At 35.3% G+C, this 57671-nt stretch carries 51 protein-coding genes (1 of these 51 running past the window's edge); 45 read left to right on the top strand and 6 right to left on the bottom strand.

The window, feature by feature from the left end; genetic code table 11:
* The 7 genes from QYB95_RS16425 to galE (QYB95_RS16395) form a co-directional block, all read left to right on the top strand.
* Nucleotides 1-624: the final stretch of a glycosyltransferase gene (locus tag QYB95_RS16425; RefSeq protein ID WP_301139457.1), read on the top strand. It extends 645 nt beyond the left edge of the window; 624 of the gene's 1269 nt are visible here — the last part of the coding sequence; the start codon falls outside the window, past its left edge; the stop codon is at nt 622-624.
* 66 nt (nt 625-690) lie between these two features.
* Nucleotides 691-1803, top strand: a complete 1113-nt coding sequence (locus QYB95_RS16420) for a glycosyltransferase (protein ID WP_301139456.1) — start codon at nt 691-693, stop codon at nt 1801-1803.
* A gap of 32 nt (nt 1804-1835) precedes the next feature.
* Nucleotides 1836-2849, top strand: coding sequence for a glycosyltransferase family 2 protein (locus QYB95_RS16415; protein WP_301139455.1), 1014 nt, complete (start codon nt 1836-1838; stop codon nt 2847-2849).
* Nucleotides 2846-3820, top strand: coding sequence for a glycosyltransferase family 2 protein (locus QYB95_RS16410; protein ID WP_301139454.1), 975 nt, complete (start codon nt 2846-2848; stop codon nt 3818-3820). Before QYB95_RS16415 ends, QYB95_RS16410 begins: the two co-directional genes overlap by 4 nt.
* 12 nt (nt 3821-3832) lie before the next feature.
* A complete protein-coding gene (locus QYB95_RS16405) occupies nt 3833-4960 on the top strand; it encodes a hypothetical protein (RefSeq protein ID WP_301139453.1) in 1128 nt (375 codons plus the stop codon).
* Between the two features lie 141 nt (nt 4961-5101).
* A complete protein-coding gene (locus QYB95_RS16400; RefSeq protein ID WP_301139452.1) occupies nt 5102-6622 on the top strand; it encodes a lipopolysaccharide biosynthesis protein in 1521 nt (506 codons plus the stop codon).
* A 298-nt stretch (nt 6623-6920) separates the two neighbouring features.
* Nucleotides 6921-7916 (top strand): UDP-glucose 4-epimerase GalE, encoded by a 996-nt coding sequence (gene galE, locus QYB95_RS16395; protein ID WP_301139477.1) that lies wholly within the window; start codon nt 6921-6923, stop codon nt 7914-7916.
* Between the two features lie 239 nt (nt 7917-8155).
* On the opposite strand, the gene QYB95_RS16390 is transcribed toward galE (QYB95_RS16395), so the two are convergent.
* A complete protein-coding gene (locus tag QYB95_RS16390; protein WP_301139451.1) occupies nt 8156-8854 on the bottom strand; it encodes a hypothetical protein in 699 nt (232 codons plus the stop codon).
* 382 nt (nt 8855-9236) lie between these two features.
* Here QYB95_RS16390 and QYB95_RS16385 point away from each other — a divergent pair, with 382 nt between their 5' ends.
* From QYB95_RS16385 to QYB95_RS16350, 8 genes are all read left to right on the top strand, one after another.
* Nucleotides 9237-9686 (top strand): VanZ family protein, encoded by a 450-nt coding sequence (locus tag QYB95_RS16385; protein ID WP_301139450.1) that lies wholly within the window; start codon nt 9237-9239, stop codon nt 9684-9686.
* Nucleotides 9687-9830: 144 nt separating this feature from the next.
* On the top strand, nt 9831-10343 hold the full coding sequence (locus QYB95_RS16380; protein WP_301139449.1) for a ParB N-terminal domain-containing protein: 513 nt from the start codon (nt 9831-9833) through the stop codon (nt 10341-10343).
* A 110-nt stretch (nt 10344-10453) separates the two neighbouring features.
* On the top strand, nt 10454-10717 hold the full coding sequence (locus QYB95_RS16375) for a hypothetical protein (protein ID WP_301139448.1): 264 nt from the start codon (nt 10454-10456) through the stop codon (nt 10715-10717).
* A 324-nt stretch (nt 10718-11041) separates the two neighbouring features.
* Nucleotides 11042-11596 (top strand): YdcF family protein, encoded by a 555-nt coding sequence (locus QYB95_RS16370; RefSeq protein WP_301139447.1) that lies wholly within the window; start codon nt 11042-11044, stop codon nt 11594-11596.
* Between the two features lie 132 nt (nt 11597-11728).
* Nucleotides 11729-11878: a YwzD family small protein gene (locus tag QYB95_RS16365; RefSeq protein ID WP_301139446.1), complete on the top strand. Its 150-nt coding sequence runs from the start codon at nt 11729-11731 to the stop codon at nt 11876-11878.
* Between the two features lie 289 nt (nt 11879-12167).
* On the top strand, nt 12168-13715 hold the full coding sequence (locus tag QYB95_RS16360; RefSeq protein ID WP_301139445.1) for a hypothetical protein: 1548 nt from the start codon (nt 12168-12170) through the stop codon (nt 13713-13715).
* 31 nt (nt 13716-13746) lie between these two features.
* Complete coding sequence (locus tag QYB95_RS16355; RefSeq protein ID WP_301139444.1) at nt 13747-15858, top strand: S-layer homology domain-containing protein; 2112 nt, start codon at nt 13747-13749, stop codon at nt 15856-15858.
* Nucleotides 15859-16222: 364 nt separating this feature from the next.
* The gene (locus QYB95_RS16350; RefSeq protein ID WP_301139443.1) at nt 16223-16372 is read left to right on the top strand and encodes a YwzD family small protein; all 150 of its coding nucleotides are present in this window, start codon (nt 16223-16225) and stop codon (nt 16370-16372) included.
* Nucleotides 16373-16647: 275 nt separating this feature from the next.
* Here QYB95_RS16350 and QYB95_RS16345 read toward each other — a convergent pair whose 3' ends face one another.
* Nucleotides 16648-17625, bottom strand: a complete 978-nt coding sequence (locus QYB95_RS16345; protein WP_301139442.1) for a copper amine oxidase N-terminal domain-containing protein — start codon at nt 17623-17625, stop codon at nt 16648-16650.
* A 403-nt stretch (nt 17626-18028) separates the two neighbouring features.
* Between QYB95_RS16345 and QYB95_RS16340 the strand changes: the two genes are divergently transcribed.
* Nucleotides 18029-18856: a carbonic anhydrase family protein gene (locus tag QYB95_RS16340; protein ID WP_301139441.1), complete on the top strand. Its 828-nt coding sequence runs from the start codon at nt 18029-18031 to the stop codon at nt 18854-18856.
* A 249-nt stretch (nt 18857-19105) separates the two neighbouring features.
* Nucleotides 19106-19255 carry a YwzD family small protein gene (locus QYB95_RS16335; protein WP_301139440.1) on the top strand — a complete coding sequence of 50 codons (150 nt, stop codon included), beginning with the start codon at nt 19106-19108 and terminating at the stop codon, nt 19253-19255.
* Nucleotides 19256-19325: 70 nt separating this feature from the next.
* Here QYB95_RS16335 and QYB95_RS16330 read toward each other — a convergent pair whose 3' ends face one another.
* The 3 genes from QYB95_RS16330 to QYB95_RS16320 all read right to left on the bottom strand — a co-directional run bounded on the left by QYB95_RS16330 (nt 19326) and on the right by QYB95_RS16320 (nt 20972).
* Nucleotides 19326-19709 carry a hypothetical protein gene (locus QYB95_RS16330; protein WP_301139439.1) on the bottom strand — a complete coding sequence of 128 codons (384 nt, stop codon included), beginning with the start codon at nt 19707-19709 and terminating at the stop codon, nt 19326-19328.
* Between the two features lie 317 nt (nt 19710-20026).
* Nucleotides 20027-20374, bottom strand: coding sequence for a hypothetical protein (locus QYB95_RS16325; RefSeq protein WP_301139438.1), 348 nt, complete (start codon nt 20372-20374; stop codon nt 20027-20029).
* Nucleotides 20375-20456: 82 nt separating this feature from the next.
* Nucleotides 20457-20972, bottom strand: a complete 516-nt coding sequence (locus tag QYB95_RS16320; RefSeq protein WP_301139437.1) for a sigma-70 family RNA polymerase sigma factor — start codon at nt 20970-20972, stop codon at nt 20457-20459.
* Nucleotides 20973-21319: 347 nt separating this feature from the next.
* Here QYB95_RS16320 and QYB95_RS16315 point away from each other — a divergent pair, with 347 nt between their 5' ends.
* The 25 genes from QYB95_RS16315 (at nt 21320) to QYB95_RS16195 (ending at nt 51815) form a co-directional block, all read left to right on the top strand.
* Nucleotides 21320-21871 carry a competence protein ComK gene (locus tag QYB95_RS16315; protein ID WP_301139436.1) on the top strand — a complete coding sequence of 184 codons (552 nt, stop codon included), beginning with the start codon at nt 21320-21322 and terminating at the stop codon, nt 21869-21871.
* 289 nt (nt 21872-22160) lie between these two features.
* The gene (locus QYB95_RS16310) at nt 22161-24395 is read left to right on the top strand and encodes a YcdB/YcdC domain-containing protein (RefSeq protein ID WP_301139435.1); all 2235 of its coding nucleotides are present in this window, start codon (nt 22161-22163) and stop codon (nt 24393-24395) included.
* Nucleotides 24396-25241: 846 nt separating this feature from the next.
* A complete protein-coding gene (locus tag QYB95_RS16305) occupies nt 25242-26201 on the top strand; it encodes an LCP family glycopolymer transferase (RefSeq protein ID WP_301139434.1) in 960 nt (319 codons plus the stop codon).
* A 253-nt stretch (nt 26202-26454) separates the two neighbouring features.
* Nucleotides 26455-28143, top strand: coding sequence for a phospho-sugar mutase (locus QYB95_RS16300; protein ID WP_301139433.1), 1689 nt, complete (start codon nt 26455-26457; stop codon nt 28141-28143).
* Nucleotides 28144-28444: 301 nt separating this feature from the next.
* A complete protein-coding gene (locus QYB95_RS16295) occupies nt 28445-29578 on the top strand; it encodes a hypothetical protein (protein ID WP_301139432.1) in 1134 nt (377 codons plus the stop codon).
* A gap of 656 nt (nt 29579-30234) precedes the next feature.
* The gene (locus QYB95_RS16290) at nt 30235-30846 is read left to right on the top strand and encodes a hypothetical protein (protein WP_301139431.1); all 612 of its coding nucleotides are present in this window, start codon (nt 30235-30237) and stop codon (nt 30844-30846) included.
* 36 nt (nt 30847-30882) lie between these two features.
* A complete protein-coding gene (locus QYB95_RS16285) occupies nt 30883-31644 on the top strand; it encodes a YveK family protein (RefSeq protein ID WP_301139430.1) in 762 nt (253 codons plus the stop codon).
* On the top strand, nt 31628-32338 hold the full coding sequence (locus tag QYB95_RS16280; RefSeq protein WP_345783728.1) for a CpsD/CapB family tyrosine-protein kinase: 711 nt from the start codon (nt 31628-31630) through the stop codon (nt 32336-32338). The genes QYB95_RS16285 and QYB95_RS16280 overlap by 17 nt, the downstream gene beginning before the upstream one ends.
* A 43-nt stretch (nt 32339-32381) precedes the next feature.
* Nucleotides 32382-33047 carry a sugar transferase gene (locus QYB95_RS16275; RefSeq protein WP_301139476.1) on the top strand — a complete coding sequence of 222 codons (666 nt, stop codon included), beginning with the start codon at nt 32382-32384 and terminating at the stop codon, nt 33045-33047.
* Nucleotides 33048-33060: 13 nt separating this feature from the next.
* Complete coding sequence (gene fcl, locus QYB95_RS16270) at nt 33061-34011, top strand: GDP-L-fucose synthase (protein WP_301139475.1); 951 nt, start codon at nt 33061-33063, stop codon at nt 34009-34011.
* Nucleotides 34012-34027: 16 nt separating this feature from the next.
* Complete coding sequence (gmd, locus tag QYB95_RS16265; protein ID WP_301139428.1) at nt 34028-35107, top strand: GDP-mannose 4,6-dehydratase; 1080 nt, start codon at nt 34028-34030, stop codon at nt 35105-35107.
* Nucleotides 35108-35134: 27 nt separating this feature from the next.
* Nucleotides 35135-36442 (top strand): glycosyltransferase family 4 protein, encoded by a 1308-nt coding sequence (locus QYB95_RS16260; protein WP_301139427.1) that lies wholly within the window; start codon nt 35135-35137, stop codon nt 36440-36442.
* The gene (locus QYB95_RS16255) at nt 36429-37544 is read left to right on the top strand and encodes a glycosyltransferase (protein WP_301139426.1); all 1116 of its coding nucleotides are present in this window, start codon (nt 36429-36431) and stop codon (nt 37542-37544) included. Before QYB95_RS16260 ends, QYB95_RS16255 begins: the two co-directional genes overlap by 14 nt.
* A 90-nt stretch (nt 37545-37634) precedes the next feature.
* The gene (locus tag QYB95_RS16250; protein ID WP_301139425.1) at nt 37635-38930 is read left to right on the top strand and encodes a hypothetical protein; all 1296 of its coding nucleotides are present in this window, start codon (nt 37635-37637) and stop codon (nt 38928-38930) included.
* Nucleotides 38931-39402: 472 nt separating this feature from the next.
* A complete protein-coding gene (locus QYB95_RS16245) occupies nt 39403-40704 on the top strand; it encodes a glucose-6-phosphate isomerase (protein WP_301139424.1) in 1302 nt (433 codons plus the stop codon).
* A gap of 300 nt (nt 40705-41004) precedes the next feature.
* A complete protein-coding gene (locus tag QYB95_RS16240; RefSeq protein WP_301139423.1) occupies nt 41005-42333 on the top strand; it encodes a UDP-glucose dehydrogenase family protein in 1329 nt (442 codons plus the stop codon).
* 23 nt (nt 42334-42356) lie between these two features.
* On the top strand, nt 42357-43328 hold the full coding sequence (locus QYB95_RS16235; protein WP_301139422.1) for a glycosyltransferase family 2 protein: 972 nt from the start codon (nt 42357-42359) through the stop codon (nt 43326-43328).
* Nucleotides 43329-43393: 65 nt separating this feature from the next.
* On the top strand, nt 43394-44770 hold the full coding sequence (locus tag QYB95_RS16230) for a sugar phosphate nucleotidyltransferase (protein WP_301139421.1): 1377 nt from the start codon (nt 43394-43396) through the stop codon (nt 44768-44770).
* A 57-nt stretch (nt 44771-44827) separates the two neighbouring features.
* The gene (gene galE / locus QYB95_RS16225) at nt 44828-45799 is read left to right on the top strand and encodes a UDP-glucose 4-epimerase GalE (protein ID WP_301139474.1); all 972 of its coding nucleotides are present in this window, start codon (nt 44828-44830) and stop codon (nt 45797-45799) included.
* Between the two features lie 66 nt (nt 45800-45865).
* Entirely contained in the window at nt 45866-46774 is a 909-nt protein-coding gene (locus QYB95_RS16220) for an ATP-grasp fold amidoligase family protein (RefSeq protein ID WP_301139420.1), read from the top strand.
* Between the two features lie 97 nt (nt 46775-46871).
* Complete coding sequence (locus QYB95_RS16215) at nt 46872-48167, top strand: flippase (RefSeq protein ID WP_301139419.1); 1296 nt, start codon at nt 46872-46874, stop codon at nt 48165-48167.
* Nucleotides 48168-48223: 56 nt separating this feature from the next.
* Entirely contained in the window at nt 48224-48979 is a 756-nt protein-coding gene (locus tag QYB95_RS16210) for a hypothetical protein (protein ID WP_301139418.1), read from the top strand.
* A gap of 488 nt (nt 48980-49467) precedes the next feature.
* Complete coding sequence (locus QYB95_RS16205; protein ID WP_301139417.1) at nt 49468-50265, top strand: TIGR00282 family metallophosphoesterase; 798 nt, start codon at nt 49468-49470, stop codon at nt 50263-50265.
* 107 nt (nt 50266-50372) lie between these two features.
* On the top strand, nt 50373-51257 hold the full coding sequence (locus QYB95_RS16200; RefSeq protein WP_301139416.1) for a DUF4886 domain-containing protein: 885 nt from the start codon (nt 50373-50375) through the stop codon (nt 51255-51257).
* A 291-nt stretch (nt 51258-51548) separates the two neighbouring features.
* Nucleotides 51549-51815: a stage V sporulation protein S gene (locus tag QYB95_RS16195; protein ID WP_036174445.1), complete on the top strand. Its 267-nt coding sequence runs from the start codon at nt 51549-51551 to the stop codon at nt 51813-51815.
* Between the two features lie 169 nt (nt 51816-51984).
* Here QYB95_RS16195 and QYB95_RS16190 read toward each other — a convergent pair whose 3' ends face one another.
* Nucleotides 51985-53304: a trypsin-like peptidase domain-containing protein gene (locus tag QYB95_RS16190; protein ID WP_301139415.1), complete on the bottom strand. Its 1320-nt coding sequence runs from the start codon at nt 53302-53304 to the stop codon at nt 51985-51987.
* Nucleotides 53305-53700: 396 nt separating this feature from the next.
* Here QYB95_RS16190 and QYB95_RS16185 point away from each other — a divergent pair, with 396 nt between their 5' ends.
* The 3 genes from QYB95_RS16185 (at nt 53701) to QYB95_RS16175 (ending at nt 57401) form a co-directional block, all read left to right on the top strand.
* Nucleotides 53701-55440: a 2-oxoacid:acceptor oxidoreductase subunit alpha gene (locus QYB95_RS16185; RefSeq protein WP_301139414.1), complete on the top strand. Its 1740-nt coding sequence runs from the start codon at nt 53701-53703 to the stop codon at nt 55438-55440.
* Entirely contained in the window at nt 55440-56306 is an 867-nt protein-coding gene (locus tag QYB95_RS16180; protein WP_301139413.1) for a 2-oxoacid:ferredoxin oxidoreductase subunit beta, read from the top strand. The genes QYB95_RS16185 and QYB95_RS16180 overlap by 1 nt, the downstream gene beginning before the upstream one ends.
* 504 nt (nt 56307-56810) lie before the next feature.
* The gene (locus QYB95_RS16175; protein ID WP_301139412.1) at nt 56811-57401 is read left to right on the top strand and encodes a tryptophan transporter; all 591 of its coding nucleotides are present in this window, start codon (nt 56811-56813) and stop codon (nt 57399-57401) included.
* Nucleotides 57402-57671 lie beyond the last annotated feature (270 nt).

The following is a 57671-nucleotide window of genomic DNA, read 5'->3' as shown; positions in this document are numbered from 1 at the left end:
TTAGGAACATATAATCCAAATAGCCTAAAAAAGACGATATTTAACAAAGAAAAAATTTGTATTGCATCTTGCTCATCGATAACAGATGTTAAAAGATTAGATTTGATAATTGATGTCATTGCTAATATTGAGATTCCAGTTAAGTGGATTCACATTGGTAATGGTAAACAAAAAAGTCAAATGGAATTATACGCTAAAGAAAAGCTTAAGGATAAAGATTATTATTTTCTAGGACAGATAGATAATTCTGATATTCTAAAAACATATATAAAATACGATGTTGACTTCTTTATTAATATGAGTGATTCTGAAGGTGTTCCAGTTTCTATAATGGAAGCAATGTCAGCAGGAATACCAGTTATGGCTCGTGATGTTGGTGGATTAAGTGAGATTATTAATGAAAAAAATGGATATTTAATTAGAAATAATATTGAATTTGAACAAGTATATAGCGGCGTAAATAGTTTTATTAAACAAAGGATAAATAAGATTGAAAGTTATATTGATAAAAGTAATGAATCAATAAAATTTTGGAATGAAAGGTATAATTCAAATAAAAACTTTAATTTATTTTTTAAAAATATGTTACAAGAATTTAATGGGAATAATATTGAGGTAAAATAATAAGTTCTTATTCTTATTTATTTGTTTTAAGAGTATACCCTATCAATATAACGTGGTGATTTGCTAATGGAAACTAATAAAGTTGATATTAATAATAGAAATGAGTATAGGATTACTATTGCAATGGTGTTACCCAGTTTGAAAATTGGTGGGGGGCAAAAAATTGCAATTGATATTGCTAATTCATTGGATAGCAGAAGATTCAATGTAATCTTTATTATTATTGAAGAGGAAGCTAACACATCATTTGAAAAAAATATTTGTGAAAAGTTTGATGTGGCTTTTTTAAGGAAGGAAAAGGGTTTTAGCATAAAAACAATATTCAGATTAATGAAGGTGCTACGTAGACAAAAAGTTGATGTTGTTCATGTTCATTTAAGAGCACTTATTTATACTTCACTAGCAACTTTATTTACAAAGGTAAATACCCGAATATATACCGTCCACAGCATTGCTCAACACGATGGAGGTGGATATTTGAGATTTTTATATAAAGTTGCGTTTAAATATTGGGGTTACATCCCTGTTGCAATCTGTGATTACGTTAAAGATACTATGATTGATTATTATCGGCTTTCTAGTGATAAGGTTCCATTAATATATAATGGGATTGATTTGAAAAGGTATCCTGAAAAACAGAGAATAGAAAGTAGTTCAAATAGGATAAATTTTATTTCAGTTGCTAGTTTTTGGGGAGTTAAAAACCATGAATTGTTATTAAAGGCTTTTGCAAGTGCGTCTAAACAATGTCCTGACATATATTTGACATTATTAGGTGATGGCCCTTTGCAGCAAGGCATGATACAACTAACAAAAAACTTGGGTATACATGATAGAGTATCATTTAGGGGAAATGTTACTAACGTTTCTGAGCACTTACGAATGTCTGATGTGTTTATAATGAGTTCTGATTTCGAAGGATTTCCGCTTTCAGTTATTGAAGCTATGGCAACAGGCTTACCGATTATTACCACAGCTGCAGGCGGTGTAATTGATCTAGTTAAACATGAATATAATGGGCTAATTGTACCTACAAGAGATATAGAGTCTTTATCAAATGCTATGATAGAGATAACTATTAACGAAAATACCCGTAAAAATTTTGCTGCTAATTCTAAACTATTATCAGAGCAATATAATATTTTAGATATGGTTGAGGCATATACGAAATTATATTAAAAAATGTGATTTGAAAAGTTAGGTGTAAAAAGATGGGTAAAAAAGTTAGTGTAATCATACCAATTTATAATGCTGAACAATATCTACAAAAGTGTATTGATTCAGTAATTAGTCAGACCTATAAAAATATAGAATTGGTTTTAGTTAATGATGGGTCAATTGATAATAGTTTATCAATTTGTAGAAGAAATTCACAAATCAATGATAATATCATTGTTGTCGACAGTCCTAATAAAGGAGTCTCAAATGCTAGGAATATAGGAATAGAAAGAGCCACAGGAACATATATAATGTTTGTAGATGCAGATGACGAGTTGGACCTTCTAGCAATAGATAAACTAGTATCAATAATTGAAAAGGAAGAAACAGATTTAGTCATTTGTGGATATAATAAATGTAATACTAACAAAATTTCAATTGAACAAATAGCTATTAATGACCAGAGATTGACCAATAAAGATATAATCTTAAAGTTTTGGGATTTTTTTAATGCAGGTATTATGAACGCTCCTTGGAATAAACTATATAAATTAAGTATTATTAAAGAGAATAAAATACTATACCCTACTAGAATAAGAATGGGCGAAGATGGATATTTTAATGTAAATTATTTAGAAAATTGTAATGATGTATTCATTACAAAAGACTGTCTTTATAATTATTATGAGAACCCTAGCCAATCCTCAAAAAATGTATTTAATAACTATTTTGAAATGATGATGGAGAATTTCGATAATATAGAAGAAATGTTTAAAAAGATTGATGCCTTAAGTCATTCTAAAGTAAAAGAACAGCATAACCTAGAAATTTTTAATGTAGTTAAACATTCAATAGATCATGTAGTTATGAATAAGTCCCTAACAATAAAAGATAAAAAGAATAAAATTAATACTATTTTTTGCCATATTAGAATAAAAGAAATATTAAAATATATACGTGTTAATGGAATTCAAAATAGGGTATTTTTAGTATTATTTAGATTTAAAATGTATTATACAATTATCTATATTAGAAAAATGTTGTTAACGGGAGTAATTAAAAAATGAAAATTAGCTTTATTGTGCCAGCATATAATGCTGAGAAGACAATAAGTAGATGTTTGTCTAGTATTTTGAATCAGACATATAAAAATATCGAAATAATTGTTATTGACGATGGTTCTATAGATTCTACTTATGATATATGCCAATCATTCTCGAAAGAGGATAGGCGAATTAAGTTACTCACCCAAAATAACTTAGGTGCATCATCTGCGAGAAATAAAGGAATTGAAATAGCAACTGGAGAATATGTACAATTTGTTGATGCGGATGATTATATAAATGTTAAAACGGTTGAAGTTCTAGTTGAAAATTTAAATAAAAGATTTGTAGATATTATATTTTTTGGCTTTAAATTAGTAAAAGATTCTGGGGTTTTCAAAGAACATTTACTTATTAATCGCTTATATAAGGATCCAAAAGAAGCAATGGTATATTTGATTCGACAGAATATGTTTGGATTTACATGCAACAAGCTAATAAGAAGATCAATATTAACTGAAAATGAAGTCAAATTTCGAACTGATATTTCATTGTTTGAAGATCAGTTTTTTTATTTTGAGTGCTTTAAATATATTAGTAGTGTCGAAACAGTTAGTGACACACTATATCACTATTGTTTGAATGATAGTTCGCTTAGTTTAAAATACAGAGCAGATAGATTTGCTATGTGTGAAATGATGTTTAAATACATGTCGAATTATTTTACTTCCTATAATCTATCTCCAACTGACTCAAAAAATTTACTCGAACAATATTGTAAAAGAAGTATAAAAAATTGTCTTTATGAGCTAGCTGTTTCTCAAAGTAATACTATTCTTCAGGCACATAATATAGTTGATGGCTGGACCAAGAGCATAATTTGGGATACTGCCAAAAGAAGCAAGCAAAATAGTAGCTATTCGGAAGTTATTTTTTTGTTTTTAATTAAGCACTTCCCCAAGTTGATATATTTAATTTATAAAATAAGGTATTAGTGGGGGATTAGCATGTTAATATTTTTGATGGTTATATTTTTTCTATATATGGTATCCCTAACATTTAAACGTGAAAATTTAAATAAATTCTTTGTACTTGCTTCCTTATCACTGGCAGTACTAGCCTTCTTTTTTGAACCATTCAATGAATTAGATTTGTATCGTCATTTTGAGTTTTTAGATTTAATAAGGAGTTATGGATGGAGTGCTGTGGAATCCAACCCATTGTATAAATATCAACCGCTTTACGGATATTATTTTTATTTTATAAGTTTTTTACCTAGTAATGGATACCTACCTGCAATAACAATGTTTATAATCTATTATTTGGTTTTTAAAACTATTTATAGAGTCGGAGTAAAAAATGATCTTAGTAAAAATTGGATGGTTGCTTTATCTTTCTTTTTTATTTTATCATTTGATTTTTTTAGTGCTTTAAGTGGAATAAGAAATATGTTAGCATTTGGGATTTTTGCTTATTTTTTATATAAAGATTTGGTTGAAAGAAAAAATCGACTTTTCTGTTGGGTTGTTTATATTTGTCTTTGTTTATTTCATTCAAGTGTAGCCGTATTACTGTTGTTCAGAATTATTTTGTTAATTAGCAAAAAAGGTTTGCAGTATGTAATATTTGGAATAATAGCTGTCTGGACAATTTTTGCAGATAAACTTCCAGCTTTATTAAGTAGTTATACATCCATAAGATTCTTTGATTATCTTCAATCCAAGGTAGTAACTAATATTAATAGTATTCGAAATGATTACTTTACTGCGATATTGACATTTGTAGCAATAGTTGTTTTAGGTGTAATAATGATATTTTTGTTTTCCAAGGCTAAAAGGTCTATAAAAAATTACCAATATAATAAATACTATTTATTTGTAACATATATTATTATTTTTGCTATTACATCAATTAGTAATTATGATGTGTTTATGCGTTTTTCTTCAATGACAATTATTTTGGCTCCAACTAGTTTAGCTATTTTGAAAGCAGAATTACAGCAGAGAAGTTTATTGAGATTTACCGTTTATAAAAAATTGGATATTATTCAACTTCTGTTGATTTTAATAATAATCATTCGGTGGGGAATGCTATTCTTTATTTATAAAAACAATCTTTCTTATAACTTTTTTTGATTATTAAACGACTATGAATAATATTCGTAAGTTCCATTTAAATATAAAACCCTTTTATTCAAATGAAATCTAAGAAACTTGTTGGAGAATGATATATATTTAAATTATTTAGTAATTTATAAATATAGAGTAGGAGAAAGAATGAGATTACTAAATTCGGTAAAGAATACTTGGGCCGCAATTGTCCAGTATTTTATAACAATATTAATTAGTTTTGTTTCTAGGGCAATTTTTATTAATATTTTAGGAACAGAATATTTAGGACTAGACAGCTTATTTACCAGTATTATTTCTATGTTAGCTTTGGCAGAACTAGGAATAGCTTCAGCTATTGTAGTCAATATGTATAAGCCAATAGCCGAAAATGATAAAGAAAAAATTAAATCTTTAATGAGATTTTATAAGATTTGTTATAGAGTAATTGCATGCATTGTCTTGGTTTTAGGATTATGTATTATGCCATTCCTTAACTTGATGATTGATTCTTACTCTATTCATGAAAGTATATACTTAATATATATATTATTCCTGTGTGATACCGTGTTTTCTTATCTATTTACGTATAAAAGATCAATACTTTTTGCAAATCAAAAAAATTATATAGTAAATATAATGGATGTTTTATATACAGTATTCATGAATATCGCTCAAATCCTAATTTTAATATCAACTGGTAGTTACATATTATATCTATTAATTAAAATTGGATTCAGATTGATTGAAAACATTATTATAAATTTAATAACAAATAGAATGTATCCATACTTAAAAGACAAAAATGTACAAAAATTAGAGAAGGGAATAGTAAATAACATTATTGAGAGAGTTAAGGGCTTGCTGTTTCATAAAATTGGAAGTTTTATAGTCGTGGGAACAGATAATATGATTATCTCTACCTTTTTAGGTATAGCAACTCTTGGAATATATACTAACTATATCCTCATTGCCACTACTATTTCAACTTTATTCTCTAGAGTTTTAGTAGGCGTAACAGCAAGTATTGGAAATCTATTAACAGAAAATAATAATAAAAAATCATTTGATATATACAAAAAACTAAACTTCCTTAACTTTTGGCTCGTTAGTTTTGCTACCATAAGTATTTACAATATAAATGATGCCTTTATAAAAGTCTGGATTGGGTCAGATTATTTATTGCCAAAATATATTTTGTTAATTATATGTTTTAATTTCTATGTTCAAGGTATGCGGAAAATAATCAATATGTATAAAGAGGCTGCTGGTATTTACTATGAGGATAGATATATACCATTATATGAGTCTTTAATTAATTTAGTTGCCTCCTTAATATTAGTTGAAATATTTGGCCTCGCTGGTGTTTTAATAGGCACTATAGTAAGTACCTTGATATTATATATTTATAGTTATCCAAAATATGTATATAAACCATTATTTAAAAAAGAAATTTATAATTTTTTTAAAGAGCATATTTTTTATCTGCTTGTTATGATATTTGTTTTCACTTGCACACTAGGTGTTACAAAACTTATACCAATTAACGATAATATATTGGATTTGGTAAAAAATATAATAATATGCATCTTTGTACCGAATATTTTATTTTTAATACTTTTTAATAAAACTGAGGAATTTAAGTATTTCAAAGGTATATTTTTAAGGGTAGTAAGACGAAAGGAGTAGTTGAATACTATCAAACAGTGTTAGTCATGGCTTTATAACCCCTCTATTGGCTGGAAAGCATTCATTCTCCAAGCTATCTAAAAATTAAATGGAATTAATATAGTAGGGAGTTAATAATTAAGAAGTAATTAATCTTTTTTATATTTGTTTTTCACTCATATGTATTTTGTAGTGAAAAATACAATAGTTGCAACTTTGAATAAACAGTATTTAAATAACATGCTCTTTCTCCAAATAAAGTTGCATATTAACATTACTCCTTACAAAACAGTCAAAGCTTATAAAGGAGGTTTTTATTCTGAACATACTAGTAACCGGCGGTGCCGGATATATAGGCTCTCATACTTGTGTCGCTTTGCTTGAAGCAGGACATTCAGTCATTATTGCCGATAATCTTTCTAACAGTAACAGTGAGACTATTATGAAAATCATGGATATAGCTGATAAAGAAGTAACTTTTTACGAGATTGATGTAACAGATTCACAAGCTGTTGATATTATTTTTAGAAATTACAAGATTGATGGAGTTATTCACTTTGCTGGTCTTAAAGCGGTTGGCGAATCAGTAGAGAAACCACTAGAATATTATTACAATAACATTGTGAGCACTATGGTTCTTATAAAAGCTTGTAAGAAATATGGTGTAAATCGTTTTGTATTTAGTTCATCAGCAACCGTGTATGGAGATAATAAAGTACCTTTTGTGGAAACTATGGATCTTTTACCAACGACTAATCCTTACGGAGAAACGAAGGCCATGAGTGAGAGGATTCTTACTGATATAGTAAATGCAAACCCTGCTTTTTCAGTTTCAATTCTTCGATATTTCAATCCAGTAGGTGCACATAAGAGCGGACAAATAGGTGAGGCACCTAACGGAATTCCTAATAATCTAATGCCATTTATTACTCAAGTAGCAAAAGGTAAACTTGAGAAATTACGAGTGTTTGGAGATGATTATCCGACGGTGGACGGCACAGGAGTACGTGACTATATTCATGTAGTAGATCTTGCTGAAGGCCATGTTGCTGCATTAGAAAATCTAACTGCAGGTATACATGTATATAATCTAGGGACTGGAAAAGGTACTAGTGTACTGGAATTAGTAAAAGCCTTTGAAGAAGCTAATGATATTGAAGTCCCATATGATATCGTGGCTCGGAGACCTGGAGATATCGCTTCTTGTTATGCTGATGCTTCAAAAGCGGAGCAAGAATTAGGTTGGAAAGCAAAACGTAATCTTGTTGCAATGTGCCGTGATTCATGGCGGTTTGAGAAGAATTTTAAGGGATAGAGTGATTTACTGAATTACCCGCTGCGCTTAATGGCTCGGCTGGTATATTCGTCACGCTACTAAATATACATCTAATTTCTGTTCGTCAATTATTTTGCATAGATTTATAAAATAGAAGTAACTCTAAATCCTAGCCAACTAGGCGAATATTTAAGTACAAACATAGTAGTGGCATTAGATAGTTATCTTTAGTGCCACTACAAATTGAATGCTCCTGTCCTTGCTAAATAAATCCAAACTTAATTCAAATACATATTTCTCCCTTGCATCGCCTCTATTACCACTTTTAAAGCCGGATAAAAATGAATTAACAGGGTGGCTAAGGTGTATGAAATCATTTCGTCATTTGGATTTGCTAGGAGTGTATCAATTGCGTCCTGAATTTGAGTGAAACATTTCGTTAGTTGTTGGGTTGTCTTTGTTGTCTGGGTAGGGAAGAGGTCAGGATTTTTTCGCATCTTGTTTTCAATGGTTTCATAAAGCTCCAATGTTGATGGTGTGTTTGCTGCTAAGTAGAGCAACTTGTGTTTGGAAATGTCTCGCCGATCCAGTTCTAGCGCGTCCAGTGACTCGAGCCTCTTCACACGTGCCTTCCTGCTCATGAGGAGTTCCTTTGCGATTGTTATGTAGTCCATTTCGATGGACTGTAATTCTTCAAGATTGTATGAATCCTTTATGAGTGATTCCGTTCGTAGGTAATAATACTCCGTGTACAGGGTTAGTTGCTCATAAACGGGATTAAATTCTTTTAAAAAATGCTCTACCCATTGATGATTCGCGTGCTGCTGCTCCATCGTTAAATATTCGCGGTATTCTGTTCGGCCATTAATGTCGGTGTATCCAGATACCCACCTCAATTGTAGATCACTATTATTCTTTATTAAATTTTCTAGCTGCTTTGCTAAATCAATATCACGCAACATTTCTTCCATCTTCATCTTCTCACTCTCCTCGACTCTTTTGTGATTTATTAATGAACTATCTAATTTCATTTTACTCTTTTCGACAAATGGCGTCTTGGTATTGGAAAATGATTCAAAATTTTGTAATAATTTAAATGCTCAATGAATTGAGAGATGAATATAAGGATAGATTTATTTCTTAAAAACCAACTTTTACATAAATTGTATGGTAACTTTAAGGAAAAGGACTATCTATTAGCCAAATAATAAGCACTTATGATGTGTTATATATGAATGCAGGAAAAATTAGGAGACTTTTAGCGGTATCAGCTACACCATTGCAAAAAAAGAATCATTATAAGAAATTGAAGTTTATTACCGGTTATATATGATTATCCTGTTATGAAGGGGGATGAAAATGCATATCGATTATGAACTTATTTTCGGAATGGATAAACAGATGCACTTTGTGGGTTATGTAGTTATTTCAGTACTCTCAGGAATTTTTATGCTCCTTTTATCAGAAAAGCATTCTGTAAAAAGAAGATTAGGTTACCTTTGGATAACATTGGTGATTATCGGTATCTTGGAAGAGTACAGACAATTTTGGTTGCCTGATAGGAGTGCTGAGTTTTTGGATGCCCTTGCCAATATGTTTGGGGTAACAGTGGGGCTATTACTACCAATACTCTATGCAATAAAAATCAAATATAGCAGGAAATTTGCATCTGGTCGATACACAATATACAGTTTTACTATAATCGCATTACTGATTGGTTTATCCATTATAAATGAACGACCGTTTATACTATTTGAAGAACCATATATAGCAAAATTCACAAATATAGTTGCTTTTATAGGATTATAATTAAATATCTTGAATCAATCTACAAATAAAAAATGCAATATCCTCTATTATTAAGCTGCCATAAAAATTAACCCCCAATTATTGTAATAGGACAACTTACGACCTGAATAATCATTAGTAAAAATGAAATGGGTGGTTGAGCACATGTTTGAACAGCCAAGGGAGATTGAACTTTCCCAAATTCGACTAGAAACATCCTTTAGGAAAAATGAGAAGGATTTAAGCTTAGAGATGGATATTAGCCGAAATGGATTGATAGCTCCCTTAATTGTTCAACTGGAAAGTGAAGATACCTATGTATTGGTCGAAGGTTATCGGCGTTTTTATGCGCTGCAGTTTTTAGGTAAGAAGTACGCGGATTGCTTTATAGAAAATTACACATCCGAAGAGGATCGAATCATTAAAAGACTGAGGATAGAGTTCCAAACGAAGAAGCGAACAGCGTATCAGCTTGAAGAGATGATCAATCGATTATTGGAAAATGAATTGTATGATGTGAAGTTACTAGCAAGCCTCTGTAATGTTACCGAGAAGACTATCGCTAAATATAGAAAAGGTTCTGATGTAAACCCTGACTGGATAAGAAGGGGAAGAAAAACTGGTGCAGGTAGGCATGGATTTACGATTATTCATAAATTGAATGTAAGTGAGAAATAAAAAATTATATTGTAGATAGATATATAAATAAAGAGATTAATAAAGCTAAACTGGAAGTCATTGAGAAGGTTACGAAAGAAAAAGCATTCAAAGACATAACGGAAGATAAAGTGAAAGAGTGTATTGACGAAATCGTTTTACAACAATCAAGAAACTTTGAAACCGTGAAAGAAATTGTCAGTGAAAATAGTTTGCTTGCCGTCCATACTAAAAGCAGCCATGCGGATATGTATAAACTAACTTTAAAGTTAGTTGCAAAACTGGAAAAGATTTTTAGAAACAATAACTTTGTAAAATACTTAACTAATAAACAGAAAGGCGAATTGACTAAAAAGGTGGAGAGTTTAGCCATTATCCTAAATCCTCCAAAGTAACTTGGATAGTCTTCTCCTTGGGAAACTGGATAAAGGCAGCCCTGCCAAGTCATCTGAAATAGGTATTTATAGTTTTCTCGAATTAGTAGCATTGGAAAGTTATCTCTAGTGCTACTATTAATTTACCGCTCGTGTCCTTCTAAATAGATTTATAGCAGTGGAGAAAGACAATATCACCCTACTATAAACTCTCCAAAGTATTTCCTTATGTTCCTTATCTCCATTATTTTTACAACCTCTTAATAGTGAGTTATTCCAGTTTATGGTATAGTATTAGTGGAATTTGAGGTAACAGTCCAATTTAGAAAATGAGGAAGCAGTTCCGTGAAATATAAATCAACCATATTTTTAATAATTTGCTTATTGTTATTTTTTGCTTTCATCCTCTACGGCAAGAACTATCTAGTAGTGAATGAAGAACCTGAGAATGCTGATGTCATCATCGTTTTGAGTGGGGATGGCAGTCGATTGGAAGAGGGAGCAACTCTCTATCATGAGGGGTATGGAAAGAATGTATTATTGACTACTGCGTTAGGCAGTGGAACGACAAAAGAAGAGGCGATTGAATTTGGCATTCCTGAAGAGGCACTCATTCTGGAAGAAAAAGCAACGAGTACTTATACGAATGCTGTTTATGCGATAGAAGAAATGGCAAAGCATGATTTAACCTCGGCTGTGGTCGTCACGTCAGATTATCACACAAGAAGATCGAAGATGATTTTTGAACGGGTATTTAAAGGGAGCGGCATTGAGCTAACGTATGTTGCCTCAGCATCCGGCGAAACGCTTGGGGATTTCTCCATGAGAATGGCTGCTAGGGAATACGTGAAGTTGGTGGGGTATTTCTTCGGCTTGTATTATGTAATCGATCTTGAGTAACAAAGTGGTTACTATATTGCACTTGTATTAAGTCTTCCCTAAAAACGTAAGGAACTCATAGATTCTTTCGCGATTATAGCTATAATCATCTTAAGAGTATTAGAACAGCGGGTTTTTAGGAGGAGCATGGTCTTGGAAAGGTTCGAAGTGCAAGAAGCGTTAAAGGAAATCCTGGAAGGTGCTATACAAAGAGGAAATGAGCAGAAAGGCGTCACCGTTCAAGAATTTGTTAATGAGCTTAAAGAGCAATTGGAAAATTTATTGGGAAAAGTGAAAGTATAGAGATGGTCCTATTATTGGATCATCTCATTTTTTGTTACTAAGCCCTCTTTGCATTATTGTTTTCAAAAGATGTGAGTCTGTTCTATTAATATCACAATGTTTGATGAATATCACTTGTTACATCTAATTTTTACTATATTTATACTTGAGTGAGGAATATTTACCTAAATATTGTTATTTTAAGAAATAGAAAAAATAGAGAGATTTGCATTTCCCTGACATTTGGTAAATTTGTACAATATAATAGTGCCTATTGGCATAAAAAACCGTTTTAAAAGGAGGGATTTTTTTGAAGCAAGTCTATACTAAACTACTTAGTATATTAAGTATTATTTTCCTAATCTATTCAACATCGGGCGTGACACAAGCTTTCGCTAATGACATAGATGTTAGTGAAGTAGAGGAAATGAAAATTAAAGTTTATCCAAATAATCATGATGATGAAAATGCACGTGTAATTAAAGACATATCTGGTGAAATTCAGTCTGTAGATAGTGGGGGATTATCTCATATAAATTTGATTGGTCATAGTGAGGATGACATATACTCATTTTCTATCGATGATGAAATCGTCAATAGAATTAATCCTACATCAAATTATATTTTTACTTTTGAAGTATTCTATAGTGAAAATGAAAAAACTTACACTTATATCGATAATCTCAAGGTTACTGGTAGCCAGTTTTTAAAACTTACAAGTATTAAGCTTCCTGCAGCTGAAGACTTAAAAGAAGCAATTATTATTAATGATTTAGAACAAGATCTTGTTCCTACAATTGAAATTTATGAAGGGACAGAACAGCCTACTAAGGGTGTTACTTTGTATCCTTACCAGGATGACAATGATGAAATTAATTTAGTTGTGAAAAAAGATAGTAAATTTTCTTTATATTATAGTTTGATTAAATCAATCTACGATGACGAATCAAGTGAAGGGTTCTATCTCTATGAAGAAGTTGATTTCACAAGAGGAGCACCTCAGGAAATTAGTAGAGCCTATGAAAATCTAGTAGAGATTGAATTTGAAACTTCTTCAGAGATGATAGGGTTTTCTAAAAATAGTTTTACTATGGTGCAAGAAACTAATAATAGAACGAAGATGTCTCCAGGGAAATATTATGTTCACTATACTACTCCAAATAACTTAAAATGGACTGGGGAAATTGTGGTAGATGAGCTTTCTGCTATTAATTCAATTATCTTGCCTAATGAACCTACTGAACTAGTAATAAAAGATTTAGAATATGAAACTAATGGAAGTAACACCTTATTAATGTATGATTTAATTGCGAGTAATGGAGGTTTTGCTGTAGAAAACTTCTCTAGTAATCTCATGCCTTGGGATATTACTACTAAAGTCTATGATGATAATAACTTAGTGGCAGAAGTTAATGAACCTTCTAACACTTTAAATGAAATTTGGAATTATATTGAACTTGGCAATATACCATCAGGAGAATACGATGTAGTTGTTGAATTGAATCTAAATGAGACAGATAAAATCGTAGGTAGAACAACATTAAGTTATGAAGCAGATGATGAATCGGATGATGAATCGGATGTACCAACCACACCACCTACGACCACACCACCATCTTCTTCATGCTCATCACACTTACCATGTACTCTCCCAGTCGATTTATCAACGCCTTTTGGAGAGATTTCCCAATTTGGTACAATTAATATTTATCAAGTAGAAGATGAGGGGTATCTTAGTCAGGTTGCGGGGTATATGTATAATTCGGATAACCCGACGTTTAATTTATATTCCACAAATAATTTCTCCATTGATCCTGTCCTATTATGTAATTGGAGCCGCTCGTTTAGGAAATCATGAGGATAGTAAATATCTTAATGAAATGAGAGAGATGTCTGGAGAAGAGATACTATTATTATCAGAGGAGAATAAGTTTGCGTTTTCTAGTGACCTGAAAAAAATCTCTTTAAACGTTTCCGAAACAAATGAGCTTAACAGCCTTTATAACGGTTACTTTATGTTTGGCAATTCTAGACAAACTATAGGGTTCTTTGGTGGCACAGGAAATGATGTGATTGATTTATATCTATCTCCTGAATTAACAAGAGGGTATATGAAAGCTGAAAGTGATGGTAGCACAAAATTTATCGGTTTTAGTATTGATGATGAAGAAATAGTTAGGGTGAAAAAGGAAAATTTAGCAAGGCTAGAAGCTTTAAATCAAGAAAATTCTTTACCTATCTTTACTTTTGATAATCATTGGATTACGAGCAACAATTTTAACTTACCATTAGAAATAACGAAAAAGACGTATGATTGTTTGTCTGTCGGAGTAGGGATTACAGAACAGGATGAGACATGGGGCTATACATTGTCGAAAAGAAATGTTGAAATCTCAGATGATACAATAATAGAATTCTCCGGAAATATTGAAGGGGAAATTACTTCAGTTCTTCAAAGTCCTAGTGACGGGAAAATTCATGCAAACATAGAACTCACCGCTGAAAATTGGACAATCAGTAGTATTTTCAAAGATATTTATAACGATGTACAGGAAACTGTTTCAATCAGTTACGTATTAACAGATTCTCAAGGTAAGAAATACACAGATACGGTAAATAATTATAGTTTACACTATCTTGAGCTTCCAAGTGACCTAGCTGATGGAGTGTACACACTAAAATTGACGATTCCAACCAGCCCTAGCAAGTCTTTAACACTTGAAAAAGAATTTACGATTGGAGAATCTGCCAACCCAGGTGACGGCGATTCAACAGATTCAGGAAATGGCGGTTCGACTGGAGGAGAAACAACGAACCCAGGAACCGGTTCTGGAAATAGTAGCGGCGGTTCATCGGGTGGTAATTCTAACCAAGGAAACCAACTCCCTCAAGTACCAGTAACTAAAGTGAATGAAGCTGATATTGATACTCAGTTAGACAACACAGCAAAATCAGAAGTTGAAATAAATGCTGAGGTGGTTACTGAAACAGCACCAAATGTAAATGTAGAAGTTTCAAAACAAGCTTTAGATAAACTTGCAAAATCAGAGAAAAACTTCGTTATTAATTCGGGAGAGGTTGCGATTACGGTTCCCTCAAAAGTGTTAAAAGCAATCTCGAATTCGGCCACAGATACAATCGATTTTAAAGTGGGCTTAGTAAAAAATACGGAAATTCTCGGTGATGGAAAAGCATTGTCAGATGCATATGAATTTACAATTTCCATTGGGGAAGATGCCAAATTTTCATCATTTGAACAACCAATTGCGATTTCCTTACCTGTAGAGCCATCGGAAGTGATGGATGCAGACAAAGTAGCAGCTTACTATATCAACGAAAAAACAAACGAATTAGAATTCGTGATCAGTAAATACGAGAATGGCGTTGTGACGTTTAAAACAATTCATTTCTCTCGGTTTGTGGTAGTAGAAGATCATAAGTCCTTTAATGATGTGGCAAAAAATCATTGGGCTAAGCATTTTATTGATTCCCTAGCATCTAAAAATATTGTGAATGGGAAAACGGCATATTCTTTTGCACCAAACGATACTATTACACGTGCAGAATTTGCTTCAATTCTAGCAAGAGTCTTAAACTTGCCAACAGTAGCGTATGAAGGTGAATTCACAGATGTGCCTAAATCAATGACTTGGGCAGTTGCTGAAATTGAGGCCGCAAACCAGGCGGGAATCGTTTTAGGAAACAATGGAAAATTCATGCCAAACGAAGAAATCACACGTCAACAAATGGCTACGATGATTGTTCGTGCATTAGAATATGCAGATCCATCGATTGTTGAAAATGTGAAAAATAAAGTAAGATTTGCGGATGCAAAGAATGTTCACAACTACGCGAAGGAAGCAGTGACGATTGTCTCAGGGCTGGGTATTGTCGAAGGACGAATGATGAATGGGAAACGCCTGTTTGCCCCAGAAGAAAATGCAACACGCGCTGAAGCAGCGAAAATGCTTTACAATATGCTCGACCAATTAGCAAAATAATAATTATTAGCATGACTAGCACGGGGGAAGAGGTCGATCTTTCTTCGTGTTTTTTGCTAAGGAAATTATGAGACTTTGTGTATGGTGTCAACAAAGCATTCTTTCCATATGCCTTATGATAGAGGATTGCTCTCTATTCCAATCGACCTCCGTCACCACTCAAAACAACGATTACATCTGAATTCTAGTGCTATTCATTCACTTCTGCTGTGGTCGTGATCTTGAGTAACAATGCGATTACTATATTTCAGTTGTGTTAATTCTTCCCTAAAAACTATAAGAAATCATAGATTCTTTCGCAGTTATAGATATAATCATCTTAAGAGTCATTTTGAAACAGAGAGGTTTTAGGAGGAGCATGGTCTTGGAGAGGATTGAAGTGCAAGAAGCATTAAAGGAAATTCTGGAAGGTGCCATTCAACGAGGAAATGAGCAGCAGGGGATTACCGTTCAAGAATTTGTTAATGAGCTTAAAGAGCAATTGGAAAATTTATTGGGAAAAGTGAAAGAATAGGGAAGTTCGCAATAATAGTATGATCTTATTATCAGGGCATCCGTAGTTCGGCTTATCAGAAAATTTTTAAAATAACTTGAAAAAGAGGCAACTTTCCAAAAGGGAGGTTGTTTTTCTTTTTGACTGTTTTTGAAAACATTTTAACTCACCATTCACAATCTGAACTGTGGCGGACATAAAAAAAGCCCTGTGGAAATCATTCACAGGGCATTTGAAACATCGCGAAAAACTTTCCATTAAAAAAATGGCCGGTAAAAGGCGTTTGTATATGCTATTTATTCAGCTTCCCACCGTTTTGTAGTAGGCCCATCATATGGACTGTCCTTTTTAACAAAACTAATATACGCGGCATCTTTATTTAGAGATGATCCCCATTTATATTCCTCTCTGACAGTACCTTTTTTTACTAGTGCCCCAGGTCCACCAAAGATTTTTACGGCTTCTTCATATGTTGTGTTTTCATTAATCGTCGCAAAATTTTCTGCTGTCACAGCTGGGTACCTTAGATCCGGGATATCATTTCCACTATAAGATATATCATCCAACCTATCCGGATAACCGCTTACCGTTATACCGGTGGGCGAGCCAAGGAAATCCATAAAGTAAAAGTAATCTAGACGAAGTTCATATCCAGGCGTTTGAGCAAATAAGTATTCAAGATCAGTTGAATTCATTTTTCCTACATTCATAGCCAAGAATTTTTCATAATTGACTGTGGGCTTACCGAAGTCCTTCACTTTTCGCAATTCTTTATTGTAAACATTTTTTTCGAAGTCTGATGGAATCAAGTTTACACCTGTATCGGATAAATACACATCTTTGTTTTTAGAATCCCAACGCACATTGATCCCAAGACTTTCTCCTACAAAACGTAATGGAACTACAGTTCTACCATTAATCACCTGACTAGGTGCATCTAATTGAAGTTTAATCACCTCTGTACCATTGATAACAGTAACGGTTTTTTGACCAATTGGTAAAATGTACGAAGGTGGTTGGAAGTAGCTTTTATCTTTAATCGTAACTACCTTCTTTTTCTGATCCCATTTGACTTCCGCACCAAATCGTTCAGCTATAAATCGAATCGGCACAAGGGTACGGCTATTTTTGATAACAGGTTTTTGATCTAATACTAATTCCTCTGTGTTTGAAAATACTTTAATCGTGTCGTTCGCACTCACTGTGTGATAAGATGCCGTGAAAAGGGTTATTGCCATCATCGCAATCAATGCAAAATTAAATTTTTTAATCATTGTCTGTTCTCCTCAAAAAAATTTGTCATATTTATAGTAGAAAATTCAAATCTATTTTGTAGATTTAGTAAAATTATAGCAAATTTATAGAGAATAAAACCATTTTTTAGTAGAACAAAATTTATATTAGTGAACATTGGGAGAGTTTCTTTAATAGGAATATGTCTTTTTCCGTTTAGTTGCCATGAAACGTAGTAAAAATATTTTTTGGGTTAACTAAGCCAAAAGCGATGGTCCGATTGAGTACAAAACGATTAATATTGGCTGCTTCTATAATTCTTTGTATGGATAGGTGGATAGTAGGAATTAATTGAATTAGCATATTTAGGAAGTTTGAAATTTTATTATTCACTAGTATCTAGTATTCTATGAGGGAATATAGAATAAAGGAGGTCATATCAAAGTGAAAAAACTAGTTTATGTATTTTTAGCTGTATTTTTAATCCTGGCGCTAGTCGCATGCTCCGAACAAACGGCGGAAACAACCCCGGCGGAAGAGGGAACAGTAAATGAAGTGAAAGAGGAACAAACCGTGATTACGAAAGAAAGTGATTGGTCTTATAATGATGAGAGTGGACCTGAATACTGGGCAGAATTGGATCCCGCCAATTTAGCCTGTGTCAATGGAAGTGAACAATCACCGGTTAATATTGAATTCTCCCAAGTCAAAGCAGATAAAGAACTAGAAGACATTGGGATTCGATATGAGCCGACCGCTTTTTCGCTCGTAAACAACGGTCATACCGTGCAGGCTAATGCCACAACCGAAAGCAGCAGCCTGGTTGTTGAGGGAAATGAGTACAAGCTTGCTCAATTTCACTTCCACACGCCAAGCGAACATCAATTTAATGGCCAAAATTATGATATGGAGCTGCACCTTGTACATAAGAACTCCAATGGCGATCTTGCGGTCCTTGGGCTGATGATTCAAGAAGGAAGAGAAAATGACAAACTGGCAGCTGTCTGGGATGTATTGCCGAAGGAAGAAACCGAAAAAGCTATTTCCGTAGAAGAACCGATTGATTTGGAAGCTTTACTACCTCAAGATCAAACCTCTTTCCATTATAACGGTTCATTAACGACACCTCCTTGTACGGAAGAAGTAAAATGGATTATTTTTGAACAACCCATTGACATGTCGAAGGAACAAATTCAATCTTTTCAGCAAATCTTCCCGGACAATCATCGTCCTGTCCAAGCTCTAAATGAACGAGAAATTTTTAATCACTAGCACTTAAAGTTTATAAGAATCTATCAATAGAAGGGCGCAATTCTAAAGTTGGGCTCTTTCTTTATGTATTGGGCATTAGCTTGAAGAAACTTCAAGGAATGGCGTGTTTCATTCATAAGTAGCACATCCTCTCCTTGAAGGTATGTTTTCCATATATTTCAATAAAAATAGTAGATATCTCCAAGTTTTGTACTATAATAAGTTAGGGTACTTATTTGTAAATAGGTGACTTATTTGGGAGGTATAATCTTGGAGCGGCCAGAGATACAGGAAGAATTCAAGCAAATTTTAGAGTTATCCATTCAACGCGGGAATGAAAATGCAGGAATCACACTTGAAGAATTTATGACAGAACTGACTAGCCAACTCAGGGGTCTACTGGAAAAAGCCAATACTTAGGGATTGTCTCAGATTTATGGGACAATCCCTTTGCATTTTCAGTGGTGGGGTCAGGGCATTTCCTCACTTTTTATGCGAGCTGTTGCATTTTGTCATAATCAATTCGGTACCATTTTGTTTTGTCCATAAGACCGTTCTCAAATGTTGTTATGGAGATGATGTAGCCGTGTTTCTCTAGTTTTCTGATGGCCCGCTCGATGGTCTTCTTGCACCGAAATGGGAAATGTGTGTGCCATTGATGATAAGTGTGTTTACACCAAATGTGCCCTTCTTTAGAAACCGAGGATGTTTCTAGCAAGCTGTCCAACTTGGCTAATATAAGGGCTTCATTGATCCCTAAAGCGACTGCTAAAGTTGGATAAAGATTTACTGTTGGTTCGTTTATTAATAGGTAATCTTGAGCCTCCTCTATTGAAGAGTTAATTGGCAGCTCTGTAATGTTTTTTTCGTTCATCTGAATCTCCTCCTTATAGTCGTCCCTCTGTTATGCATAATTCCAATCTTTCTATACTTTATATATCAGTTAGCAGCCAAAAAAGAGACATTTTTTCTCAATGATATTTTTTGGTAGATGTAGTGGGCTCTTGTTGTTTAGGGTTTGCTCATTTTTTAATCGAAAACGCACGAACAGTGTGTTTTTTATTCTCTTAAGTAATCTATGAAGTATCTCTGGTAATGGTTCCTGCAAACTGCTGAAATGGATTTCCGCAATTTGCAGAAATGCATGCGTCCTTATCTGGGGGAAGGGTACAGCGGTTTTGGCTTTTCCATCTATACAATTTGGCGTGCACCTTCATAAAAATGGTGTACGATCATGGCGTAATTGACGCGATACCACTTGGTGCGGTCGGCTTTCATGGGGTTATACACACCGACGACAATGAGCTGCTGCTCTTCGAGTTTTTTCAATGTCCGCTCAATTGTACTTTTCGACCAGAAAGGAAATTCCCCGTGCCATTCCTCTACCGTTTTATACACCCATGTATGACCTTCCCGTATGTTTTTGGATATCTGGTTCCAGAAGTGAATTTGCTGCAGGATAATGGCTTCATTCAGCCCTATTTTTGTAGCCAGGCTAGGAAGTATTAAAAGTGGTGATTCATCGATTAATCGTTTCAATTTACTCTTCTCCTTTGGAGTGCCAGGCACAAACAATTTGCAATTGTCTTGGAGTTGTTTGGGTGCCTGGCACATATTTAATTTAATTTAGCTTCATTCGAATTTTTTTCAGGATGCGTGCTCTCCGTTTTTTTAGTGCGTCGACCGAGGCGTTGTATTTGTGTGTGAGTTCCTCATATTTGTATTGATGATAATAGAGATCTTTGAGTAATTCGAATTCGTCCTCCGTTAGAAATTCGGCTACGGTTTCAAGTGTTGCCGCTGCGTTGGAAGGCATGTTTTTCACATCGGTATATTGGGCAACGAGTGTCAATTTGTCGTTTTCATACGGAATCTGCCTTTCCGAATACTGGTTATCCTTGCGCATGGCTGTGTATAGGGACGTCAGCATCATACGTTGGGCATATGGTGCGAAGCTGCCTTTTGCTGGATCAAAATGCTGCCATGCCTGCCATAATGCAATTCGGGCTACTTGGCAAAAATGCTCACGGTTTTTATAAATCCGTGCTTTTCTTAAAACGCTATAAATCATTGGGTTATACTGCTCCAGAACTTCTTCAAAATCATCCATTTCTTTTGCACCTTGTGACCTGTGCACAGGTCAATTATTCCCGGGTATCTCTATCGTAAGAGAAGACTGGAAAGGAATCGAATGGGCAATTTTCTTCAAAACGCCAAAGAATAAAGTGGATAATATAGAAGAGTTGACTGTATTTTATTAGAATAAATAGTAAATTTCACCATATTTTCACAATTTAATATGGAAAGGGTCTTCTAAAATAAATGGGCATATTTTAGAATAATATTGACAGTGATTTGGGAGTTTAGTATTAGTATAAAAGAATCATCGAAAGGAGTGATGTGATAGAAGAATCCCCTAGGTAGAGGTTGATACTTTTTTAGTTTGGTCAAGTGAGATACTACTCATTAAAAGGAGAGAAAAGTATGACAAAATTAGAAGAGATGTTTTTCAATAACCACCGTATTTTAGCAATTGCCCCTCAATATCATGTAAAATATGCGTCAGCTATCTATACAGTACAAAAGGCAGAGACTTTCCATTCGCTCCACACTTGCACCAGGAATATGGAAACCTATTGCCTACTTAACGGGTCAAGTCTAGAAGGCCGTAAGCTTTCTTCGCGTAAATGCTTCAAAGATGTCAAAAACCCTTCTATTCTCATATCCGATCCGCTTGCCATTGCCGCCTTTCAAGTCCCCACCGTGGATAATCTCGATACCATCTGGATTATGGATATTTTCGGGGCAAAGATTGAAAGCCTTCCGAATAACCATACCGTCATCACCTTAAGCAGCGGGGTCGAACTCATCACCTCTCTACCTGCCAATTTAGTCGAAAAACGTAGAGAAAAAGCCTTGAATCTACTGAAGACCAATGCCTTGAAATACTCCTTAAGCCATAAATTTCCCTTCAACATTGCAGCTAGCCACATAAACCATTCATCTTTAAATCATTACATACATCCAAGTCCATAAAACAGATGAATATGAAGTTAACCTAGAACTCTAGTTCGCAAGTGGAGAGGGGATTGTTCATTTGTAGTGGGCAATCCCTGCTCTATTCTAACGCGCTTTCGCTTTTCTCAAAAAAAGAATCGAAAAAGCCTTGCGTTTACTCCATGAAAGCCTTCATCTCTATGGGCAAGAAATTTAACATCAACACCTCCAATTGCAAGATAAATCCCATAAATTTCATTTAATGCCCACAAATGTTAAAATCTGGTGTATTATTTAATAGATTACTAAATAACTTAGGAGTGATGAATTGAAGAATTTAAGAACGCTAGGAATCTTAACATTGTCTACTGGCCTATCATTTGGAGCACTAGCACCAGCAGTAGCTGCTGCAACACCTGCAAATGAGCAAAATGAAATGGTTCAAATTAGAACTGCTTCGGTGGAATCTGTTGTAACAAAGAGTGAGCTCATCAAAAAATTTAAGGAATTGTTCCCAAATAAGTTTGATTTCTTAAATGATGGTGATTTCCATATGGGGAGTGGTCATCACTTTCCTGATGATGATACCATTCGTTATGACTTAAGCTTTCACAAAGAAATAAATGGGAAGCGAGTTTATGGTGGGATTGGATTTGTTGGGGAAGAATTGGAGATTGAGAATTTTTACTATCAACCCGCTAACAGCATAGATGCTCTCTTTCCGGCAAAAGTGACAAAAGGCGAGGCTGAAGAAGCTGCCCTTGCCTTTTTAAAAAAAATACCCGGTGCAAGTGAGTATCAGCTGGATACTACTCATGACTACAACCTAGGAAATCAACCTCTCACAGAACCAATCCGTTATTCATTCTCGTTTGTCCGTACGGAAAATCAAGTACCTATTCCAGATCAGCACATACAAGTAAACGTGCTGGGGAATGGAGAAATCGCCGACTTTTATCGTACTTCAGTAAATACGGAGTCACATACGTTTGATGATATTACAAAAGTGATATCCGAGAATGAGATTTTAACGAAGGTAAAAGAAAATCTTGCCATCGATTTACAGTATAGAATCGATTTCGATTATCAAACAGGTGATCGAACTGTGCAACTTGTCTATCAACCAACGAATGACTTTCTTGGGGTTCATGCTCTTTCAGGTGAATGGCAAACCGTAAACGGTTTCTCCCCTGATTTACCTGAAGAACAAGAAATCGAATTCATTACAGCTGAACCGATTCAACCAAAACAAACTGACTTCTCTTTAGAAAAGGCGAAAGCGTTTGCTCAAAAGTTACTATCGATTGATTCGGATAAAGTGAAGCTATCCATTGAATCGATTGAAGAAAGAGAAAATCACATTGGGCAGGAAGTCATTGCCATTCAATATATGTATTATTACGGAAATAGCGGGCATGGTACAGAGCTTGAACTCGATAAACAGACAGGTGAAATAATCCAATATACAGATATCAAGAGTGATGTACTAAGAGAAATGGGCGACAACAAAGAAAATAATCAGCCGATTTCCAGTGAAGAAGCACTTAACCTAGCAGTGGAATATTTAAAAGAGTTCTCTCCTTCCCATCTTCATAACTATGCAAAACCAACAGGAGAAGCGCACTTTGAGAGTGATAGAGGCGTCTATCATTTTGCATTTCCGAGAGTTGTAGACGGCATTCTTGTATCGGGTGATAACATTTCTGTTGGTGTATCTGCTGATGGGTCTTTACTTGGTCTCAATGTAAATTATCAAGATGTGGAAAATTGGCCAACAAGTGAAGAAGTAATTTCTGAAGAAGAAGCAAAAGCGGAATTTTTAGAGCAATTAAGCTTAGATCTACAATATGTAAAAGAAGGGTATGCGGAAGATGATGACCATTATCAACTTGCTTATACCCCATTATTCAATGAAAACCAATTTAGCTTCATAGATGCAAACACTGGTGAATGGAATAGTTTGACGGAAGAAGAAAGTGAACGTCAAGTCATCACGCACCCTTGGGCAGAAGATGAGCTTAATTACTTAGTGAATGCTCGAATTTTAGACGTCGAGGATGTAAACACGTTTGATGCAAATGAGAAGATTACAAAAGGCGATGCACTTGCAGTGATCATGAAGTCCCTTACTCATTTCTATGAGGGCGGTTATTATCCAGGCCAGGAGAATATGAGTCAGTCATTTGACAATATTGATCCTGAGCATCCTCTATATCAAATAGTTGAACGTGCTGTTTCGTTGAACATCCTCGATACTGAAAGTGCCAACTTAGATCTAGATGCACACCTTACGAGAGAAGAATTAGCCGTTTGGTATATACGAGCATTAGGACTCGAGCAGGCAGCTAAACAAGGCAGTATCTATCAATTGGACTTTGCCGATGCAAACGATGTACAGAAGGAATACATTGGTCATGTCGCATTAGCAAACTCATTAGAATTATTAACAGCAAATCGTAATCAATTCAATCCTAATCAAGAAGTAACATATGCACACTTAGCAGTATCGGTTGTTCGGTTAGCTCATGAAGCATACAAGAGAAACCCGGAAATGTATTATTAAATTTTGAGAAAAGGGGCGTTGTTGACACGCTCTATGTAAAACGGAAAGAGGTCGGGACAGAAGCAGCAATTTCTTAGAATGAAGGAAAAACTATACTAAGAAATTGATTTTAGCCACATCAAGAAGACACCATTTTCCTTTCCGGGGAAATGAACTGCATCCCAATTGTTAGACACAATCTAACAATTGGAGATGCAGTTTTTTTGGCTATTTTTACTGCAGAAGAAAAATTACAAGCAGTTACTCATTACCTGGATAGAAACAAGAGTTACGAAACAATCGAAAGGCCATTGAAGTTGATTAGAAATCAAACATTAAATGAGTGAAACTATTCCAGCATCATGGGGTAGATGCCTCTCTTAAGCAGCGGGGTCGAACTCATCACCTCTCTACCTGTCAATCTAGTTGAAAAGTGTAGAGAAAAAGCCTTGAACTTACTGAAAACCAATGGCTTAAAATACTCCTTAAGCCATCATTTTCCTTCAACATTGCAGGCAGCCACATAAACCATTCATCCTTAAATCATTACATACATCCAAAACTATAAAACAGATGAATATGTATTTTTAGACATTTCAATATTCGCATCCCTACAAGACACTTAGGACTTCCATTATGCTCATAGAAATGAGGCCGACTGGAAACCTCCTCTTATGCTTATTTTTAAAAATTTAATATATTAAAGTCTATTTTGGTGACTTTTTACATATATTAAAAGTACAAAAGATTCCAATATTGTCACAATTATAGTCATTACTTCATGCGTGATTTATGATAATATAGGTTGTTGGAATCATATAGTGCGATTTAGAAAACAAGCACTAGCTAAATAAGAGGTGGTCAAGAATGGAAACAAGCGCCACGAACAATAAGGAGAAAAAGCGTACATCCAAAAAGCGCAAATTTCTAATTTGGTTAGGCGTCATCGTAGGTGTACTGATTTTGGCAATCGTTGGCTTTGCCGCTAAATTATACATGGATACGAAAAACACGGTAGATGTTATATATGAAGATATCGAGCAATCGGAACTGCGGGAAGAAGTAGTGAGCATCGAGGAAAAAGAACCGATTTCGATTTTGATGCTGGGTGTCGATGAACGGGAAGGGGACGTTGGGCGTTCGGACACGATGATCGTCTTGACGATTAACCCCGAGACGAACGATACGAAAATGCTAAGCATCCCGCGTGATACGCGAACAGAGATTATCGGCCACGATACGACCGATAAAATCAACCATGCCTATGCCTTTGGTGGCATCGAAATGTCTCGTCAAACCGTCGAGAACCTTCTCGAAATCCCGATCGACTATGTGGTGCAGGTGAATATGGAAAGCTTTAAGGACATTGTCGACATTGTGGGTGGGATTACCATTCAAAATGACTTGGAGTTCACAGCCGGCAATGCAGATTTTCCAATGGGAACGATTACCCTAAATGGTGAAGAAGCGTTAGGCTATGTGCGCATGCGCTATGACGATCCGGAGGGTGACTTCGGTCGCCAAAACCGCCAGAAAAAAGTCATCCAGGCCATTTCCCAATCGGCCCTAAGTGTGGATACAGCCTTGAACTATAAATCCATCTTCGCCACACTCGAAGATAATGTAAGGCTCAGCGCTTCCTTTGATGAATTATTAACGATTCAAAAAGGATACCAAGATAGTTTCAAATCCATCGAACAGCTTTATATGAACAATGGACAAGGGACAAAAATTGATGGAATCTACTACTACCTCCCGGATGAGGCTGAAATGGAAACAATTAAATCCACACTGAAGACTCATTTAGGTGTTAAGGAAATTGATTAGTTTAACTGAATATGAATGGTGAAATATCCGAAACACGAAGAAGTGTATGTAACTTTCTTCGTGTTTTTATTTTCATATCTAATATGCATAGTATTGCATGTAATGTTTTAGTTTTGTAAATTTATATTAACTGCAATATCTCTGGAGAAAAAATAGTATAATTTACAATGTATGTAAATCGACAAGCTTAATAGTTGAAAGTAAGTAAAAAATATAAGATATCAGGCTTTTATTGAAAGGATGGAGCTAGAAATTGCAAGAAACTTATATAAAATGGACAAACGAAGTGAAAGATGAAACCCTATTGCATGAACTAAACTCGATCTCGGAAGACGATAAAATGGTAGAAGATCGATTCTACCAATATGTCTCTTTTGGTACAGGAGGAATGCGCGGCATCATTGGGGCTGGGACAAATCGTATTAATATTTATACGATACGTCGTGTTTCGGAGGGTCTAGCCCGTTATATTGCGTCCCATGGCGAAGAAGCAAAGAAACGTGGGGTTGTAATTGCTTATGATACACGTCATTTTTCAAAAGAATTTGCCGTTGAAACTGCCAGTGTTCTAGGTTCACATGGAATTACAGCTTATATTTATAAAGAGTCACGCCCTACCCCACAGCTTTCCTTTACCGTTCGTGAACTGAATGCTTTTGCAGGGGTTGTGATTACCGCTAGCCACAATCCAAAACAATATAATGGCTTCAAAGTGTATGGGGAAGACGGTGCGCAGCTTGTTCCATCAGGAGCAAATGCGATTGTTTCCCATATGGATGAAATTGAAGATATTTTTGATATTAAGGCTCGAGATATAAATGAGTTGGAGTTACAGGGAATTGCTCACTGGATTTTAGAAGATTTTGATAAGAGCTACTCTAATCAACTTTTATCATTAAAGGAAAATGCAGATATTGATTTTGATTTAAAGGTTGTATATAGTCCGCTTCATGGTTCTGGCTTAGTCCCTGTTAGTGAAGGCTTGCGCCAATTTGGGTTTGATAATGTACATATTGTGGAGGAACAAGCAATTCAAGACGGTTCTTTCCCGACAGTTTCCTATCCTAATCCTGAAGAAGCCGCTGCCTTTAAGCTTTCGATGGAGCTTGGAGAACGTGTAGGAGCAGATTTATTATTAGCTACAGATCCGGATGCCGACCGTTTAGGTGTAGCTGTTCGAAACGGGCAAGGCTATGAATTATTAACAGGCAATCAATTAGGAGCTTTGTTGCTAGACTATATTCTAAAAAACCAGCTGAAAAATGGGGCATTGCCATCAAATGGTGCGATTATCAAGACAATCGTAACAGCTGAACTTGGTGCTAAAATAGCTGCCAAATACAATGTTGCAACAATCAATACACTGACAGGCTTTAAATATATCGCCGAAAAAATTGCAGAGTATGAGCAGTCCGGGGAATACTCCTATTTATTTGGCTATGAGGAAAGCTACGGGTATTTAATCAAAACGTTTGCACGTGACAAGGATGCGGTTCAAGTTGCGTTAAAAGTTGCTGAAATGGCTGCTTTTTATGCAAAAGAGGGTAAAACCTTATTAGATGTATTAGATGTATTGTTTGAGGAATTTGGCTACCATAAAGAAGCCCTTGTCTCTCAAGTTTTTGAAGGAAAGGATGGCCAAGAAAAAATGTTGGCCATTTTAAGTGATTTCCGTGAAAACATCCCTACAAACATTGTCGGGGTTCCGGTAGTTCGAGCGGAGGATTACCTAACTGGAGAGGCAGCCTTATCTGATGGTTCTAAAGAAGAAATTCTGCTTCCACAAGAAAACGTACTAAAATTTGTATTAGAGAATGGTGCCTGGATCGCCATCCGCCCTTCAGGTACCGAACCGAAATGTAAATACTACTTTGGAGCAGTTGGCAATTCCAATGAGGAAGTTGAGCGTTTATTGGCCGATTTGAAAAGTGCATTTCTTTAATAAATAGAGACCTTCCGTAATGGAAGGTCTTTTTGTTATTTCCTTAAAAAGGGTAAATCGTTCTCTCAGTATTGAATCTGGATAAATAACGGTGAACATTTCTACCTAAATAACCCTGAATCTTTAGAAGTAATTTAAAATAGAGTTGGGATTTTTATCGAGAAAAAAGGCCTAATTTTTAATTGTGTCAAAATAGAAAAGTCAATAAAAATACTTGAGAGTTTGATAGAAAATTATGTATACGATAGATATAATTGGTGCTAATATATTTTTCTGTAATTGCAAAAAAAATCGGAGGAATATGATGAAAACCAACCTTACTAAATTGCTAGCAATAACAAGCTTTATGCTATGCTTCTTCGTTTTTCAAGCATCGGCAGTTTTTGCAAATGTGTTATCTGAAATCACTGTAAAACAAGGTGAAACTATGGAAGTAATCACTATTACGGAGGATACAAAAATAAGTTCCGGAGAAGGTGTAGTAATTCCAAAGGTAGTCATAACAAATGGTGCTAAGCTAGTAGAATTTAATGCAGATGTTCAAATTGTAGAAGTAACGTCTCAAAACAATGTGGAGCTCGTGGGAGAAGGAACTATAACAGATGTTATTATTTCCACAAGTAAAGAAGTAGCATTAAATACTACTGGAGATATTCATAAACTTGTAATTACGGATCCAGCCGCAAGATTAGAAATAAAAGAAGGTACAAAAATTTCAAAATTAGTCATTCCACAAGGAACAAAGAGAACTGATATTATCACAAACTATGAACATTGCAGCCATCGCTTTGAAGATGACCGAAATGGAAATGGACATGGGGATGTAGATAATTCACAAGCTGATGATAACAACACAACACCGGAAGATGAAAATACAAGGCCTGAAGAAAATCCACCTTCTGGAGATGGAAGTACACAGCTAACTGAAGAAAATCCACATTCTGAGGAAGGCAACACACCACCAGCACAAGATAACCCATCTTCTGACGGTGAGAATACGCCACCAGTTGATGATAACTCACCTTCTGGCGATGAGAACATACCACCAGCTGGAGAAAATCCACCACCAGCTCCACCTGCGAATGAAGCTCAGGCGGCAAAGTTAGAAATGGAAGATAATCAATATGGATACGGTGTATATCAAGCATCGTATAGTTCAGGTAGGGAGGCCGTTGTATCATCAATCGAATCTCTAATGAAGAATGATTTACAAACTAGATCTTGGGTTCCTTGGTATAGCAAAGTTACAATCGAAGACGTTACTTGGGTTAACCCTCCTGAGACATTACCAGCTCCGGAACGAGTTTACGATTCAAGAATGGAAATGTACGATGATGTCAAAAGGGAATATTTCTTTGATGTACTAATAAAGGATAACGAGGATGGTTCAACGGAAACTGCTTATTCAGTAAAAGGAATTGTTCAAATTCAGTAATTTTAAGTGACCTCACCAAGTGGTGGGGTTTTATTTTGTTTATTCTCCCCAATATTGCAGAAGAATTATGTTCAACTATTAAACAGTATTGCTAAATGAAATAGAATGGGAATAATTTTTTGCAATGAAATAAAAACCACTGGAGAAGACAAATCTCTATTCCAGTGGTATTTAATTTTTATACTACTTTCATCTTCCGCATTTTCTCCACCCCGCTGCAGATTTGTGCTTAACAACACTTGCAATAATTGGTTCGTGTAGCCCACATATTTGTGTTCAATCACTGACGAATGGGCAGTCCTTTTTACCTTTAATTGTTCCCATCTACCACTTCAACAAAGGAAACAAGTATCAGTTTCACTATTCTTACCTTAGTAATCCACTGAAAAATAATAGCTTGTTTTTGACTAAGATTTAGTCATATTTCCTCACGCGTTTTTCTATAGTATTAAGAGAATTTCAAAACTAGTGCTCAAAGTATAGCCTTATAACAAAATGCGTGTACATTTTGAAATCTAGTAGTTTGAAAGTATTGTGGAAAAGTAATCCATAAGTACTTTTGATTGGTGACATAGGAAAATGTGGGTGACATAGCTATTGAGGTGGACGGGCATTCAATTCATTGAATATGAAAACAATAAAATAAAGGGGATTTTATGAAGAAAAAGTGGACCCGTATTTTACTAATCTTTCTCCTAATTTTGCTGATTGCAGCAGGGTATGTAACCTACCTTTTAAAGTTTAAGGAATACGATGTGGTCGATCCCGGAATAGATAAAATTACAGATGAAAACTTCTCGGTTACCTTGCCGAGCGGAACAGACCTGGTACTGGGTAGTGATGGTGAAATCTCCATGGGACAAGCAGTAATGCCGGATTCTGCAGATACTAGAGAGTCGACTATAAAAGTTGGCGAAAACCTAACAGTAGCAGACATCAACGATAAATATAGACCAGTATTAAACGAAATAGAATCACTGGCAAGTTCTAAAGTAAATAGCTTAGCAGAGCAGGCAATAGATGAATTTTATACCAAAAAAGAAAAGGGGGAGAAAATTAGCTATCCTTATTTCTACCAAAAATATATGGAGGCGCTAGACGGACTAGAAGAGAATACAGATGTCTTTTTTGCAGGTGTAATGAGTATTGTTGAACAAGAATTGGCGACAAGCGGCTTTAATCCATCCTATGTAGATAGTTTTCGAGAAGACTATGAAGCTTCCAAGAAAAGTCAGCGTAAAAACCTAAATGAAAGAATTGATAAGTAGTTTATAAAAGTTGGCATCAAAGGAGGGAAACTATTTTTGGAAGAATCCATCAAGTTACAGGATATAGTGAAAATTGTTAAAAAGCGGATATTTCTTATCGTTTCGTTACCGGTACTCGCAGTTATTATCGCAGCCATTATCAGTTATTTTGTATTAACACCGGTTTACCAAGCTTCAACTCAAATATTAGTAAACCAACAAAAGACGGCCACCGAAACCATTCAATCACAGGATATTCAAACCAATTTACAATTAATAAATACATACAATGTCATTATCAAGAGTCCAGTTACTTTGAATCAGGTGATAGAACGTCTTGACCTGGAGATATCAACCTCGCAATTATCAGAGAAAATCACGGTTTCTAATGTAGATAATTCACAAATTATAACGATCAACGTAATGGACGAGCAACAATTTAAGGCGGTGGACATTGCCAATACAGTAGTAGAAGTATTCCAGGAAGAGATTCCTGTATTGATGAATGTCAATAACGTTAATGTCTTATCTCCCGCAGTGTATTCGGAAGATTCGACTCATGTAAAGCCAAATGAATTGATGCTTATCGCCATTGCAGCAGTGATTGGAATCCTGCTGGGTGTTGGAGTAGCTTTCCTGCTTGAATATCTTGATACAACGATAAAAACTGAAAGAGATGTGGAAGAACTATTGGGGCTACCGATTCTTGGAATGGTGATCCAGATTCCTAAAAAAGGATCCATACAAGAAACAAAAGAAGTAGAAGTGCAACTTAGCAGAAGAAAAAGTAGTAAAAAAAGGAGTGAGAAGCTTGTTTAAAAGAAAACAAACCAAACAAGCAATGGCGAGAAAGCTGATAGTCAGGGAAAGCCCCAAATCGATTTATGCTGAACAGTATCGAGCAATTCGTACGAGTATTAACTTTTCTATGCCGGATAAGGATATAAAAACAATCGTTGTGACATCCCCCAAATCAGGGGAAGGGAAATCGACGATATCTGCCAATCTGGCAGGCGTATTTTCGCAGGAAGGAAAAAATATCCTGCTGGTTGATGCAGATATGCGCAAACCAACTGTTCATTATACCTTCAATCTGATGAATAGCTATGGTTTATCGGAAGTGCTATCTGGACAATACGAACTTAGGGATGCCATTCAGGATACTTATATTGAAGGGCTATATGTACTGCCTAGTGGTTCAATCCCTCCTAACCCTGCAGAACTACTTAATTCTAAACGTATGAATCAGCTCCTATTCGAATTAAAAGCACAATTTGATTTTATATTCTTCGATACACCACCTATTCTTTCAGTTACAGATTCGCAAATCTTAGCGAACAAATGTGACGCAACAATACTGGTTATTAATTCAAGACAGACACCAAAAGAATTGGCCAGTAAATCTAAAAGTATTTTACAGCATTCCAAATCCAATATTATCGGCGTTATCTTAAACAACTATATTCTTAAGAAGAATGATGATTATTACTCGCTTCATGGTTATATAGAATAGTTGTTTGATTGACGAATTTTTTATCTCTATTTTAAATGATAGGATGGTACCCATCGAAAAGGCAAAAGAACAGGTTATACCTATCACATTAAATGATAGTAAATTCTATCTGCTCAATAAAAGACTGCTAGATATCCTATGTTCAATAAGTGGGCTCTTCATTTTAACTCCGGGATTTTTTCTACTAGCAATCATTATGAAGATTGAGGATGCCCGCGGTAAGGTTCTATTTAAGCAAGTGCGTGTAGGTAAGGACGGAAAAGAATTTTATATGTACAAGTTTCGGTCAATGGTATCAAATGCCGAAGAGTTAAAAGATCACTTACTGGAACAAAACGATATGAAAGACGGGCCGGTTTTCAAGATGAAACAGGATCCAAGAGTAACAAAATTGGGTCGATTTATAAGAAAAACTAGCATAGATGAACTACCCCAATTAGTGAATGTATTAAAAGGCGACATGACCTTAGTAGGGCCAAGACCACCACTTCCTAGTGAGGTCGCGCAATATACAAGCTATGAAAGACAAAGACTGTCCGTAACACCAGGTTTAACGTGTTATTGGCAGGTAAGTGGTAGAAGCAATATTGGCTTTGAAGAGTGGGTTCGTTTGGATTTGAAATACATTCAAGAAAGAAATATTATGCTAGACATCAAGCTTATTTTGAAAACGGTATTTGTGTTATTAGGATCAAAGGATGCTTATTAAGGGATGTGTCATGATGGAACTGACTTCAAAAATTTATGTAGCAGGACATAGAGGCCTGGTAGGATCAGCGATTGTGCGGAAACTCAAAGAGCAAGGGTATAAAAATTTGCTCTGCAAAACGAGTCAGGAACTAGATTTAAGGGATAAAAATCAAGTGGATCAATTTTTTGAACAAAAAAAACCGGAATATGTATTCCTTGCTGCTGCAAGAGTAGGAGGCATTGTTGCGAATAACGATTATCCTGCCGATTTTATAAGAGATAATTTACAAATCCAAACCAATGTAATCGATGCAAGTTATCGCAATGGAGTAAAGAAGCTTCTTTTCCTTGGGAGTACATGCATTTATCCCAAGTTTGCTCCCCAGCCAATGAGTGAGGATGTTTTGTTGACGGGCCTTTTGGAACCGACAAATGAACCCTATGCCATTGCCAAAATCGCGGGAATTAAAATGTGTGAATCCTATAATCGCCAGTACGGTACAAATTATATATCGGTTATGCCTACTAATTTATATGGATTCTATGATAATTTCGACCTTGAAACTTCGCATGTGCTCCCGGCACTCATGCGTAAATTCCATGAAGCAAAACTTAAAAACCAACCATCCGTAGAAGTATGGGGGACAGGCTCTCCAAAAAGGGAATTCTTATATTCAGATGATTTAGCGGATGCCGTTGTGTATCTAATGAATACTTATAACGGGACTCAGTTCATCAATATTGGGGTTGGAAAAGATATCTCCATCAAGGAATTAGCGGAGAAAATCAAAGACGTAGTAGGTTTCCAAGGCGATATTGTCTTTAACTCTGAAAAACCTGATGGTACGCCAAGAAAATTGGTCGATGTAACGAAATTAGCTGGACTTGGTTGGCAGGCTGCATTTTCCCTCGATGATGGATTATCCAAAGTCTACAAATGGTTTTTAGATAATGTAGAAGAAGCTGTTCATATAGCAAAATGATAGAGGAGTTGAAATAGTGAAAAAAGCATTGATCGCAGGTGTAACTGGACAAGATGGCTCCTTTTTAGCTGAATTTCTATTAGATAAGGGTTACGAAGTACACGGAATCATCCGGCGCAGTTCTTCTTATAACCAAGAAAGATTAGAGGACCTTCTATCAGATGATGAGGCAGAAGCATTATATAATCATCAGAATTTTATTCTTCATTATGGAGATGTGACAGACGCATTGAATGTAACGCGTCTTATTGGGGAAATCCAGCCAGATGAAATTTATAACCTAGCTGCACAATCCCATGTAAGAGTGTCTTTTGATATGCCAGCTTATACATTGGATGTAGATGCAAAAGGAACATTAAATATCCTGGAAGCTGTACGGATACTAGGTTTATCGGATAGAACGAAAATCTACCAGGCTTCAACATCCGAATTGTACGGAAAAGTGCAAGAAGTTCCACAAAAGGAAACAACGCCATTTTATCCACGTTCTCCATATGGCGTAGCGAAGATCTATGGGTACTGGATTACTAAGAACTACCGAGAATCCTACAATATGTTCGCGGTGAATGGAATTCTATTTAACCATGAATCGGAGCGGCGTGGAGAAACTTTTGTAACAAGAAAAATTACTCTTGCTGCAGCCCGTATAGCGCAGGGGAAACAAAAAGTGTTAAGACTAGGAAACTTAAATTCCTTACGAGACTGGGGCTATGCAAAAGATTACGTGGAATGTATGTGGCTAATCCTTCAGCATGATGTACCGGAGGACTTCGTTATCGCAACTGGTAAAATGCATACAGTACGGGAATTTGTGGAGCTTGCATTCAAATATGTAAATATCGAAATGGAGTGGGCAGGTGAAGGGGACAATGAAATCGGAATCAACAAATCAACAGGCGAAATAATTGTTGAAGTAGACCCTAAATACTTCCGGCCTGCTGAAGTGGAGCAATTACTAGGGGATCCCACGAAAGCAAGAACTCTATTGAAATGGAATCCAACGAAAACCTCGTTTGAAGAGTTAGTAAAAATAATGGTTGCCAAAGATTTCGAAAAGGTTTCATCTGAAGAACGGAAACTGGTTATGTTTGATTAGGATATGTATGAAGAATGGAGTTTGTCTATGAAAAAGAGATTATTAATGTATGCACACTATTACCATCCGGATGTAGCATCAACTGGACAAATTCTGAAAGAACTCGCTGAAGGGATGCTTGAACAATTCGAAATTACGGTTATCTGTGTTGTCTCTTCCTATACAGGCGTTATCCCAAAAGAGTACAACAAAAAGAAATACTATTTTGAAGAAATAAATGGTGTGAAAATTGTAAGAGTACAAGTGCCTGAATTTAGTAAAACAAATAAAATTAGTCGAGTGAATAATATTATTTGGTATTTTATCCGTGCATTGATGGCTACCTTCAAAGTTGGTAAGCAGGATTACGTATATTCTATTTCACAGCCCCCCATATTAGGTGGATTACTTGGAGTGATCGGGAAGTGGATCAAGAAAGCTAAGTATATCTATAATATTCAAGATTTTAATCCAGAACAAACAATGGCTGTGAATTACAGCGAGAATAAAATAGTTTTAAAGACAATGATGTACCTTGACAAATTTAGCTGCAAGCAAGCACATAGGGTGATTGTTGTTGGACGAGATATGGAAGAAACCCTAAACAACCGTTTCAAGTCATCTAGGGGGATTGTAAGTAAAAAACTACCCAAATCTTGTTATATAAATAACTGGATAAATGAGAAAGAAATCTATCCACTGGAGAAGGACAACCCTGGAGTCCTTGCATTTAAAAGGAAATATGGGTTAGAAAATAAATTCGTCATTATGTATTCAGGAAATATCGGCCTGTACTATGATCTTGAAAATCTAATCAAAGTGATCGCGAAGTTTAAAGATGAGAAAGAGGTTGTGTTTGCATTTGTTGGAGAAGGAACGGTTCTGAACAAGCTTCAACTGATAAAAGATACAGCGAGAATAAATAACGTTGTATTTATTCCTTACCAAGAAAAAGCGGATTTAATTTATAGCCTAAATGCGGGGGACGTTCATTGGGTTGTAAATGCCAAAGGAATACGCGGCGTATCAGTTCCAAGTAAATTATATGGTGTAATGGCAGCAGGAAAGCCAGTATTAGGTGTCCTTGAACATGGGTCTGAAGCTAGGTTAATCATTGAAGAATCTAAGAGCGGTTACGTGACGGAGCCAGGAAATTATAAAGCTGTCGAATGTTTAATTCAGCGGTTTGTAGATGAAAGAGGCACAGTCATTCATGAAGAAATGTGTACTAATGGTCGTGATTATTTAGTTAATCATTTCACCAAAGAGATTTCTATCAAAAAATATATTGAAGAAATTCTAAATTTACAAGAAGAAATTTCCGTTGAAAGGAAATCAATAGATGAACAGTACTGAGTATATTCATACTAATAATGATAAGAAAAATATTAGTATGATTGCACAATTTCCCCCACCGATTCATGGATTATCAAAGGCAGTTGACACTATCTATCATTCCTATTTAAAAAAAGAGTATAATTTTGAAAAAATTGATATCACGAATAATAAATTATTTTTTTTCAATTTATTTAAAATCTGGAAAAGCAAGGCGGATACTTGTTATTTTACAATTAGTCAATCTAAAGGGGGGAATATTAGAGATCTAGTAATATTGCATTTTATTATTAGACGAAAGAAAAAATCTATAGTTCATTTGCATGGTGGGTATTTTGGTCAGCTAGTGGAAAGTATGAATAAATTTCAAAAGAAATTTAATTATAAGTACTTAAAAAAAGTTGATGCTGTCATAGTATTGAGTGAATCTTTAAAAAGCAATTTTCAAAATATTGTAGAGAATAATAGAATACACATTGTATCCAATTGTGTTGATGACGAATTTTTGATCTCTGATGAAGAATTTAAAGTAAAAAAAGAAGTCTTGAAATCTCAAAAAGTTTACCGGGTTTTATATTTAAGTAATTTTATTGAAAGCAAAGGTTACCGAAAGGTCTTAGAAATGGCAAATATAGAAAAAAAATTGTGTGAAAAAGGGAAATTGAAAAAATTCCACTTTGACTTCGCTGGTAAATTTTTTGATAGCAAGGATGAAAAAATTTTTTTAAATTATATTAAAGAAAAAAATTTAGAAGAATATATAACCTACCATGGTGTTGTTACTGGTAATAAAAAAAGAGAATTGCTCAAAAAGTGTAGTATTTTTATCTTACTTACTACCTACCAAATTGAAGGGCAACCAATTTCAATCATTGAAGCGATGGGGAATGGTTTGTTCATAATTACAACGAAACATGCAGGTATTCCTGATATTGTTGTTAATGGTAAGAATGGACTTATTTTTGAAAAATCTTGTGAAGTAGTTTCAGTTTATGAAGAAATGAAAAATATTACACCTACTCTGTATTATCAAATAATGCTTAATAACCGAGAAGAGTGTTTGAATTATTATACAGAAAGTAACTATTTAAATAATATAAAAGAAATATTTGATTTAAATTAGAACTTGCTCAGGTTCGAATAAGTCTATTAATAACTTTATCAAGCTGTGTCAATACATCTCTACAACATACATGGAAAAGGTTGGGTGTATTTGAAGGACATTATTTTTATCAGTTTTAAACTCTGCTTTGTTATGGTGCTGTTATTATTTTTCCTAATATTTGAAAGTTCAAAAGGAGTTAATCTATTTTTTGCTTGTTTGGCTTTATTTTTTTCTGGTGTTTTGCTTTTCAAAAGCAGAAGATCCATTCCTATTTTTTTGATCTCATTTTTTATACTCTATTCAAATTACAGCATTATTGTAGGAGAATATTTTGTTGGTGGGGAGTTGGGTATTCCTCTTTATGAGGTGAAAGATACAGAAATATATGGAATAGGAATTAAGTTAATGTTGCTTTTTGTATCAATTGTCGCATTATTTCTAAAACCTTCCAAAATTTTAATAGAAAGCATAGAAATTAAACCTAAGGATAATCTGCTTGTATTTATCGGTTTATGTATTTTGTTATTGTTTATCCTGGTTTTTGGTATTAATAGAGGAGAAATAAATTCATATTCAGTTAGTATAACGCCGCTTTATGAATATTCCTTATTAATATTCTTAATGGCCTACTATGTTTCTGGTAAAACAAAACAGAGAATTTCTTCACTACTAGTAATAGCCGTCGTCTTTGTATTACAAGATTTTTATTATGGAGGAAGAATTACATCTCTTCAAATTATTCTTTTATTGTTAATAACGGTTTTTTTAAGAAAATTGTCAGTTAAATTCATTTTAATAGGCGGCTTCCTGGGGATCGTGGTGAATAGCATAGTTGGATTATATCGAAGTAGTTATTCATTTGAAGACATCAATCTATTGAATGTGTTAGTTGGCATGAAAGATAACTTTTTCGTTTTTGATACACCCATCTATGCCTACTATGCTACAGCAACCCATATTGCATCGGTTAGTTTGCTATCGATAACCGAGAGGCTAGAATCTTTTTTTGGCTTTATTGCTACGATTTTTATTGGATCGGAAATTGAGATAGCAGATATCACCACATTTGTTGTAAACAATTATTTTTTTAATTATGGTGGAGGATTAATTTTCTCTCATTTTTATTTTTGGTTTGGGTGGTTTGGGGTAATAATTTCAGCGGTTCTTATAGTGTATCTGTTAAATATTATTAGAAATGTCAAAAGCGAGTATATGAAGTTAGCAATAGTTATTTTTATTTTTTCGGTTCCAAGATGGTACCTTTATACCCCACTAAATCTCTTTAGACCAGAACTTTTAGGTTTATTACTTTTTGTATGTATTAAGGCTGTAAATAAAATTACATTGAGGAGTGGGAATCAGATTAATTATAATTCTACTCTTTCAGGGAATCCAAAAATGTAACTAATTAGAAGCTATGTAAATCCTTTGATCAATAAGTATAAATGTAGAAGTATATAAATTACCATTTATAAGATTAATTGTTGCTGCGATTGTTCTACTCTTAACTGAGATGTACCTAAGTAATCTCCTCCCCTAAACTTTTTTATTTGAAGCATGTCTGCTTAATTAATATGGAATTTAGTAATTCCCATTATATATATCCCGCTAATTGGGTTCGCATTCTAATAGGCGTGCTGTAAAATAATCAAAAAATCCTGATTTTATTCCTGATTGTTTAGTCATATTTTGTAATTCATAATTCTATAGTATTAAGAGTGTTGTGATAATTAGTTTTTTGCACCCAAATTATAATATAGGTTTAAAATCATAGCGGTATCGTTTTTTGAATAATAACTTTCCGAAGTTCATTAATGAATGTTCAAAAATGTATTGAATTTCATGTATCTATTCTTTTTGCGGGGTGAACAATCCATTGATACATCTTAGCTTGACAACGAAGTTTAATGAGCAATTATTTGATGTGAATTTTATGAACTTTACTGATACCATTTCTTCGATTCATCATCATTTGGAAGTAGCAGAAGACGAACTAACTGGATGGTTGAAACTACCCATGAATATGACAATCGATGATTTGAATGCTATACAATTTCTTTCTGAGGAAATAAAAGAAAATGCTGATGTTTTAGTTGTAATTGGAATAGGTGGTTCCTTTTTAGGGGCAAAAGCAGTACGTGAAGCTCTGTCTCCCAATTTTACAAAGAATCAGAATGGAATAGAAGTACTCTTTGTCGGTCATAACCTTAGTGGCAGCTATATGAAACATTTAATCGAAAGTCTTCATCATCGGGACTTTTATGTAAATGTCATCTCAAAGTCTGGTGCAACATTAGAAACCTCTGTTGCTTTTCGCATATTGAGACAGTATTCTGTCGAACGATATGGACAAAACGCCAAACAAAGGGTAATTGTTACAACTGATCCTGAAAACGGACTATTAAGGGAAATTGCTATTGCACAAGGATTTCGTCGTTTAGATATTCCCTCTAATATTGGAGGGCGCTATTCACTTCTTACACCAGTTGGTTTACTTCCAATTTCGGTAGCAGGGATAAATATTACAGAAATACTTCAAGGTGCCTGTCAAGCGGCTATCGATTTAGAGGTAGATGACATAGAGAAAAATGAAGCTTATCGTTACGCGTTACTTCGGTACAAGCTCTATTCACATGGCTATCAAGTAGAATTGTTAGCCTCCTTTGAACCCAGACTTTCCTATATACACGAATGGTGGAAGCAATTATTTGGGGAAAGTGAAGGCAAAGACAAGAAGGGACTATTCCCTGCATCCGTCAATTACTCTACTGATTTACACTCTTTAGGTCAGTTTATACAAGAAGGGAATCCACTTTTATTTGAGACCTTTTTGCATTTTAATAATATATCAGAGGATTACTATATTCCATTTAATAGAGTTGATGATGACGATTTAAATTACTTAAGTCATCGTAGTCTGAATGAAATTAATGCTATTTCAAAGCAGGGAACTGTATTAGCCCACGCACAAGGGGGCGTTCCTATTATTCAAATTGAGTTGGAAAAGTTGGATGCTTTTCATATTGGATATCTCATTTATTTCTTTATGAAGGCATGCGCCATCAGTGCCTATCTAATAGATGTTAATCCGTTTAATCAGCCTGGAGTTGAAGCATATAAAAGCAAAATTTCCGATTTGCTAAACCTAGAGTCAATTGTGAACTTAGTGGCGGAGTAAAGATTGTAATTATGTAAAGAAAGCAATTATAAAAGTGATGGTTTAGGAACTCGTTTCTTTAGGCAACTTAGGCAATGCCAAACGAAATGTTGCCAATCGTAAACGTCCTAAATCAAATATATTGGTTTATACAGAAGACAGTGGAATTTGTCTCAGAAACTCAAAAATTAAAGCTACCTAAAATTATAATTGGGTACTAAAAATACCTTATGCAAGTCTATTAAAATAATAACCAATTTTTCTAAAAGTATGGAACTAAAGATTACTGACAGTTATATGTCAATGGGAGGAGGCATTATATTGAAATTATCAGTAGTTGGTACAGGCTATGTAGGTTTGGTAACAGGAGTTTGCCTTGCTGAAATAGGACATCATGTCACATGCATTGATATAGATGAGATTAAGATTGAAAAAATGAAAAATAGTATAGTGCCTATTTATGAACCAGGTCTAACTGAATTGATGACTAAAAATATGGAAGAAGATAGGTTAGTATTTACTGCGAATCATGAAGAGGGTTTTAAGGATGCAGATATTATTTTTATAGCTGTCGGTACACCAGAGAATGAAGATGGCTCAGCTAACCTAACTTTTGTTGAAGAGGTTGCTTTAAGTATCGCGAAAACCGCAAAGAAAGATACGATTGTTGTTACGAAGAGTACTGTTCCGGTGGGTACAAATGATCGTCTACAAATATTAATAAACGAAAATAAATTAAACACTATAAAAGTTGAAGTTGTCTCAAATCCAGAATTTTTAAGAGAAGGGTCTGCGATTTATGACACATTTTATGGAAATCGTATTGTCATAGGATCAAACAATGAGAAAGCGGTGCAACAACTTACAGAATTATATAAGCCATTGGCAATTCCAATTTACAGTACTGATATTCGTAGTGCCGAAATGATTAAATATGCATCCAATGCTTTCTTAGCAACAAAAATAAGTTTTATTAATGAAATTGCTAATATATGTGAAAGAGTTGGAGCAGATGTTGAGAAAGTAGCGGCTGGGATGGGACTTGATAAAAGGATAGGTTCAGCTTTTCTAAAAGCAGGAATTGGGTACGGTGGTTCTTGTTTTCCAAAGGATACAAAAGCTTTGATACAAATTGCTGGAAATGTGGCTTACGACTTTGAATTACTTAGAGGCGTGGTTAATGTGAATAAAAAACAACAAAGAATGGTATTTGAAAAGTTGGTAGAGAATTTGGGCAACTTACAAAGAAAGAAAATAGCTGTTCTTGGATTAGCATTTAAGCCAAACACTGATGATATTAGAGAAGCTCCGTCTATTATCATAACGAATGAACTTACAAAAGCTGGTGCTTACGTTTGTGCATACGATCCGATTGCTACTGAAAATGCAAAAAAAACATTAGATTCTTCCATTGTATATGCTGAAAAATTGGAAGATGCAATTAAAGATGCAGACGCAGCGGTAATTCTTACTGAGTGGAGTGAAATAAAAAATATGGACTTAAATATATTTAAGTCAATGAAATACCCTCTTGTCATTGACGGTAGAAATATCTTTGAGTTAAGTGATATAAAAAAATTACAAATAGAATACCACTCAATAGGCAGATCAACAATAAACTCTTATGACCAACTTAGTTTAAATAGTTAAAAATGAAATGGTGATGATACTTTTTGAAAAACAAACCGTTTGTTAGTGTGATAATCCCGACATACAATCGGGCTAATCAAGTATTGGAGGCAATACAAAGTGTATTAAATCAAACTTATCAAGATTTCGAGATATTAGTTATCGATGACAATTCTTCTGATAATACATCACAAATAATAAACGATTTAAAGGACCCAAGAATTTACTATTACAAATTAAGTAAAAACCAAGGTGCCCCTACAGCTAGAAATATAGGGATCAAAAAGTCAAAGGGAGACCTAATAGCTTTTCTGGATTCCGACGATCAATGGGTCTTTAATAAACTTGAAAAACAAATTGAGATTATTAATAACGATAACAATATAGGTCTGGTTTATACAGGAATTAAAGTTATAAACAATCAATATGAAAAAGTCATCAAGCCGTGTAAAAGAGGGGATTTAAGCGAAAGTCTTTTAAAGGAAAATTATGTAGGATCTACATCTTCCATATTAGTAAAAAAAGATTTAATGATTGAAGCTGGGGGATTTGACTTGACCTTTAAAAGTTGTCAGGACTGGGACTTATTTATAAAACTCTCCCAAAAAACAGAAATTGATTTTGTAGAACAACCTTTAGTTTTATATTTCGAACATGATGGGGAAAGGATATCCACAAATCCCAAGTCTGTATTAGATGGCTATTATAAAATTCAAAAAAAATATAGTAAATTAATTGGAAACTTACCAAAAAAAGATAAGCAACATCACTATCTAAATATAGGAAAACGAATTTTAATAACCGGGATAAATACCCAAGATATTCAACTCCTAAAACAAGGAAGATCTCAAATATACAAATCGGTTAAAGTTTTCCCCCTTAATTCTAAATCTATTTTGTTCTTTCTCTACAGTTTAAGTAATAAAAAAATCCTCTTATCCACTTATAGAGTTATGAAGAAAATAAAGACTAGTAAAAACAAATGGTCTCTACTACGCCTACTAAAAGAGTATTAAGGAATGTTTTATGATTTACTCTTTAAAAACAACTATAAACAAAGTTTATAAAAAGGAGTGAAAAATTGAATTTAGTCCTACTTTCAGGTGGATCTGGAAAACGTCTTTGGCCATTGTCGAACGATGCTCGTTCTAAACAATTCTTAAAGGTATTGGGTTCCCAAGAGGAAAATGACCGTACATTGAATTCAATGGTACAGCGTGTTTGGACACAACTAAATCGAGTAGATTTAGCAGATTCAACTATAATTGCAACGAGTAAATCGCAAGTAGATATTCTTAAGAATCAACTTGGGCCAAATGTAGAATTAGTCATTGAACCAAGTAGACGTGATACATTCCCAGCGATTGCTTTAGCTGCAGCTTTTTTATACTCAGAAAAAAATATCCCCAGAGAAGAAGTAGTTGCCTTCTTACCAGTTGACCCATTTGTGCAAGACACATTTTTTGAGCATGTGAAGCAATTGGAATCTTTACTAGAAAATACCCACGCAGACATAGCACTGATAGGTGTTAAACCCACTTATCCTTCATCTAAGTATGGATACATCCTTCCTACCTCTAATTACTCTACTTACTTTAAACAAGTACAATCGTTTACAGAAAAGCCTACAGAAATAGAAGCTAAAAGTTTAATAGACAACCAAAATGCACTTTGGAATTGTGGGGTCTTCGCTTTTAAGCTAGGTTTTATGATTTCGTTGCTTGAAGAGCGCGGGCTGCCTACTCATTATGAAGTATTGCTTGAACAATATGACAAACTCCCAAAAATCAGTTTCGACTATGAAGTTGTAGAAAAAACGGAACAAATCGTTGTTCTTCCTTACGAAGGATATTGGAAAGACCTTGGTACTTGGAGAACATTAACAGATGAGATGCATACTTACCAAATCGGAAAAGGCATACTTACAGAAGACTGTGAGGAAACACATTTAATCAATGAATTAGATATACCCGTTACTGTCATAGGTGGATCCAATCTCATTGTAGCCGCAAGCCCAGATGGAATTCTAGTAGCAGATAAAGATAAAAGCCCCTATATCAAAGATATTGTTGATGAATTTGTAAACCGACCAATGTATGAAGAACGTCGCTGGGGTTGGTATAAGGTATTAGATCATATTAAAACTGATGCCGATTACGAAGTGCTTACAAAAAGAATTGGTGTCAAGGCAGGAAGAAATTTAAGTTATCAATCTCATCAGTACCGCAGCGAGGTATGGACAATTATTAAAGGGGAGGGAATCTTTGTACAAAATGATAAGTTACGTGTAGTTCGTCAAGGAGATGTATTACAAATTGCCATAGGTGATAGACATGGTTTAAAGGCTGTGACCGATTTAGAGATGATTGAAGTACAAACAGGTACTCAATTAATAGAAGAAGATATAATTCGCGTTTTTATGACCTGGGAAGAAATAGAAACTCACTGCTACGCATAAATCTAGGTCAAAAATATGTCTGAAGGTAATTTAGTGCAAGGTGAAGGAGACAAGAAAATGATCCTAATTGTCGGTGGGGCCGGCTATATTGGTAGTCATCTAGTTAAAGAATTAGTAAAAAGAGAAGAAGTAATAGTTCTCGACAATTTATCAACTGGTCACTTAGAGGCAGTTGATAAGGAAGCCCTTTTTGTAAAAGGTTCATTGGGGGACGCTGATATTTTAGACTCAATATTTACCCGCTTTCCGATAAAAGCTGTCATGCATTTTGCGGCCAATAGTTTGGTAGGCGAATCTGTTGTGAATCCTCAAAAGTACTATATCAATAACGTAGCATCCACTTTGTCTCTCTTATCTATTATGCTCAAACATAATGTCAATAAGTTTATATTTTCTTCTACTGCAGCTGTTTATGGAATTCCAGGTGAGGATTTGATAAATGAATCAACAGCGACAAATCCAATAACTCCATATGGAAAATCGAAACTGATGATGGAACAAATCCTTGCTGACTATTCACGAGCATACGACTTGCACTACGTTATTTTAAGATATTTTAATGCAGCGGGAGCTTGTGAAACTGCTGAAATCGGTGAAAGTCATCAACCAGAAACTCATCTCATTCCTATAGTTCTACAACATTTACTAGGAATGAATGAAAGAATAACTATATTCGGAGATAACTATAATACAACTGACGGGACATGTATCCGAGATTATATACATGTATCCGATTTAGTGGACGCTCACCTATTAGCATTAGATTCTTTACTCAATGAAAAAAATAAATCAGCCACCTACAATGTGGGGAATGGGATTGGGTTCTCTGTCAAAGAAGTTATCGAAACCTCTGAAGCGATTACTGGAAGAACTGCAAATCTAGTAATCGAAGATAGACGTGAAGGTGATCCCGCATGCTTGGTTGCATCTTCTGAAAAAATAATGAAGGAGTTAGGGTGGCAACCAAGAAAAAATCTTGAACATATTCTTGAAAGTGCCTGGAGATGGCATCGTAATCAGAATTATTAAGAGTTTGAAGGAATTTATAGTAATTTATTATTTTGATATTAGTAAATAAATTTTGTGAGGGATTAAATGTCAATTAAATCAAAAGTTTTAAGATTTTGTTTTTCACTGTTAGTAAAATTTTCGCCAAAGCTTGCTAGTGAAGTTATCTACTATAAAACTTTTAAAAAGAAACTTGATTTAAAAAACCCTAAAACGATCAACGAGAAATTAATGTGGTTAAAATTGAATGAGGATGACAGTCTTAAAGCAAAATGCGCTGATAAATATTTAGTAAGAGAGTATATCAACGAAAAAGGATTTTCGAAAATTTTAAATGATTTAATTAAAGTCTATGATAATGTCGAAGAACTTGATTTTAACCAATTACCAAATCAATTTGTTATTAAATGTACACATGGTTCTGGGTTTAATATCATCTGCACAGATAAAAAAAATTTAGATTTGAATCGGACGAAAGCTCAGTTGAAAAAATGGATGAAAACAAATTATTCTCTAATTAGTTGTGAGCCACATTATGCCAGACACAAACCAAAAATTGTTGTCGAAAGGTATCTAGAAAGGGACCATAAAGTAAATTCACCTATGGATATTCAATTTCATTGTTTCCATGGAGAACCACGACTAATAGAGGTAATACTCAATAATTGCAATCAAGAAGAAGATTACATTTTGTACAATTTAGATTGGGAAAACCTGCCTTATAATGATGCGAGTTTGAATCTTAAGACAACAATTGATAAGCCTAGTAAATTAGATGAAATGATTGAAATCACAAAAGTTTTAAGCCAAGAATTTACTTATGTAAGAGTGGATCTCTATTTTTCTTTTGACAAAATTTATTTTGGAGAGCTTACTTTTACTCCGGATGCATGTCTTGCTACTTATTATATCAACAACGCTGATTATAAAGTAGGAAGATTATTAGAATTACCAAGCATTTCTAAGAAGCAATCATTAAAGTCGACAGTTCATTAATACACAAAGGTTAATAGACAAAAGTGCTACATAAAAATCTGTTCCTGATCTTAGTGAATAATCAGTTTAAAATTAAATTAAGGGAATGTTTAACATAATGCAATTAACATCTATAAAAAAAATAATAACTACGAAATATATGCGAAATACAGGTTGGTTATTGTTTGAACAGATTTTTAGAATGGGTCTTACACTGATTGTCACGACACTAATGGCACGTTATCTAGGTACAGAAAACTTCGGCATACTTAATTACAGTTTAGCCTATATTATGATATTCACAGCGGTTAGTAAATTAGGAATTGATAGTATTATAGTTAATGAAATTATTAATAACAAAGAAGAGTCGGGAAAAGTAATTGGTACAACTATTTACCTGCGTTTAGTTTCTTCTTTTATTTCCATATTATTAATTTTCTTGTTAGTTAAATTATTAAATCCGAATTATGCAGCTGTGCAATTGATTACATTGATTCAGTCCATTTCATTAGTACTGGTAATATTTGATACGATTGGTTTTTGGTTTCAATCCAAATTACAATCCAAGTACGTTGTAATTGCAAAATCGAGTGCTTTTGCGATTGTTGTACTTTGGCGTTTAGCATTAATCTACTTTGAAAAATCTATTTATTATTTTGCGGTAGCTACTGTAATAGAAGGTTTTGCAATCAGTTTATTTATGATTGCCTATTATATTAAGTTTAAAGGACCAAAAATTCGATTTTCATTCGAAAAGGCTAAACATTTAATCTCCGGAAGCTTTTACTATTTTATTGCTGGTCTCTTGATTGTCGTGTATACCCAGTTGGATAAAATTATGCTTGGAAAAATGGCCGGTAGTACAACAGTAGGTATCTATTCAGCTGCTTTTGCTATTTCTAGTCTATGGGTGTTTATACCAACTGCATTGATTGACTCAGCAAGACCTCTTATTATGACCTCTAAAAATGAGAATGAAGCCTCATACATTCGAAAGTATAAGCAACTCTATTGTTCGATCATTTGGATGGGATTAGGGGCAGCGCTTGTAATTACACTTTTATCAAAACCAATTATTCTTTTGATTTACGGAAAACAATTTATAGAATCGGTTAGTGTTTTAATTATATTGATATGGTCAAGAATTTTTTCTTTGATGGGTACAATTAGAGCCATTTGGCTAACTATTGAAAACTTTGGAAAATACCAAGTATTTTTTGTAGGTATTGGTGCAGTAATCAATATTGTGCTTAATATAAGTCTAATCCCCCATTATGGGGCGATAGGTGCTGCAATCGCTACGCTCATTGCTGAAGTCATTTCTGCTTTTATTGCTGTATTATTCTTCAAACAAACAAGACCTCTTTTTAAATTGATTATCCAAGCATTCTTATTTAAAGGCGTGAAGGCTTAAATAGAGTATCTCATCCAGATTCGCATGATTCCAAAACAAGTATGAAGGGTGAAAAAATGATTAGTGTTAAGCGAAAGTTATTTTTAATTGATTTAATAGATGTTTTTTTGGCAGAAGAATATAAACCTAAACAAACAAAAAAGAAGCTAATAATTTATCACTATTCCCGAGTTCCAGGTCAAAATTTATTCAAAGAAATAACCTATCAAATTAATTTAGAAAATGATGAGAACGAGTTTTTCCAAAGGATGAGTAAAAAAAGTCGATCCAAGTTGAGACGAGCGAAGAAGGAACCTTATGAAGTTATTGTAAAAGATAATCCAACTGACGAGGATTTAAAAGAATTTAGACAGTTTTACAATAAGTTTGCAAGATATAAGAAAATTCATAATATAAATAAGTTCCGATTTAATAGATTGAAACTACTTCGGAACAAAGGAGTACTGGTCTTTACTAAACTACAAAATACTAATCAGGAGGCACTTTGCTATCAAATTCGTATGATAGATAAAGAGATGGTATTAAGTCTGTATGGGTGTACTGCTTCTTGGATTCGGAATAGATCCGATTTAAAACAACAAATAAGGTATGCAAATCGATACCTCCTTTGGGAAAATCTTATAATGTTTAAAAAAAGGGGCTATAAAATCTATGATTTTGGCGGAATTACAAATAACAAAGATATAAACAGGTTTAAGGAAGATTTTGGGTTTGATAATGTGGAAGCATATCATGGTTTTGATACGGAATCGTTAATTGGAAAAATTTTAATAAGGTTACACCAGAGGAAGAATATTTATTTGTTTGCTTGATTTTTAAGGTTGAAAGGTTATATTCAGCAAGCTTTACAATAAAAACCCCACAAGCCTACATAAAATCGTGAAATGAAAAGACTAATTTAACGTAACTATTATAATTATGGAAAAAATAATACGTGGATTAGAATTGGAACTAATTAATTTCAAATTTTATAGTACAGCATCTTACATAAGAGTGAGGTGCTTTTTTTATTTCATGAATAATCCTTTTTCACAATGGAAAAGATTAGTGAAAAAGGGATTTGACACTAATGGAAGAGGAAGGGAATTTCTTCAAAGGAATTTTTATTGCATTTTTACTGTCGATTCCTCTTTGGATGGGGATATTCGGCTGGATTACGATGATTTCACGATTGTTAAGAACATGAGTCACTAGGGGCGAAGCTGCACTAGTGATTTTATTTTTTCGAGTTGTTTTGCGAAAGTGGGGCAGGGAGTGTTAAAATGAGTAGACTGATTTAGTGGGAAAGAGTGATTTATAAATGAAAGTAATTTTTATTGGCGATATTGTCGGATCGATTGGCCGTGAAGCCGTTGAAAAATATCTGCCACGTTTAAAGAGAAAATATGCAGCGGATGTCGTGATTGCCAATGGCGAGAACGCCGCTGCCGGCCGCGGGATTACACAAAAAATTTACCAACAACTGTTGCAGGTTGGTGTAGATGTTATCACGATGGGGAACCATACTTGGGATAATAAAGATATCTTCGAGTTTATCGATGATGCGGAATATTTGATTCGCCCTGCCAACTTTTCGGAGGAAGCACCTGGTAAAGGGATGGTTCAAATCTCGAAGAATGGTGTGACATTGTCGGTTATTAATTTACATGGTCGTGTTTTCTTGCCACCGCATGAAGATCCATTTGCTGTGGCTGACAAATTAGTTGAGGAAGCACGCAAAACATCTCCATTAGTATTTGTCGATTTCCATGCAGAAGTGACAAGTGAAAAAATTGCGTTGGGCTGGCACTTGGATGGCCGCGCTTCAGCAGTTGTCGGGACTCATACGCATGTCCAAACTGCCGATAGCCGAATTTATCCAGGCGGAACTGCATATATTACGGATGTGGGGATGACTGGGCCATATGATGAAATTTTAGGCATGAAAAAAGAGAGTGTCATTTACAAATTCCAAACAAACATGCCTGCTCGCTTCGAGGTGCCAAAAGAGGGACGCGAAGTGTTGAGCGGTTTCTTTGTTGAGATTGATGACAAAACAGGAAGAGCGCTAAAGTGTGAACGTATTTATATTAATGCAGATTATCCGTTCCAAGGGTAGTTTGTTTCCAGGGCCAAATCATCTTTTTGATTTGGTCATTTTTTTCATCCCTCAAACAGGTTTGAAAAAGCAAGGAAGGGATAATATAAAAAGCAGAGGTGAGGTTGTTGTACAAAATTATTTTATTTTCACTCATGTTTTTATTCCTTTTCCTTAAGCCGGCAATGGCCGACGCGGAAACAATCAAGATTTTGTCGATCGGCAATTCCTTCTCCCAGGATATTCAAACCGAAATCGAAGAAATTGCGAATTCAGCAGGGGTGGATGTCGTTGTGGGAAATCTATACCGCAGTGGAGAATCGCTGGAGGGTCATTGGAAGCAAGCGGCAGGTTCACGAAAATCATATCAATACCAGAAAAAATTAATTTTCAATGGTGAATGGAAAATTGAAGATCGAGAGCGTGTCTCGCTAAAAGACGGATTGGTGGATGAAGAATGGGATTACATAACACTTCAGCAAACTTCCGGGAAATCGGGGATTTATCGGACATACAATCCGTATTTGGGGAAATTGATGAACTATATAGGCTCATATGTTAAAAATCCGGATGCCACATTGACATTACATATGACTTGGGCTTATTCCAATCATTCAACCAACAAATTTTTCCCTCACTATGGAAGGAACCAATCCACCATGTATCGTGCTATTGTCGCGGCTTCTCAAAAGGCAATGACTAATCATGGCATTTCAACCGTCCTTCCAACAGGCACGGCGATTCAGAATGCCCGCTCACATGCACTATTGAACGACTTTGACGATGAATTAACGGCAGATGGGCATCATTTAGGCGTTCTTGGCGATTATATTGGAGGTTTGGTTTTGTTTGAAACATTCATTGCCGAGGCCCACGGAAAGGATCTTTTCAAGGATGTGACCTATAAACCGGAAGAGATTACGGAAGAACAAGCCTATTTAGCGAAATTGGCTGCGAAGGAAGCGGTTAAAAAACCATTCCATGTAACAGAAATCGAGTATCTGGAGCAATAAGGCTTGAACTGCACCCCATGCATTAGACATGGAGGTGTTTTTTTATAGCCGTTTTTTGCGTGATTTTTTCGTTCTTTTTTGGAAGGCCATAAGAACCGGGTAGAAGAAATGCAAAAAAACTAGAAAAATAGTTTCGTTTTGCCCTTCAATATGGATGGCCTGCGATTCTATTTTGCTCTTTAGCATCATAAACTGTGATACGGACACTAAGTTGAAGTCCTTTGAATGAATGCCCACTTAATCGAATGCTTCATTCAACATCTAATATAGCAAATATGGGGAGGAATAAATGTGGATTCATTAAAAGTATCGTCTCGCTCTAATCCAAATTCTGTTGCAGGTGCACTTGTTGCTGTTATTCGAGAGCAAGGGTATGCAGAAATGCAAGCTGTAGGTGCAGGTGCATTAAATCAGGCAGTTAAGGCAGTAGCGATTGCACGCGGTTTCGTTGCACCAAGTGGCACGGACTTAATTTGTGCACCCGCGTTCGCAGATATTACGATCGCTGGTGAGGATCGTACGGCATTAAAGTTAGTGGTTGAAAAAAGAACTCGATAAGCAGAGTTAAGTTAAGGCTCTTACTAATTGGCGAAAGCTGGTTGGTAAGAGTTTTTTTGTGGTTAATTTTCAGGGGAAATTAACCAGAAAAATTTCACCTCGACCATTTTGGGTTCGAGGTGTTTTTTTTAGGAGCAGCGTGCGAAAAATACAGGACGCTGTTATTCTTTTAATTTAATGTAGTAACTTCTTTTATTTGGTAGTAACCGTCTTCTGTGATGACAACGGTATATTCCACATCATTATTGAAGTATGTGTAATCACCTAAAGCATCGTAAAAATCAACTTCTTCGTTTGAAGTGACGATGGCATAATCTTCGAATATTTCAACATCTGTAATTGTGTTCGAGATAAAATAGAATTCATTGCCCTGCCCCGCAATTTCATTAATGTATGCTTCTAGATCCCAATAGACAGTGCTATCTGGTACAAGCATATCCTGAATCCAATAGAAATCCTCGTAGTAAAGCGCAGATTCATAGTAGTCCCGGAAAGCTATCACAAAATTTGAGAGGGATTCTTCATCAAATGTGTAATTCCCGCCATAATCTTCTTCGTAATAGTCATCATAATATGCATCTTCGCCTTCAGCTGCAGGCTCGGAATAAATAAATTCATGATAGGCATCATAGACTTCCGCAATTTGCGTTTCGTTCATGGGCGTTGTTATCCATTCATTGATGAGGTCGGCAACTTTATACAATGGAATGGAAAAACCGAAACTTGCATTATAGGTGTATAGCAAAGAGTTTATGCCGATTACTTTTCCCGTTGTCGCATCAAGAAGGGGGCCGCCACTGCTTCCTTGGTCAATTTGTGCATCAAATTGGTAAAGTTCCTCATATACAAAGTCGTATTCGATATTACGCTCAGTGCCTGTTAAATAGCCAATAGAAGCGGAATTTTCGAATCCTTGGGGACTGCCGATCGCAATTACTTCCGTCCCGATGTCGGTTTGCTCCATCTCAAGCAAGAGAGGGGCTGTTTGTGCATATTCTTCCGATTTCAAAATGGCAACATCTGAAATGTTGGAAACGCCAATCACTTTTGCCGGAGATTCTTCGCCATCGTGATTACGCACGGTGACATCTGTATAACCGGCTACGACGTGCGCATTAGTTACGATATACCCACCATCCTGATAAAGAAAGCCGGAACCTTGCCCATCAGTCGTTAAAATCGTGAATACTTTCGGCATCGATTCTTTGATTATTTGTGTTTTTTCTTTTTGGGACTCTTGGTTCTCCAATGGGGTTTGTGATGGAGTGGCTGAATCTTTTTCGGTGTTTTCTTCAATTGCAGTTTCTTGTTTTGTATTTGTTATAAAGCTTGCGATCGCAAAACCGATGAAGACAATTGTTATTAAAGAAGTTATAACCCCGAAAATTAACCAGGTTTTTTTTGAACGATTATTGTGGGTGTTTTGGCCGCAAGCATTACAAAACTTTGCTTCAGCTTCTAATTTACTCCCACAATTTGAACAATACATAATTACAACTCCTTCCACTACTTTTCTAACTTAACCTTTCTTTTCCATTTTAACAGAAATGCTGCTTGTATGAAGGTGAAATGGGAATCCAAGGTAAATTAGTAATATCGTAATAAAGGCAACAAGGGAACATCCTCTCATGCCTATACGTTTCCATATAGGCAAATTGATTTTAAATGTGTTTGTCCTTCTTTTATGGGGGTACCCTAATTTAATAGTTTTATATTAATTTTCTTTTATTCAAGGCAATGAAGGATGGGCGATTTCATGAAATTTACTTTCCGTCAAAGGTCTGATTTTCGATAAAGCAAGTTTTTCCGATAGTTAATGGGAAATGTTCGTGTTAAACTAGTGAAGGAAAAAAGATATAAAAACCGTTTTTAAGGAGTTGTTATTATGTTACATCAGCTTTCATGGAAAGTCGGTGGGCAGCAAGGTGAAGGTATTGAGAGTACTGGTGAAATTTTCTCAATGGCCATGAATCGTCTGGGTTACCACCTTTACGGTTACCGTCATTTCTCTTCACGCATTAAAGGTGGCCATACGAATAATAAAATCACAGTTCGTCCAACAGAAGTTCGTTCAATCGCGGACGATTTAGATATATTAGTAGCATTCGACCAAGAAACTATTGAAGTTAACTATAAAGAACTTACGGAAAGCAGCATTATTTTAGCCGATGCGAAGTTTAATCCGGTTAAGCCTGAAGATTCGAAAGCACCATTATTCATCGTTCCATTCACTGAAATTGCATCGGAATTAGGAACGTCATTGATGAAAAACATGGTTGCCATCGGTTCAACTGCAGCCTTATTAAAATTGGATACGACTGTTTTCCAAGGCGTTGTCGATGAAATTTTCGGCCGAAAAGGCGAAGAAGTCGTGAAGAAAAACATGGAAGCGATCCAAAAAGGCTATGACGCGATGAGTGAGCTTCTAGGTGAGCGCGTTGGCGAGTGGGAACTAGCTCCTGCTGATGGCAAACGCCGTATGTTCATGATCGGGAACGATGCAATCGCTTTAGGTGCCCTGGCAGCAGGATCACGTTTCATGGCAGCTTATCCGATTACACCTGCTTCAGAAATCATGGAGTACTTAATCAAAAAGCTACCGAAATTCGGTGGAGCGGTTATCCAGACAGAAGATGAAATCGCGGCAGCAACAATGGCAATCGGTGCTAACTATGGTGGTGTCCGTTCATTCACAGCTTCAGCCGGCCCTGGTCTATCACTGATGATGGAAGCAATCGGCTTATCAGGTATGACAGAGCAGCCATTGGTCATTGTGGACACACAACGTGGCGGTCCTTCTACTGGTCTACCAACAAAACAAGAGCAATCGGACTTAATGGCGATGTTCTACGGTACACACGGGGAAATTCCAAAAGTGGTTATTGCACCATCGACTTTGGAAGAAGCCTTCTATGACACAATCCAGGCATTTAACATTGCTGAAGAACTACAATTACCTGTCATCATTATGACAGATTTACAATTATCACTTGGTAAACAAACGACTGAACCATTTGATTACAGTAAAATCGAAATTCGCCGCGGGAAAATCGTGGAAGACGAGCTTGAGCCAGTTGAAAACAAAGATTACTTCAAACGTTACGAAAACACGGAAGACGGTGTTTCGACACGTGTGTTCCCGGGTACTGCAAACGGAATTCACCATGTTACTGGGGTTGAGCATGACGAAACAGGTAAACCAAGTGAATCTGCAGGAAATCGTGAAGTGCAAATGGACAAGCGTTTCCGCAAGCTGGAAAAGCTTAACTTTAATAAGCCAGTTCACGTGAATGCACCTCATGATGACGCAGACGTGTTACTAGTAGGTTTCAACTCGACTCGCGGAGCACTTGAAGAAGTGCAGGAACGTCTAAATAATGAAGGCGTGAAAGTAAACCATGCACACATTCGTTTACTATTCCCATTCCCATCCGATGAAATGGCTGCATTAGTAAATCGTGCGAAGAAAGTAATCGTTGTGGAAAACAACAAAACATCTCAATTGGCGAATATCATGAAAATGAATATCGGCGGTCACAACAAAACACAAAGCATCACGAAATATGACGGTACGCCGTTCCTGCCTCGTGAGCTAGAAAATAAAGTAAAGGAGCTGCTTGACTAATGGCAACTTTTAAGGATTTTCGTAACTCAGTGAAACCGAACTGGTGCCCAGGCTGCGGTGACTTCTCAGTACAAGCGGCAATTCAGCGTGCAGCAGCTAATGTCGGCATCGAGCCACACGAATTAGCAGTCGTTGCCGGGATCGGCTGTTCTGGCCGTATCGCCGGGTACATCAACTCATACGGATTCCACGGAATTCACGGCCGTGCGTTACCAATCGCACAAGGCCTTAAAATGGCAAACCGCGATCTTAACGTTATCGCGTCAGGTGGAGACGGAGATGGATTTGCCATCGGGATGGCACATACTGTTCATGCGATCCGCCGTAACATCGATGTGACATACGTTGTCATGGATAACCAAATCTACGGTTTAACAAAAGGGCAAACTTCTCCACGTTCAGCACAAGGTTTCATCACGAAATCAACGCCAGGTGGGGCAATCGAACCTTCATTAAAACCATTGGAAGTAGCGTTATCTGCAGGTGCAACATTCGTGGCACAAGGCTTCTCAACGGACATCAAAGAGTTGACTGCTCTGATCGAAGCCGGTATTCAGCATAAAGGATTCTCATTCATCAATGTGTTCAGCCCATGTGTAACATACAACAAAGTCAACACATATGAGTGGTTCAAAGAACACCTAACAAAACTGGCTGACATCGAAGGCTATGATTCTCAAAATAGAGAACTAGCCATGCAGACTGTAATGGAAAAAGAAGGCCTAGTAACTGGTATCATCTACCAAGACCTAGAAACAAAATCATACCAAGAAAAAGTACCAGGCTACGCAGAACAACCACTATCCGAATTAGACATGAACCTAAGCGAAGGTCAATTCAACGATTTAGTGAAAGAATTTATGTAAGAATAGAGGAGCTCCCATTGACGTTTTATGTTGATGGGGGTTTTTTTGTGAGTTTGGGGGTGTGGAGTTAGTTTGGGTGGCGAGCCAGCTAGTTTTGCCGGCGATCTGGTTAGTAAGAGCGGGGTAGCCAGCTAGTTTCTAATAATCTAGCCACTTTGGGCGAGAATCTAGCCACTTTTCCCAATAATCTAGCCACTTTTTGTCGAATTCTAGCCACTTTCTTCGATAATCTCGCCACTTTGAAATTCGTAGATTATTTTTGTTAACTTATTTTATTATTTTTCTGTAGTCCCTATGACAAAACTTCTTCTTTAATCTAGTTACTTCGGCCATTCAGCCACCTCATATTCTTACATACTTTTAGCTTTCGATAGCGTCAAATAAAATAGGAAATCACATAGTAAACGCAATCCCAAAAAAGTATGCAGACTTCCCATTTGAAAACTCTCTAACCACTTTAAATTCTAGTAAGTTTTAAATTAAACAAAATAAGGTAACAACAGAATGGTAATTTTTGATATTATAAAAGGATATCATCTAGGAAAGGAGCAGATATTTATCAAACTAAGACATATTTTATTTCTAATTGTATTAATGGGGGTAGGGTTTGGATTGGATGCGATTATTGGGCGGAACACTTTTTACCCATTTATTCCGAGAATCTTGTACAATTCAGAGCCTGACATCTTGGTTGTCATGATGTGTATTGGCATTATTCTGTTTCCGAATACAAAGAACGTGATTGTTTTATCATTGATTTCCGGATTCTTGTCTATTTTTACAAACGATTTGCAAATGACAGTCGGGTACGTGGCCAGCTTTATGTCAAAACCAATTACAGCATTCATCGTGTATGGGGCTTTGTTCCTGTTTAAGAAGAAAGATTCGTTTTTTGTAGGCATTTTCTTAATTACGATAGGTACGTGTGTTAGTGTAGGTACTTTCCATTTTCTATCAGGAATATTCCTGAAAGATATTCTATTTTTAATTGGTGGCATTTTATATCTGATAAGTGTTACCATCTTCAATATCATCTTTGCTTGTATTCTATATCCTATTGCAAAGGCAATTAAGAAACATCTTCTATCCACTTAAATGATGGTTTGAAAGGTAAAATATATCGATTTTGTTCATTGGCTAAAATGTCCTTTTCCATGCAAGTGATACCTACTTTTAGTTCAATTAAACCTAAAGAAGCTTGCCACATGGAAAGCTCCAGTAATGGTCTTAATCTGAATATTAGAAGAGAATAATTTCTAATAAAACGTATGTAAAATCTTTTAATATACAAAGGCCATCTAAATAAGACCAATCAGTTAATGCCTTGTTGCCATTGCCGCCACTTTAAAAAGGCTGGGACAAAAC

Source organism: Ureibacillus aquaedulcis (assembly GCF_030418165.1).
In the GTDB taxonomy this organism is placed as follows: Bacteria; Bacillota; Bacilli; order Bacillales_A; family Planococcaceae; genus Ureibacillus; species Ureibacillus aquaedulcis.
This window is presented reverse-complemented; position numbering and strand designations above follow the sequence as displayed.

Coding starts and splice junctions, on each gene's coding strand:
- QYB95_RS16420 (WP_301139456.1), top strand. CDS start 691: ATGGAAACTAATAAAGTTGATATTAATAATAGAAATGAGTATAGGATT.
- QYB95_RS16415 (WP_301139455.1), top strand. CDS start 1,836: ATGGGTAAAAAAGTTAGTGTAATCATACCAATTTATAATGCTGAACAA.
- QYB95_RS16410 (WP_301139454.1), top strand. CDS start 2,846: ATGAAAATTAGCTTTATTGTGCCAGCATATAATGCTGAGAAGACAATA.
- QYB95_RS16405 (WP_301139453.1), top strand. CDS start 3,833: ATGTTAATATTTTTGATGGTTATATTTTTTCTATATATGGTATCCCTA.
- QYB95_RS16400 (WP_301139452.1), top strand. CDS start 5,102: ATGAGATTACTAAATTCGGTAAAGAATACTTGGGCCGCAATTGTCCAG.
- QYB95_RS16390 (WP_301139451.1), bottom strand. CDS start 8,854: ATGAAGATGGAAGAAATGTTGCGTGATATTGATTTAGCAAAGCAGCTA.
- QYB95_RS16385 (WP_301139450.1), top strand. CDS start 9,237: ATGCATATCGATTATGAACTTATTTTCGGAATGGATAAACAGATGCAC.
- QYB95_RS16380 (WP_301139449.1), top strand. CDS start 9,831: ATGTTTGAACAGCCAAGGGAGATTGAACTTTCCCAAATTCGACTAGAA.
- QYB95_RS16355 (WP_301139444.1), top strand. CDS start 13,747: ATGTCTGGAGAAGAGATACTATTATTATCAGAGGAGAATAAGTTTGCG.
- QYB95_RS16345 (WP_301139442.1), bottom strand. CDS start 17,625: ATGATTAAAAAATTTAATTTTGCATTGATTGCGATGATGGCAATAACC.
- QYB95_RS16330 (WP_301139439.1), bottom strand. CDS start 19,709: ATGAACGAAAAAAACATTACAGAGCTGCCAATTAACTCTTCAATAGAG.
- QYB95_RS16315 (WP_301139436.1), top strand. CDS start 21,320: ATGACAAAATTAGAAGAGATGTTTTTCAATAACCACCGTATTTTAGCA.
- QYB95_RS16305 (WP_301139434.1), top strand. CDS start 25,242: ATGGAAACAAGCGCCACGAACAATAAGGAGAAAAAGCGTACATCCAAA.
- QYB95_RS16295 (WP_301139432.1), top strand. CDS start 28,445: ATGATGAAAACCAACCTTACTAAATTGCTAGCAATAACAAGCTTTATG.
- QYB95_RS16290 (WP_301139431.1), top strand. CDS start 30,235: ATGAAGAAAAAGTGGACCCGTATTTTACTAATCTTTCTCCTAATTTTG.
- QYB95_RS16275 (WP_301139476.1), top strand. CDS start 32,382: ATGGTACCCATCGAAAAGGCAAAAGAACAGGTTATACCTATCACATTA.
- fcl (WP_301139475.1), top strand. CDS start 33,061: ATGGAACTGACTTCAAAAATTTATGTAGCAGGACATAGAGGCCTGGTA.
- QYB95_RS16260 (WP_301139427.1), top strand. CDS start 35,135: ATGAAAAAGAGATTATTAATGTATGCACACTATTACCATCCGGATGTA.
- QYB95_RS16255 (WP_301139426.1), top strand. CDS start 36,429: ATGAACAGTACTGAGTATATTCATACTAATAATGATAAGAAAAATATT.
- galE (WP_301139474.1), top strand. CDS start 44,828: ATGATCCTAATTGTCGGTGGGGCCGGCTATATTGGTAGTCATCTAGTT.
- QYB95_RS16220 (WP_301139420.1), top strand. CDS start 45,866: ATGTCAATTAAATCAAAAGTTTTAAGATTTTGTTTTTCACTGTTAGTA.
- QYB95_RS16215 (WP_301139419.1), top strand. CDS start 46,872: ATGCAATTAACATCTATAAAAAAAATAATAACTACGAAATATATGCGA.
- QYB95_RS16210 (WP_301139418.1), top strand. CDS start 48,224: ATGATTAGTGTTAAGCGAAAGTTATTTTTAATTGATTTAATAGATGTT.
- QYB95_RS16205 (WP_301139417.1), top strand. CDS start 49,468: ATGAAAGTAATTTTTATTGGCGATATTGTCGGATCGATTGGCCGTGAA.
- QYB95_RS16190 (WP_301139415.1), bottom strand. CDS start 53,304: ATGTATTGTTCAAATTGTGGGAGTAAATTAGAAGCTGAAGCAAAGTTT.
- QYB95_RS16185 (WP_301139414.1), top strand. CDS start 53,701: ATGTTACATCAGCTTTCATGGAAAGTCGGTGGGCAGCAAGGTGAAGGT.
- QYB95_RS16180 (WP_301139413.1), top strand. CDS start 55,440: ATGGCAACTTTTAAGGATTTTCGTAACTCAGTGAAACCGAACTGGTGC.
- QYB95_RS16175 (WP_301139412.1), top strand. CDS start 56,811: ATGGTAATTTTTGATATTATAAAAGGATATCATCTAGGAAAGGAGCAG.